The sequence below is a fragment of the Chitinophaga sp. 10T418 genome, from assembly GCF_056394125.1.
Genome location: NZ_JBFTHG010000012.1, coordinates 173015 through 230685 on the forward strand (window position 1 = coordinate 173015; position 57671 = coordinate 230685).

Below are 57671 nucleotides of genomic sequence, written 5' to 3' on the forward strand. Positions count from 1 at the left end.
TACAAAGCCGGAGATATACTGGCGCTGAAGGGCATATTTACCGCTGTTGTTATCAACAATCTTAAGGGTTCCGCAGCAGCTCCGATTATTGTAAAAAATGCCGCCGGCACTGTTGTTAAAGTCGGTAATCCTGCCTGGAGTGGCGGATCCTGGGCAACTGCGCTTAGTTTTGTGAACTGTCATTATGTGAAAGCCGGAGGAGAGAAATCTAAATCCGATTTCATCATAAGCGGAAGCACGCAAGCCGGCAAAGAAGCTTACTTTGACTTGTCTTTAAGTCAGCATACTGATAATTTTGAGATCAGCAATATCACCATACAAAATGGTGGTACCGGTATCTGGGCTAAAACAGATCCATTAAAAGGAGATGCGACTACGTACTATCCGAATTCGTACATGGAGAATCTGTCAATACATAATGTTTCCATCAGTGGCACCAACAATGAAGCCTTTTATATCGGTCATACTGCTCTTTATTGGAACTTAACTGCCAATGCACCTTATTATGGTGCTCCGGCTGGATTTACACCCGGACAACAATATGTACAGCCCATTAAATGGCGCAATGTTAAGATTTATAATAATGAAGTGGCCAACGGTGGGGCAGATGGCATTCAAACCGCTGCTATCGACAAACTGGAAATATATAGCAACACAGTTACCAACTGGGGTGGTCAGCACAATTCCGGCCATAACGGTGGTATCCTGATAGGAGGGCGTACAACCAATACCAATGTACACGACAACTACGTACATGATGGTTGGGGTGAACTGATTCAGTTTTATGGTTCCGGTGAAAATGGAGCTACCCATATTATTCATAATAATCTCCTGAGAGATAACCAGGGTGACGGGGTAAGCTTAAGAGGAACCGATAACGCAGTTATTCAGATCACTAACAATACCATCGCAAGAGTGGGAGGAGTATCCCTTCGTATTAATGGTTATCAGGGCATGACAGCCGCTCAGATCGTGAATAGCAACGCCTTTATACAACCGCGTGTAAATGGTGGCTCTATTGTGCCGAATGCTTACATTTATACTGAAAACGGAGGTACCTACAAAGAAGGTACGGGTGCAGATATCAACACTAAATTCCCTACAGTGGATGCAGCGGGTGTTGATCCCAACAATTACTACCAGCCATTGGGCACTTCCAAGATACTGACTTCAGGATTCAGGAAAAATTAAGGTCTTATTGATCTACAGGTGAATGTTCCTGATAGGGCATATCTTATAAACGCAAAGCCGTCCTGGTTATAAGGACGGCTTTTGCATTTTCCGGACATCATTGAGTTGCCCTCAGATACTCCCACATCAGCTCATTTACTATCTGTGGTTGCTCATAGTGAGGCATATGCCCGGCGCTGTCTACTTCATGTACTTCTAAAGTTGGGTATAACGTCTTATAAGAACTTAATTTCTCTATGGGGAAGAACGGATCCTGTTTGCCATAGAGCAGTAATATCTTTCCGGGGGTTATTTGTTTTAACAGATACAGTTGGTTCTGATTGAGCATATTCATCCAGGAAGAATGTGTAAGCCGTTTATATCCACTGAAATTCATGAAGTACTTCAGTCGTTGCGAATAGGTATTAAAGAGTGGTTGGTTCACGAACTCTTTACGTTGATTTTCTACAGAGCGGGGATACCAGTAAGCAGTCATCAGCACATCAGAAATGACAGGTATGCGAAGCAGTTTGCTCGCCTGCAGATCACCGCTGGCAGCAGGTCCCAGCAATATTATACGATTGACACGGTCGGGATGCCCGGCAGCATAGTCCAGTCCTATTGGTGCCCCCATGGACATGGCCAGTATATCAAAGGATTGCTGCAGATGGAGGGTATCTAGTAACTGCACCAGTTGCCTTCTGTAAAGACTAAGATCATAAACAGTATAGGGTCTGTCTGAATACCCCCTGCCATAAAGGTCATAAGCCAATATCCTGTAGCCTTTTGACAGGAGGTAGGGAATATTGTATTGCCATACCTCCATGCCACTGCTACCACCACCATGAATCAATACCAATAGCTTTGCGCTATCAGGGCCATATAATTTATAATGCACTAAGCCCTGGTCCAGCTTAATGAAGTTGCCGGGAGCCTGTTTGCGCGTAGCATCATCCAGTTGAGCGGTTTCCTGACCGCTTTTAATGAACAGAAAACCAAGACAGGATATAAGCAGTATGCAGATAACAGCAGGTAACCACCATCTTTTTAGCCGGCTCATAACTGATTATCTTTTATACTGAAGTAACCATTCATAAATATTCATCCCGTTTTCGCGGTAGGAAGGGTCGTAATACTGTTCCCAGCAGCAATGCTTATGATCGCCGGTGGTAAGCTTTGTAAGCCCTGGTTTGTATTTATTTGTACTATCAGCAAACAGTTTGCAATTTCCGAGGAAAACCGGTTCTTCAGTACCTCCGAAATACCATACGTGGATATTGTTTTCTGCCGTAATGCGGAAGCTTTTCATATTTTCCGCATCGATGGTGGCAGGAGACATATTGACGGCTGCAGCTACTCTTTTCGCCATTTTTTTATCTGTTACAGCCATGCCAACCGACCATCCACCGGCACTATATCCTGTGATATATATGCGGGAAGAGTCAATTGGATACCGTTTCAAAACATCAGAAATCGCCGCATCAAGATGATCGGGACCGAGTGACCAGCTGGTGGCAAGTGGAGCCATGACAATAAACTCATATTTTTTTCCATCCACCTTATTTACCGCATCAATATTTTTGCTCTCGTGCATTTGCCTGGCAACACCCTGCCGGAATATTTTAGTGAGATCAGTACCGGCGATACTTCTGCCATGCAAGCAAATCAACAGCGGATATCTCTTCCCGCTTTTAACATTGTCTGGTAGTTTTAACAGTGCCGGAATATGATGCCATGGTGTTATCTGAACTTCGATCTGCTTAAAAGGTTTCAGGTCCTGTCCCGCCAGGACTGCTGTTTGCAGCATCATACCTATAAAAAGGAGTATCTTCATCATTCAATCTTATTTGTCAGGCCCCCTGAAGAGCACCTGGTTGCAAACTGCTTTTATTATAAGTGTAACAGTACTTCTTCAAGCGAAGTGCCGATAATTGCTTCCAATGCAATTTTGGACTGCCTTACTTCTCTCTCAAGATTTACTTTACGTACCATTTCTGCATTATAAATGCGATAAGCGTCATTTAATCCTTCTACAGCTGTACCCTGGTCACCACCGGAAAATTTCTGTTCAACCTGTTTGTAATGATTGTAGGAATCTTCCAGGAGTGGTAACTGCAGTTCATACAGTTGTTTGTTGGCAGAATAATCTTCGTAGGCACGCAACACGGCTGCCTTTAATGCAAGCTTTTCGCCTTCTTTCTGTTGATCAAATACTCTTCCGTTTGCTTTTGCTGCCTTTACTTCATTAGGAATGCTTATTAAATTTCCAAGTGGTACCATAATACCAAAGTTATATCTTGGGTATAAGGTGTTATTATTGGAAGTGCCGCTTCCCTTGATGGTAAACTCATTCAGGTTACCTGCTGCTGTAAGCATATTTAACCAACCCGCTTTTGCCCTGTTCTCATCGTATTTTGTGATTTCTTTTTTAATATCCAGTGCTTTGATTTGAGGATTGTTCATGGCAAGTTCCACCAGTTTTTCTTTCAACCTGCTTACTGTAGGTAAATCGGCCGGCAACCGCAAAATAATACTGGTATCTGCTTTCTGTGCCTGTGCCACAGTACCCGTAATAGCTGCCAATAAAAAGAATAATACACGTTTCATGTTGTGATATTTGGAGATGATAAATACTTTAATTTTATAGAAATTCCGTTAAGCCCGTAATAAAGTAATGCTGATTCTATTAGCCCTGAAGATTCCTGTGCATATATGCTCACCACGAGAGCAAACATTACACATATAATCACCAGTGTTAATTGCTTTTCCGTTTCAGTATTGCTTCTGAAATAATTAGCTACCGTATACTGCATGACCAAAAAAATGTTAATGCAAACCAGTATAAGCCCTATATATCCCTGTTCCAGTACGGTACGCAGGTAGCCGCTATCTGGCGGAAATCCATCCAGTTCACTGCCGGAACCCGGCTCACAACTCAAGAAGCCTCCACCTATCGGGTGTGTGTAGATGTAGGGTTGAATGCGATGCCTGTTGACATCACGTACATTCAGGGATGCATCTTCTGATCCGGAGAACGCAGTCCTTATTCTGATAACAGTAGTGTTGCTATGGAAGGGACCAAACATCACTACGAGGAAGGCAAAAACAAATATCAATGCGCCTATAACAGCATTCTTGTTGCGCAGATTCACAAATAACATAATGACCAGGCCCATAGGTACCATGACATAGGCAGTACGGGTACCTGAATACCCAAGTGCCATAAATTGCAATACCAGGGATATAAATAGCAGTACCTTCTCAAACAGTGGTATCATTTTATTTGAACTGGTCAGTAATACAATATTTATAATGCATCCACAGGCCATTATTACACCAAAAACCGCCGGATCAGACACAAATGAAAAGATGCGGATACCGGTGAGGATAAGTACCGTTTTAAATTTTTCAGGGTACCTGGCTATGAATGCCTTTTCAAAAGGCATTAAGCCAAACCATTGTTGAATACAGGCATATAGTGCTGCCAATGTTAGTATGATAATCCAGAACTTGAAGAAAATTTTAAGATCATCCATATTCCGGATCATCTTCATCACCAGGTACATGAAGATCATGTTGCGCAGGTATACCCTGGCAAAAGTTGTCCAGCCATGTCTGTCGTGTACATAGGCGGGATTGAAGAACTGAAGTAAAATAAACCCTGCGTATATGTAAAACGTAATCAATGCAGGGTCGCGGAGGAAGTCAACCTTTTTTATACTTTTATCTCCTGATTTTAGAAGACTTCCCAATAATGTAATTAATACCATGGCATCTATCAGCACACCTACACTCATTTCTGCACCAGACATTCTTTCCAGCAGCCGCACGGTGAGTGTCACCGTAAGTGCTATATAGTAGCCTGCGCGGTAGTTCAGAATGGAGATCCCCGCAACAGCGATACCAATCGCCAATCCCAGCAGCAGTACTGTATATTTTACGTCCTGAGCACTGATATACGCGATGGCCGGTACCAATATTACCCAACAGATAATAATAAACAGGCTATAAATATTTTTCTTCGCAAATTCCACTGGCATTGATTTATAAGAATACTATTTTAATAGCCATAGCAATAATTGTTAGTGCTATAAAGGTGACAATCAGCATCTGATGAAGATGTTGGTCTATTGGTTTCTTTTTTGGTTGTTTCCTCATATTAAATTTATATGGGCACTTTTTTTAGATACATGGTACTCACCGAATCTTCCCGTAAAAAGGAAGGTCCATTTCAGTAACAGACATGTTCTGTATACTATAATTGAAAGGAAAATAGATGATGGAATAAGTATCAGCAACAGCGCGATACCGTTATCTACCCCCATGTACAACAATACTGCACGCAATAATGCGAAAATGCTTACATGCAACAGGTAAACGTATAGAGAGTAATGGCCTATTACGTTTAAAAATTCCATCTTCCGGATACTGGCGAGCCAGGAAGCCAGTAGTATCACAAACAGGCAACCATTTAACGCGATGATCATAAAAAGATACAGGTTCATACCCTGGTGATGGAGATAATACCATTGAAGCAAGCCAAAAACGGGCGCCAGCAGCAACAGGTTTTTCAGTTTAGCGAATTGTTTTTGCGTTTGCTCCTGTAAAAAATAATCCGCAGCTGTATCTCCGATCGCAAAGAATATATAATGAAGTGCTATATCGTACAGTGTGCTTAACTCCCGCACATAAGGTGCAATGCCGAGCAATACCAATCCTGTCAGCAACTGCCATATTTTTTTATTACCAGTGATCCCTGAAACGACGGTGTAAAGCATCGTTACGTTGAATAGTGCAAATAGATACCAAAGTTGATCCAGTGTTCTCGGTTGCAGGAAAATATTCAGGAAGTCTTTACCTGAACGTTCTGAATTGGCAAACCTGGAAAACACGATCTGCAAACTGATTTGTATTACTGCCCACAACAAGTAGGGATATAATAAAGTATTAATCTTTAAGAACGTAAAATTTTTAACACCTCTTTTCGCAATGCTCTTGCTGAAAAATACGCCGGAGAGCAGGAAGAAAAGAGGCATGCGGAAGCTATATAACATATCGTTTATTGCCAGCACATTATGCGGCAATGAAACCCCACGCGCAATCAGACCATAAGCGATATGCCTGTATACCACCAGTATAATAGCTATACCTTTCGCATAATCTATCCACGCATAACGTGATTCATTTTTTTCGGGGCGCAAACCAAAGACGTTAATTTTTTTCTGCAAATTCATAGTATCAAGATCATAACTCAATAAAGTCTTCTCTAACATCATTTAAAACAGCTCCGAGGAATTTGTCTCCCAATGATTCCAGGAATTCAGAAGATTCACGATCAATTTGCTTCATTTTTAAACGGGAAGAGAAAATGGCGATTACACCTTCTGCATAGGCAGATAACTCGCGACTATCGGTGAAATCATTGAGGGGAGCTCCTTCCATCAAAATATAATCGTAATATTCTTTCAGCTCCTCCAGGTAATTGAGCAGGTGATTGGGAGGCAATATTTCTGAAGGCGTATAGTCTCCGCCTTTGCATCCAATAACTTCTATACCGGGGGTAGCGTATGATGTTACTATTTCTCTTACTTTTTCGATACTGAACTCTTCAGGAGATACAGAGAAATGTTCCAGCGTTGGCTTGGCATCCATCTGCACGCTTACATCATTGTTGCAGAAATTGGTGTCAATTACCAATACTTTTTTGTTGCTCAGACTCAGGCTGTGTGCAACTGCCTGCAGGAGGGTAGTTTTACCCTGTTGCGGTTCGGTACTGGTGAAAAGGAAAATCCTCTTGCCGCTGTTTTCCAGTTCAAATCTCAGCTTACGCAGTAATTCCCGGAAAACGTTCTGCCTTTTAAGCCATTGGGCTTCGTCAGACTTTTTTTGCAATATTTCCAGCAGGTTATATTTCTGCAGATTAGTGTGATTGATAGTACCAATGAGTTTGAGGTTAGAGGTGCGGTTGAAGATGGACGGTGATTTAACCGAATTATCCATAAACTCTTTGAACAATATTCCCATACAGCAAAGCATGAATACCGCAATTCCGGACATACCCATAATCACGAGGCGTTTGGATGATTCAGGGGTGAAGGCAGGCTGACCTTTCAAGGTCTGCCGGAAGTTATCCTGTGGCACATTACGGTTATCCAGTGCGGAACCCAGTTTCTCCTTCAGTTTATTATATTCATCCTGGGCCAGTACCACTTCCTGCTGCAATGATCCCACAGTTGCTTCTTTGTTGGCGTATGAGCCAACAGAGGCACGGAGATTGCGGATTTTCCCATCAAGGGTGCTGATATTGAGCTTTGATGCGCTCACCTCTGCTTCCAAAGCACCTTTACGTTGAATAAGTTCTTCTTTCGTACTTACTTTACCGTTAGGAGTGGAGGCATCGATCATGGCTTTCTGCAGCTTGCTGCGCTGTGCTTTTATTTTATCTGCCAGAACATTATCATTTGAACCTGTCCGGGTATACTCATCATTCAGATCATTGATTTGTTTTCTTAAAGCGATGATGTCACCGTTTGAATTGGTATAAGCCGGTTTCCCGCTATTCATCTGAGACAGCTGTGTATTCACATTGTCCAGAGAAGCCTGTAAATTGTTATAGTTAGCTCTTTCATCTGACACAGATTTTTCGAACTGTTTAATCAGGTCCCATTCATTGCCGCTGGCTGTTTCCACATTCAATACGCCCTGTGCTGTTTTATAGCCCCGTAGCGCCTCTATTTTCTGATCCAGTTCCTGTTTCTTCTGATTTACCAGGGCCTCAAAAGTTTCCACGTTTTCTACTGAGCGTTCAGAACGGGAACTGCGGTAGAAGCGTAAAAATTCTTTATAAAGCATATTTACGGTATAGGCCGACAGTTCAGGGTTTTCTGAGTAGCAGTTGATGTTAATGTAATCCGTTCTTGACAAACGGCCTGCAAACAACATTTTACGGATGGATTCAAAGTCGTACTTGTACAGCTTCATAAATTCCAGCACTTTCCGTTCTTCAGGAATGGAGGAAGAAAGTATTTGCAGGGAATCGCTCTTCAGCCGGCAAATGCGGAGAATATCTTCCTTGCTGGCGCTTTTATATTCCGGCTTATTCAGCTCTTTTTCAGTTAGGTGTCTGAATGGTTTATTGGTAGAAAGATCATGTATCATCAGGTCGCAGGCAAGGAGGCCTATCACCAGAGGAGAATTCATGGTCTCAATAACGTTATCGAATTTTACGTCTGCTTCAAACAGGTTTAAATTCTCGTCGCGCAGCTTAATCTGTTCATTGGTGGTAAACCCGGTGGCCATCTGTGCTGTAGAAGCATACAGTTTAGGTTTACCGATCGTAAAGGCCAATGCTCCGGCTATTGCAGCAATGGTGCTGAACAGTATCCACCACTTCTTTTTTAGTAACGCCTTTATAAAATACACGATATCCATATAGAAATTTTCCTTTAACTACGTTTTAATATGATATACAAGGTGGAAGTACACGTTATTGCATACATGCCATGTTCCCGGTATGGTAACTGGAAGATCAGAGGAGATGGTAAAAAATAAGAGAGTTTCAGGCAATTGGCCGGAAAGCTTCTTTTGGTTTTGTCGGAGGATGAGGTTACAGAAGAGATAACCGGGGCATAGTTAGTCCTGGTATATCCGGTTAGAGTCCAAAGGTAAAAGATTATATTAAAAGACACTTTATTTTTAAGCGAAACATAAAAATTACTTGGTAATCGCTCAAGTTTAAGGGGTAACGTAACAGATTATAAAAAAAGACCGTTCGGGAATATTCCCTGGAACGGTCTTTTTTTATAATCTGTTGTACTACTTATTGTTATTTTTTCATGAGTTTAACGCTCTTTGATTCACCGGTAGAAGAAGTGATTTTCAGTATATACATACCGGTTATGTTAACAAACCGCTGTGTATCGATTCTGATGAGATTTCTACCTTCAGGTACACCTTTTCTCATTTCACTGTAGAGCATCTTTCCGTTCATATCACTTATTTCTATCAGCATAGTGGCTGCTGGTTTCTGCAGTGTCACGTCAACGGCCAGATTATCTACGAAAGGATTAGGGTATACATTTGCCTGCAGGTTGGCTTTAATCGCCATGTTATTGCCTGATATGGCGGTGGTAGGGTTGTTACCCATCATCTGCTTGTTATTGGCAAGATTACCTGGCGTATTTGGCGTAACATCTATTTCCATAGCGTTCAGATAGCCTACCTGTCCACCGGTTGGTATACTTAAGGTAAACGCAATTTCACCATTGGCATCTGCAGTGAGATTGATAAAGTCAGCTGTATTGGCTGTATTATTCTGTACGTTCAGGGTTTTGCTTACACCATTAACGGTGAACTGTGTGCTGCCGTTATCTGGTTGTGGTGCCCACCATTTGCTGCTGGACATGAACTTGATAACATAAGTGGTATTGGCACTCAATCCTGTTAAATGTCCGTGCATGGCAGGAGCGCCGGTGAAGAAACCTGATAATGAACCAAAGTAAAGGTATTGGCTGAGTACTACGTCAGGATATACACCGCTGTTGTTGCCGGTAGTGGCGCCTTCAACACCTGCAGCCCACCAGGTTTCATCAAAGTTCAGTCCGATACCGGTAGCCAGTCCCTGATCATTTTTAAGATTAGCGGTAGTGCTGCCGGAAATGTTGTTCCATGGAGCCGGAGCACTTGCATTGAGCATGAAGTTCAATAACAGTTTGTAACTGCCACCGGAACCTGCCGGTGGATTCACTGTAATGTTGAACGTGGTCGTGTCTGCTGCGCCATAAGAATCTCTGGCAATTACGCTTACATTGTTATAAGCGCCTGCGTTGTTAATGGCCGGGGCCACTGCAAGAGATACACTACCGCCAGATTGTACCAGTGTTACAAAGGCAGGAAGATTCAGTGTACTGTAAGTGATCGGATTACCGTCGACATCAGTTGCCGTAACGGGGATATTCATACTAGTACCTGCATCCAGGCTTTGATTACTGATATCAGTTATAGAAGGGGCGTGATTATTAGTAGGTTGCTGCGTACCTCCTGCATCCACTTCTATAGCATTCAGGTAACCTACCTGTCCGCCGGAAGGAATGCTTAATGTAAATACAATCTCTCCACTGGCATTTGGTGTCAGGTTCGCGAAGGTAACTACATTGGTGGTGTTGTTTTGTACATACAATGTCTGGCTCACTCCATTAATGGTAAACTTAGTACTGCCGTTATCTGGCTGCGGTGCCCACCATTTACTGCTGGAGAAGAATTTCACTGTAAATGATTTGCCTGGTTCCAGACCTGTCAGGTGACCGGTCATGGTTGGGGCTCCGGTGAAGAAGCCTGGCAGTGAACCAAAGTACAGGAAGTCGTTCATTACAGCATCAGGGTATACACCACTGTTATTTCCGGTAGTAGCACCTTCACCGTTTGTTGCCCACCAGGTTTCGTCAAACTTCAGTCCTGCGGAAGTAGTTTGTCCCTTATCATTTTTCAGAGCGGTGGTAAGACTGCCGGTAATATTATTCCATGGTGCCGGTGCAGTACTGTTTTGTTTTATATTCAGGAACAGTTTGTAGCCTGAGGTATCTCCACCTGCAGGAGCATTTACGGTAAGGTTAAAAGTGGACGTATCACTGTTACCATGCGTATCAGTACCAATAATTCCTATGTTGTTAAACTGGCCTGTATTGTTGGTAGCAGGGGATGCCAGCAGGTAAACGTTACCCGGAGATTGTACCACTGTAACAAATGAAGGCAGGTTATAACCAGCATAAGTGATGGCATCATTTTCGGGATCAGTACCGCTAACAGTTACGTGCAGGGTATCACCGGCTGCCATTGTTTTATTGGCAATGGTTGCAATTACAGGTGGGTGATTTACCACAGCGGTATCACCTGCGCCACCTGCATTCAGCTCCATGGCATTCAGATAGCCTACCTGGCCGCCTGCAGGGACACTGAGCGTGAATTTAATTTCACCATTAGCATCTGCTGTCAGGTTTTCAAAAACAGCGGTGTTAGTGCTGTTGTTTTGAACGTTCAATGATTTGGTCACACCGTTGATAGTATACTGGGTACTACCATTGTCTGGTTGTGGCGCCCACCATTTACTGCTGGAGAAGAATTTAATGGAATATGTCCTGTTTGTTTCCAGTCCGGTTATATGCCCGTGCATAGCAGGAGCGCCCGTAAAGAAGCCAGGTAATGAACCAAAGTACATGTACTCACTCATCACTACATCAGGATATACACCACTGTTATTGCCCGTGTTTGCGCCTTCTGTTCCGGCAGCCCACCAGGTTTCATCAAAGGTTAAGCCTGCGCTGGTTACCTGGCCATTATCGTCTTTTAGCCCTGTGGTAGTGGTGCTGGAAATATTGTTCCATGGAGCCGGTGCATTGTTATTAAGCTTGAAGTTCAGGAACAGCTTGTAGTTCGGAGTTGGTTTATCAACTACTGTTAATACAAAGCTGCGGGTATCTATTCCGCCCTGGTTGTCCTTGGCCTGTACCTTAATGGTATAGGTGCCGGAGGCTCCGTATCCTGGTTGTACCGTGATGCGACAGGTATCATTCTGGCTCAGCAGCGTTGCAAAAGATGGTAACTGTATAGCGGTCCAGGTAAAGGTATTACCAGGGTTCAGGTCACTCAGGCTTAGTTTGATAGTCCTTGTAGCGCCTTCATCCGCACTCTGTGCAGGGATAGAATCTATTACCGGTGGATAGTTATCGTTTACCACGAGGTTAAAGAGGGTCGTATCACTACCGCCATTATTATCTTTAGCTATTACACCCACACCGTTATAGGTACCCTGTTGTGCAGCTGTTGGTGCAATATTTAAGGTCGTAATTCCTGCATTCAGCTGCAATGAAACAAATGCCGGCGCATTATACAAACTGAAAGTAACAGGATCGTTATCAGGATCCGTAGCAGCTACCGGTATGCTTTGGGTAGTACCGTAACGGATGGTCTGACTGGTGATATCAGTTATTACCGGTGCATTATTCAGTGATTTTGCTTTCACTGCCGGCGTAAAGACGGAGTAACCACCTTCTCCATATGCTCTTACTTTATAGTATGCTACGGTGTTGGCAACCAGAGAAGAGTCAGAGAAAGTTCCCTGTCCGGATACAACTGCGCCCAATGTTTTCAGCACGCTGAAATGAGTGCTGTCATTTAATGAGCGTTGTACTTCGTAAGCTGTTTCAATAGTTGAATTGTCTGTCCAGGTTAATTTCAMGATCTGCGTGGAAATAGCCAGGGTAGCCAGATTAGTAGGTACAGCCGGTGGCAGTGGTTTGGGCGCTGTTGTTGCATTGGCCACAGAAGTATAAGCAGATTCACCATAGGTACCAATTGCCCTGATTTTATAGTAATAAGCAGTGCTGGCCAGTAACGCAGTATCTGTGTAACTAACGGCATTGGCAGCCGCAGTAGCTACTATGGTATATGTTCCGCCGCTGGATGTACTTCTGTAAATTTCAAACCCTGTTTCATTATTGCTTTTATCTGTCCAGGTCAGGTTTAACTTGCTGTAGTTATTCACTGCTACTGCCAAACCTGTAGGTGCAGTTGGTGCGGTACCATTTACTATTGAAGTATCAATAAATGCGTCAGACGGTATTAATTGTCTGGTAGGTATACCTGCCGCGGTGCTGGTCCAGTATACTTCCATAGTTGCGCCGCCGCCTCCCTGGAAGTAGGTTACTGTAATAGGATAAACACCTGCACTCGCAGTTACTGTTCCTGATGCAAATTGTGCCGCATGAGCGCCATCATTATTTACAGTAGCAATAGCTAAACTGGAATACGTTTTATTGAAATATAATTTACTGCCATCGTCCGAATTAGTTTCAAACTTATAGGTACCTGTTACTGGTATACGGATATAGCCAGTCCACATAAGCGCATAATTGCTGGCGGTACCAGCTGGTACTACTGTCAGATCCGGGATGTAGGATTTACCTGTTTGCGTCGGCGTAAGTGTAGTAAAGTTCGGAAGGGTTGTCCATGTACCATTGTAGAATTTATAAGAAAGGTTTGCTTTCTTGGTTCTTATGGTAACCTGGTTACTGGGTGTAGAGGATTTTCCCGACACGTCTTTCGACTTCACATAGAAATTATACAGGGTACCATCTGCGAGTCCTGTTACGGTAGCTGTCAGCACATTGCCAACAGATGTTTTCAGCACATTGTTAGCATAGACATCATAACCTGCAATACCTGCATCATCAGTAGCGGCCGTCCATGTTAAAACAACCTGATTGTTTGTAAAGCTGGTTATTACCAATGAAGGAGGGGCAGAAGGAGCAGAACTGTCTAATGCTGTAGTACCTTTCACTTCCGCAGATAGCGGTCCTGCAGCATAGTCATTTACCGGGCGTACCCTGTAGAAATAGTTTGTATTAGGTGTCAGATTAATATCCGTAAAAGTAACAACGTTGGCGTTGTTTTTTCCTACGAGTGTATATGGTCCACCAGCTTGTGTAGCTCTGTAAATTTCAAAGTATTTTTCATTATAAGCCGGTGTTGCATTTTCTACCCATGACAGCACGATCTGTGTTTTGGTAAAGCTGTTCACTGCCAGGCTACTGATAGGATCCGGTGCATTAATGCCGGTGCTGCCAACCACTCTGAAGGTATCAGAATAGGAGCCTATGCAATTGCCAGGCGATTTTACACGTACCACATAAGCACCGATGGTGGAAGTAGTTAAGGTATTGGTGGTACCGATTACGGTAGCACTGCCTGCGCGCAGCCATTCATATGAATCCATGCCTGCGGGCACCTGCAAGGTAATGTTGGTTGTACCGTCCGGAGCCGGCAAAACATTGCTGACAAGAGCCGGGGAAGTGGTAATAACCGGTGCCGGCGTGGCTGGTCTGTAGCTGATCACCAGCGGGGCAGGAGACCATCCGGTCCAGCCATTTGGTAATTGTGCTCTTACCCTGTAACTACCGGGGGTAGTCACTACAATAGAATTTGCGGTACCGGTAGAGATAGTAGCGCCATCCTTTTGCCACTCGTATTGCTGATATCCGGGAGATATACCAATGGTAATTGTCTGGCCCGGACAGAAGGTCGCGGAACCAAATAACGGGTATGGATTAAGCCTGTTAGCCCTTAGCATAAACGGTGTAAAATCCGGTTCATTCCAGGCATCTATCCAGGTATTGTGAGCATCGTTGGGATAAGTAGTGAGTTTGAAATTACTGCCCGCCGCCTGTATCTGGTCTACTACCTGGTTGGTAGTATAAGGGGCAGGATTGCCATCCTGTCCACCCTGGAATAACCACATAGGTATAAACTTGTAGGTGTCGATGTGATTGGCGTAATCCAGTGCCATGGCACTCATTGGCAGTGATGCCGCTGTTAATTGCGGATAGCGCATGGTAAATTCCCAGGTAGCCCATCCACCACCAGACAAACCGTTTACGGTTAAACGATCCGGATCTCCTTTGGCACTGGTAACTATTGAGTCTATTACTTCTTTCAGATTATCATAATCATTAGCACCCCAGAAGCCGCCCTGGCTTTGGGGATATATCAGGTATCCATCAAATGTTCCATTATCAACACGATTCATCCATGTTTGTCCGCCCCACAATAAATGATACTCATTATCGTAAATGGTTCCTTTTTCACCTACGCCATGGAAGAATAGATAAATGGGATACTTCTTGCCGTCATTTACCCCAGGAACGTATGTCTTAGGGAATTTAAGACGAAACGCCATGTTCTTATAAATGTAGCATTTATAAGAGTCGGTGTTGTAACTCATCCTGACTGTTCTCACCCATTTTGTGATCTTATCATACTGGGGTGCAGCAGGGGGATTATTGGCATTGTAAGTGATCACCGGATCACTTGGATTGAGTGCAGACTGCGCATAAATGTTGGGAGCGCATAGCCAGATGAGCACAAAGAGGAGCAAGCGGTGTAAAGTTCGATTCATGGAAATACGTTATGTTATGTGACCCCCGGTTATTGTTTTGATAACCACAGGAAAATAAGATATAACAAGCACCCTTCCGGAAATCCGGAAATACTTGTAGTTCAGAGGAGATGGAAAAAATTAAATCCTACTTTGGAGATTAATCCAATAGTGGTGGGGCTTTGTCGAAGGATAAGGTATTGGAATATTACTGCTGATCAAAAACTATTCACTGTGAATGGTGTATCCTAAATTCGGCTCATTTGACAATTAATGACTTGGTGACATAAAGTTAGAACAGCTGCTAAATTAAATAACTGTTTATATATATTAAGATTTTTTTTGCAAACGGTCGTTTTTGGTTGGTAAACGCAAATGTTTCACTGGTGAAATGCGGTTGCACTTTTTTTATTGCACGGCTATACTACGCTGAGCACGTTCCCAGACAGCGGATTGCCTTTTCCGCAGGAACCGGATGAATCCTATATATACGGTTACATTCATGAAAACGAAGTAAAAAGGGATATAGAGGTATTTCGCTTTTATTTGTCGCATGGTAAGTACATAACCAGCAAGGGCAGCCGAATAAAAGCATAGTTGTGCAATGCCGGTTATAACATAGATATCATTTGCTTTTGTCAGGATAAGAATAAGATTGCTCACCAGTGCCAGTAACAGGCCAAGAGGAGCCAGTGTCCATCGGAGCACCCGGTGGGAAACATATTGCCAGGTTATTTTTGGATACCTGAATGGATTTAATAAAGGAAGTAAACGTCCCATCGATTGAAAGCCGCCGGCACAGATCCTTACTTTTCTTTTATATTCATCCCCCAGTGACGCAGAAGAGGTTTCCATAGCATACGCAGCCGGCTCATACATCACGGTATATCCCTTCATGTTTATCCGGAAGGAAAGCATGAAATCGTCAAGTATGGTGTCTTCCGGCAGTTGTTCAAATAGCGCTGTGCGAATGGCTATCAATTCACCTGCAGCTCCCATCACACTATAGAGTTCCGCATCCCATTTCTTCAACAGGGATTCATATTTCCAGTACATACCTTCTCCCTGCGCTTCAGCAGCACCGGTGGTGGGCATTACTTTTTTTTCCCCGGCTACCACGCCCACGCGATCATCTTCAAAACGCTTCATCAGCAGGGCAACCGCTGAAGTATTCAATAAGGTATTAGCATCCGATAATACAACAAAGGGTGTTTTTACCAATGCCATCGCACGGTTCACTGCAGCCATTTTGCCTTTGCGTTGCGGGTCGTATAACAGCTGTACCATCGGGTACTGCGAGATAATCTCGTTGGTGTTGTCGGAAGAGCCGTCTGTAACAAAGACGAACTGTATTTTCTCCCTGGGGTAGGATTGAGAAAGTGCATTTGCTATCTTTTCGGCAATAAAATCTTCCTCATTATAAGCCGCTACCAGGAAAGTAACTTCTGGTTCAAATGTGCTTTCCTTACGGGCGCTATTACCCTGCAGTAAACGCTTTATGCGGATTACGATGTAAAGGAATATGCCATAACCTACATAACTATAGCATACGAGTATAAGACTTGTCCAAAATATCACAGACCAAATTGACATAGCGGGAAAGAATTTTTATGGGGATGGTAGTTTTGCCACAAAAGTATTATAATTTGTTTCATAGACAACCTGAATTTTATATTATAATTTTGGTTTAGATCTTTTTTAGAGATATTTCCCGACCGTTTACAGTGAAATTTCTAACACTTACCCCCTAAATTGAGTCGTTTACCAAAAAATTAATTGATGATATCAGGGAAATAATATTTTTGTTCCATGTTAATTGAATAACACGTTCAAATAACAGGACAACAGATAAGTAAAAACCATTTTTCCTCTCTCATATCCCCTGAAAGAAACCGCAAGGGTTAATTACCTTATAATTCTTGACCAGATCCCATTTAAAGCCTTCAGGTGTAGGTTATGCACTGTACGCATACTACCCAATTAACAGTTTTAAACATTGTTTAGAAAAGAAGGTAAATGAAAAAGAAAATTTTAATAATAGACGACAGTACGCCCATGCGTTATTTGCTGGAAGCGGTTTTAGGGAGAGAATATTCTGTGGTTTCTGCACCGGATGGTCTGGCTGCTATGACATGGCTCCTGAAAGGGAATAAAGCGGATCTTATTATTACGGATCTTCAGATGCCAAACATAGATGGGTGGGAATTACTCGATTATTTATCCGGCAGTTATTTGTACCAGGATGTTCCGGTTATCGTGTTGTCAGGATTTTTTGTGGAGAAGATGAATGAACTCCCTGATAAATATAATAGTGTAAGACAAGTAGTCCAGAAACCCTTTGATCCTATGCAATTGTTGAATAAGGTGGGTTTCATACTAAATGAGCAATTGAGTATTTCTGCTGTATAGCAAGGTTGTTATATTGAATTAACCAATACACTACTAATAAGCGACATATGAATACCTTTACACCGAACCTGCTGCAGGTAGAGAGCATTAGAGGGGTGGGCAAAGAAGCCTTTCGTCCTGCTGCTGCTGATACTGAAAGCATTATACTTTTTGTTGGTCACCCCCATAAGGAGATGCTTACCGACAATAACCAGTTCAAATGTGTTGTGGCATCTAATGTGGAGGATGCAAGAAAGGTAATGTATCAACTGCAGTATGTCTTCAAAAAAATGCCGGCGGCAATTATTTACCGGTTCGAAAGTGCATATGAGTCAGCCCTGCCTGAATGGGAATCCTTTTTCTCCACTTATCAGTTCCTCAATTCTATCCCTTTTTTCATTTACGCGGATAAAGGTTTCGAGGAATTAAAGTCATTGGTGGTTAAATACAGCTTTATTGATGACGTAATCACCCTGAACGCCTGGCATATGCTTGGTAATAAGGTAGCTATTGTAAGCAAGTTTAAGCGGATGCGTACTTTCCCTGCTTATAAAAAGATTTCCATCAACAAAAAGTTATACACCCGCAGATTTTATAGCAATTTCATGAAGCGCTCGCTGGATGTGATGCTGGCAGCTACCGGACTCTTGTTATTAAGCCCTGTAATGTTGCTGATAGCTGCCCTGATCAGGTTAGAGTCCAAAGGGCCCATCTTTTACGCCGCGAAACGAGCTGGCCGCAATTACCGTGTTTTTAAGTTTTATAAATTCCGGACAATGATCCCGGACGCAGACAGGCAGCTTGATAAAATAAAGCATCTTAATCAGTATGATGGTAATGGCGCCGGACCTGTGTTTATTAAAGTATCCAATGATCCCCGCGTAACAAAGCTGGGTGGATTTCTTCGTAACACCAGTCTGGATGAAGTACCACAGCTGCTCAATGTGCTCAAAGGCGATATGTCGCTTGTCGGCAACCGCCCTTTGCCCTTATACGAGGCTACTACGCTTACTACTGACGACTGGGTGGAACGGTTCCTTGCTCCGGCTGGTATTACAGGTTTGTGGCAGGTAAGTAAAAGAGGTAAAAAAGATATGTCCGTGAAGGAACGGATAGACTTGGATATTAATTATGCGCATAAGCGCTCTTTCAGATATGATATGTGGCTCATCGTGAATACGCCACTGGCACTTGTGCAAAAAGATAATGTATAATGATAGCAATTATAGAGATAATACTGTTTGTTTACCTGGCCGGATGCGTATTCTACAATCTTTTGTTAGCCATTGCCGGCCGTTTAAGCCGGAAAAAAAAGATATTATACGAAGACACTCATGTTTACGCCAAAATAGCAATACTTATTCCTGCCTATAAAGAGGACAGTATTATTTTATCTACTGTGGCCAGCTATAACCGGTTGCGGTATCCGGTAGACAAGTATGAAGTGGTGGTAATAGCTGATTCACTGCAGTCAAGAACCCTGGAGGAGCTCGCTGCTACAGGTGTTAGTCTGGTACCGGTTAAATTCGACAAGAGTACAAAAGCGAAGTCACTGAATGCCGCATTTGAATATTTAGGAAATGACTACGACCTGGCGCTGATTTGTGATGCGGATAATATGTTGGAAGAAGATTTTCTTTTAAAGATTAATCATGCTTACCAACAGGGAAATCCGGTTATACAAGGACAAAGGGTAGCAAAGAATCTTAATACACCCTTTGCCATCCTTGATGCGGCCAACGAGATTATTGCCAATTTCCTTTACAGAAGGGGCGCCAATGCTTTAGGTTTGTCTTCTTCCGTCATCGGTTCTGGTATGGCTTTCCATTATCCGCTTATAAAAGAGATCTTACTGGAAATTCAAGCCACTGGTGGATTCGATAAAGTGCTACAGCTACTGGTGTTATCTAAAGGACACACAATCCTGTACCTTGAAGACGCCTATGTGTTTGATGAAAAGATTACACATGCAGCCGTATTTGAAAATCAGCGCAAACGCTGGATGTCAAGTCAGCTGGTATACCTGCGCACTTTCTGGAAGAAGGGATGGACAGCATTATTCAAGGGCGACATCAATTATTTTAATTTGGCAGTATGTCAGAATGCATTATTACCGCGTATGTTATTGCTTGCTGCTTTAACTGTACTGACAGTGTTTTGTTTTTTACTGCAGCCATTTTTAACAATACCCGTTGCCTGTTGGCTGGGGCTGTTTGTATTGAATATGCTCTCCCTTTTACTGCCTATTCCGGGGAAATTTTTTACGAAGTATCTTTTCACAGCAGCCATTACCTTACCCCGTGCAATTGGTATTATGATATTACTGCTGTTTCGCTTAAAGGGGGCAGACAAAACATTTATTCATACTACGCATACCCAAACAGGTATTGACAATCCATTATTAGATGCAGCCAGAAAATAGTACATATTATCCACTGGTATCTATTATAACAGTTAATTATAATAATGCTAAAGTGACCGCGGAATTAATGAGGTCACTCCGGTATAACTCTTACCCCAATCTGGAGGTAATAGTGGTAGATAACGGCTCTGCCGAAAGCCCCGTGGCTGCAATACAAAAGGAATATCCTGCTGCAAAGGTGGTGTTGAGTGGAAAAAATCTGGGGTTTGCAGGGGGAAATAATCTTGGTATAAAAGCCGCCTCCGGAGAATACTTCTTCCTGGTTAATAATGATACTGAATTTACAGAAGGGCTGATAGAAGGTTTGTTGGAAGTATTCAGCAAATACCCGGACGCAGGTGTAGTAAGTCCAAAGTTTCATTATTTTTTCCATAAGGGAACGATTGAATATGCAGGATACAAAGCCGTGGATACACTCACCGGAAGAAACAGCATGATTGGCTGCAAGGAGCAGGATAATGGTCAGTATGATGCCTTCTCCGAAACGCACTATGCCCATGGAGGCGCGATGATGGTGCCTGCGGAAGCGGTGAGAAAAGTAGGACTAATGCCGGAAGTTTATTTCCTGTATTATGAAGAATTTGACTGGTGCGAGCAGTTCAAACGGCATGGTTATAAGATCTACTACCAGTATAAATCATTGATCTATCATAAAGAGTCTATGACAACGGGAAAAAACAGCCCGCTGAAAACCTACTACATTACGCGGAACAGGATATTGTTCATGCGCAGGAACGTAAAGCTTCCTGCCAGGTTGGTTTTTGTACTATATTTTATTTTCCTTACGATACCAAAGAATACAGCGCAGTTTTTATTAAAACAGGAATCAGTTCACTTGAAAGCTTTCTGGAACGGAATTCTTTGGAATCTTAAACGTCCTAAACCGGATAACATATGTGTGGCATAGCAGGGTTTATTGATTTTACCCAAAAATCAGATGCGGATACGCTGCGGAAAATGACAGATGTGATGGCACACCGTGGTCCAAATGATGCCGGTTATGAAGTATATGAAGATCCCCGTGCATCTATTGGCCTCGGACAACGCCGCCTGTCTATACTGGACCTTTCCAGTTCAGGACATCAGCCCATGCATTACCAGCAATATTCCATTATTTTCAATGGTGAAATATATAACTTCAAAGAAATCCGCACGGAACTTGAAAAACTGGGTTACAATTTTCATTCAGGCGCCGATACGGAAGTGCTGATAAAAGGATATGCGCAGTGGAAGGAGAAGGTACTGGATAAATGCATCGGCATGTTCGCCTTTGTTATCTATGACCGGGAAGCCCGTGAGGTAACACTCTTCCGTGATAGGGCGGGAGTGAAGCCTTTATATTATTATTGGCATCATCAAACTTTACTTTTTGCCTCTGAATTGAAAGGGCTTTGTGAGCATCCTTCTTTCAAAAAAGAAATTGATGAGAAAAGCCTGTCCCTGTTTTTACAGTTCAGTTATATTCCTGCTCCATATACTATTTACAAAAATACACATAAGCTAAAGCCGGGTCATACGCTGAAAGTAACACTGGAAGACGCCGGCGTAAATACGCATGAATACTGGAATGTATTGGATGCCTATCGCCAGCCGCTCACAGGCTTAACACAGTCAGATGTAATCAGGCATACGGAAGAATTGATGCATAGCGCCTATAATTATCGTATGGTTTCTGATGTGCCGGTGGGTGTGTTTTTAAGCGGAGGCTATGATAGCGCCAGTGTGGCGGCTATTTTACAATCCAACACTTCCAGCCGGATTAAAACCTTCACCATTGGTTATAAAGAACCGCAATGGGATGAGTCGCGCGAAGCAAAAAAAATAGCGATGCATCTGGGTACAGAGCATTACGAGTGGATTGTAGGGCCAGCTGAAGCGAAAGACGTGTTGGAACAGTTACCGGAAATATATGATGAACCATTTGCTGATAATTCAACGGTGCCAACTACACTGGTGAGTAAATTTGCTGCAAAGGAAGTGAAAGTGGTGCTGTCTGCCGACGGTGGCGATGAGGTGTTTGCCGGGTACAATAAATTTAATCAGTCACTCCGTTATACCGGTAGTTTCCCCAAACCCCTGCAACGCACGATCAGTGCAGCCATGTCTGTGGTTTCTCCGGAAGTGATACCTTATTTTAATAAGCAATACAATTTCGCATCCAGGTATGAAAAAATGAAACTGATATGGGCGAGTGGTAAGCCACAGCAGGCGCTTAAATATATCAGCCAGTACCTGACAGAGAATGAAGTGAATTACTACACCAATTTTCCAGCCGAAGGTTACCGGACAAATTTTGACATGAACGGGGAGCTGGACAACATGAATGATCCGCTGAACCGGCTGCTGGCAGTGGATTATAAAACTTTCCTGGTGGATAATAACCTGGTGAAGGTAGACAGGGCAACCATGTCCGTGAGCATTGAAGGACGGGAACCAATGCTGGATCATCGGTTGGTAGAATTCCTGGCGAAGGTACCCGCTTCATTGAAAGTGAAAGACGGTATCAATAAGTATATCCTTAAAACAATTGTACACAAATATATTCCCAAACCGCTGATGGAGCGTCCTAAACGCCCATTCATAGCGCCATTGCAGGAATGGTTCCGGGATGAACTGAAAGAGCAGATGCAGTATTACCTGTCTGGTGCAAGGTTGGCAAAATCAGGTCTTTTTAATGTTCCTCATGTAGAGCAATTGCTGGGAATTTATTTATCCGGAGGAAAAGTCAGCCACCAGAAATTGTGGAACATATTGGTATTCCAGTTATGGTACAGCCGCTGGATAGAAAAATTATAGCATGGACAGAATAAATGGTAAAATACGGGTACTTGAAACTATCCGCCAGGGAAAAATTGGCGGGGGAGAGAGTCATGTGTTGGACCTGGTAGCATCACTGGATAAAAAAACATTTGAGCCTGTTGTATTATCGTTTACGGATGGGCCAATGATAAAAGCTTTGCAGCTTTTGAATGTTCCTGCATTTGTTATTGACAGTGAAAAGGCATTTGATATCAGCGTATGGAAAAGAGTAAAGAAATTTATAGCTGAACAGCAAATTGATATTGTGCATGTACACGGTACCAGGGCAAACACCAATGTATTGTGGGCAGCGCGCAACCTTGGCCTGCCGGTAGTATATACTATTCATGGGTGGTCGTTTCATGATGGTCTGCATCCGCTCTCCAAACGTTTACGCATCGCCGCAGAAAAGTTTATTACCCGAAAAACCCAGGTGAATATTTGTGTTTCGGAATCCAACCGGCAAACGGGTATAAAGGCTTTTAATGGGTTTAGCAGTATTGTGGTAAGGAATGGTGTGAATTTGCAAAAGTTCAATCCTGATGCTGTTTACCCTGACCTGCGTGCGGCATATAATATTCCGGCAGATAAACTGCTGATTTGCTATATCGCCCGTATGACCTATCAGAAGGATCCGGTAAGCATGGTAACGGCATTTGCCACAGCACTTAAAAGTGTTCCTGACCTGCAGTTATTAATGATAGGAGATGGAGAACTGAAGACTGCTGCCATGAATGCAGCAACGGAACTGAATGTAGATAAACAGGTAATATTTGATGGTTTCCGGCAGGATGTTCCTGCCGTATTACACGCTGCAGATATCTACTGTCTCCCTTCTTTATGGGAAGGCTTTCCTATTGGTGTGCTGGAAGCAATGGCAATGGGTAAAGCGGTTATAGCCAGCGATGTAGATGGTACAAAAGAGGCGGTAAAGGATGGCGAAAATGGATTACTGGTACCAGCAGGCAATAACGATGCGCTGGCCGCTGCGATTGTTAAATTGGCTACAGATCATGCGTTACGACTGCAGTTACAACAAAATGCGAAAGCTGCCATTATAGAGCATTTCAATGTAACCGGAATGACAGAAAAGATTTCAGCTGTTTACCTGCAGCTTTGTAAATAATAATACTTTATCAATTTCAATATGACAAAGACCGCAATCACTTACGAATATAACCGCATAACCGATATCAAGCGGCTGAATTTTATTACCGACAGTCTGAAGAAAAACATTCCTGATGGAGGCCGCGTATTGGATGTGGGATGTGGTAATGGCGTTATCAGTCGTCATCTCGGGCAGTTTGGATATGAAGTATTGGGGATAGATATCAGTGAAAAAACTATTGCAGTAGCCAATCAGCGTAATACTTATTCCAACGTGAGGTTTGCCGCCATTAGCGCAGAAGAACTGACTGCACAGGGTGAAACATACGATGCTGTGATATGCAGTGAAGTGTTGGAACATCTGGATCAGCCACACCTGTTATTACATACCATTCATGCATCTTTAAAAGATAATGGGTTATTGGTGGTGACGGTTCCAAATGGTAATGGTCCCAGGGAATTGTGTGTGACCCGCCCTATGCTAAAGGCACGTAACAATCCTGCTTTGTGGACTTCTATCAATAAAGTAAAAAGCGCATTAGGATTTAAAGGTACTACTGCACAATCCCAGGCAGATAATCTCGATCATGTGCAGTTCTTTACACGTAGGGATTTGCAGCAACTGGCAGAGATCAGCAACTTTAAAATAGTACAGTTTGCAAAAACTAATTTTGTGGAAGATGTATTTCCTTTTTCCCTGGTTACAAAAAGAGTTAAATTCCTTCAAACACTGGATTGCCAGGTTGCCGAACTGTTACCATATAGTTTTACTGGAGGCTTTAATACTTTGTGGCGGAAAAGTGTAAACTGACGAGTAGATATTCAGCATAAAAAAGGTTGATTCACCATGAATCAACCTTTTTTATGCTTAGCCCCTGATGGTGCCATCAATTTTGTCCAGTAAGTCGGGTGTTTTTTCGAGGTCAAATTTCCTGGCCAGTAGTTGTCCCGACCGGATAATTTTGTCAAAATCGCCGGAGGTAAATGTTTTAGGATGTGCTTTCCCTTCAGACCAGTCTATATAGCGGAGGTAATTATTTTCCACGCTGTTTTTGAAAGGACCATTCATAATAATGGTCTGGAATATGAATTCGTCTCCTCCCCAGGTACGCTTATAAAATCTTTTTAGCTCAGGATGCGCGTTGACATATGCCAGGCACCATGCGGCGCATTCCTGTGTAAGGCTCCACCACAGCGAACCCCCATATACTTCCAGGTCCAGGGGATGCCGCCTTGCAGGCAGTATCTTATTTAATAATCCGGCAATTTTGTATTTACCCGGTAAACGGAGGTCTTCAAAATGAAAAGACGTTATTTTTGTTATTACACGTTGAAGTTCAGCTTCCGGTAATATATCCAGGAATTGCCGGCGGGGATTGGCGGCAAAAAAATCATGTATCTTATTTACATGTACCAGCGGATAATCCTGTGCACTGATGAGATGCAGAAAGCCATACTGATGACCAGATGCAACTATGGCTGCTATGCCATTCAGTGCGGCCTGGATAGTACCATATCCTGCCCAGGTAACATCTACTCTTTTTTCAATAAAAAATACCTGTGGTAAATTCATCGCTATCTGCCACTCATTGATATCAGACTTGGCATCCAGGTGAATGTAAAAATCTATTTCCGGATGTTGCAGTCTGTCCAGCAGGCGACGTAACTGCTGCGGATTTTTATGACTCAGTATAATAAAGGCTTGCTTCATGTGCGGATATTTATTTGTACTGCAAACGGAACATTTTTATTTTTAGCAATAGCCCTTTGCATTCTTGCCAGCCATTCTGCCAGATACTTTTTATACTTACATCAGAAAGAGAACGACGAAGAAAATAGTATCCAAAAATAACAGCAAATAACAGGTTGAGAGAAGAGGCAATAGCCACTGCACGTATATCCGCAAACATCAGCACCAACGCAATATCGAGCACAATATTTAATACCAGCTTCAACAGGTTCTTGTAAAAGTTAATCAGCGGTTTATTGATCATATCCAGTGTTACCCCAATGAAACGATCAATAGGATAAAGGATAGCAGATAAGAGGAATATTCTGACGATATCGGTGGCTGGCAGATAAGCTTTTGCTGCCAGGATGATGATCAATGGTTTGGTGAACAGCAGTAGCCCTGCAACAAATGGAATGATCATAATAGTGACTGTGCCGGTATATTTACAAAACGCATAGGATACTCCCTTCCAGTCATTTCGGTTGGCAGCTCCCGAAATAGTAGGCTGGGAAGTGGCGACAAAACTCCGCAGGATAATTTCAATTACTTCCATGAATTTTTGAGGAATACTATAAATCGCAACTGCAGCGGGACTGAGCATTGTTCTGAGAACAAGGTTATCAGAGTAGTTCAGCAGGGAAGAGGAAACCATACTGCCTACTATCAACCTGCCATAGTGGTATAAGTCCTTCACGTGCTGCCTGGTTCTGGCGGCCATGCTATTTATCGCAGTCCACTTGAACGCCAGACAGTAGATGCTTGTTGCCAGCAGGGATAATGAATAGGCGTACAACACATTATGCAGATTTACCTGTTTTAAAAAGAACAACACTCCCAGTAACACAAGAAAAGAACCGTTCTGTAAAAAGCGGATCTGTACAATCTTGTCAAATCTGTGTGCAGCCTGTAATACCCAGGTGGCAAAGTTAAACGGAAGGGAAAGTAAAGTCATGATACCCAGCCATCCCAGGAAGAAATGCCAGGTAGGGCTGAATAATGGAAAGGCTACCGCATACACAACAAACGAAAGTATGATAAAGGAAAGGGTAAGTAGCAGGGAAATGTACCAGGCAGCTCCTGTCACCTGTCTGCTGACCGCTTCGTCAACTCCTGCGCTGAACTTGATGATGCCTGACTGTAGCATAGCCGTACGTATCTGATCCAGGATATTATAGGTGGCAAGAAACAATACCCACTCTCCGAAAGCACTTAAAGAAAGCATTCTTACCAGCAGTGCAAAAGAGAGTACATTGAAGAAAGCCATTATCACATTCCCCAGAAGAGAATGAAAGTGCCTGTTACGAAAAACCGATAAAAACTTAAAAGCCATGAAACAATAATTACAATCGTATTATGTGAAAATCATGGTCTTTAATAGGATGAGGTTTAAAAAAAGGGGCAATTATTTAGATACTGAAAGTGCAAAGGTAGTTTTTTTCGTCGAAAAAAAAGAAGAGATTGACCGCTATAAATTGAAAATAAACAAATAAGTATAAATGTAAAATAGTTATACTTTATTTATTGTGCACATATATGTTAATTTTTTTAATTATGTGATTAAAAAAAAAGCTTTCTTTGTAATATCGGAAGCTTTCTATTGGGAAACTTTTTAAGGAGAAACTATGAGGATAGATTTTTAAAAACTTTGCAAGCCATATAATTTTATGATTAACCTTTTGCTATCGCTAAGGCAACCTTTGTGCCGCAGCATTTATAGGCTAGGCGCTATTTTATTTCTGTTGTTTTTAGGATCCCCCCGGAGCTTTGGTCAGGTACAAACTGCCAGATCTTTCAGTGATCCAACAATGACTAACATAAAAGGTTTCTATGAATATCTTCCCGCCGGGTATACACCTGGCAGTGGTAAAAAGTATCCCCTTATCATTTTCTTTCATGGAGTAGGTGAACTGGCCAGTTCTGGTGCCCCCCTTTCAGCAGTATTAAATAATGGTCTCCCTAAAGTAATTGCACAGGGCAAATTCCCTACCACCTTCACTGTCAATAACAAAGATTTTTCGTTTATAGTAATTTCCCCCCAGTTCAATACCTGGCCGGGGTCTGCCGATGCGATTAAATTTAAAAATTACCTGCTTACAAAATATGATATTGACGCTGACCGAATTTATCTTACAGGGTTAAGTATGGGAGGAGGAGAAACGTGGGGAGCCCTATCCGAAAATAAAACAGAAGCAAAAGCATTCGCCGCCTCGGCGGTTGTTTGTGGTTATTATCCTCCTACCACCACACTGGCAGCAAATATCGCGGGCAACAATACACCGATCTGGGCTTTCCATAATCAGGTAGATCCCAACGTACCGCCAGACTATTCCATTAACTGGGTGAAGGATATCAACGCCAGTACACCAACACCAAATCCGCTTGCAAGGGTCACCATTTTCAATGCTTCCGGCCATGACGCATGGACGAAGGCCTATGATCCCGCCTATAAAGAAAACAATAAAAATATGTACGAATGGATGTTACAATATTCCAAAAGTGGAGTGGTAACACCGCCTGTTACAGGTGGCCGGCGTATTGTAGTGCCAATGACCAACACCGCCAACGGACGTGCAGAAATGTACTACCCGAACGCTATGGCTACATTGGGTGTTCAACCAGGTGATACATTGTGTATTCCGGCAGGAGAGTATGAGTACCTTCATTTGGGTAATATTACCGGTACCGCTGCAAAACCTGTTGTGATCACGAACTGCGGAGGACAGGTAAAACTGGGTGTCAAAAACCAGGGAACTGCTGCTGTTTTTAATGCGCCCACCTGTCGGTTTGTGGAGATCAGCGGTAGCGGAGATAAAAATTATGAATATGGCTTTGACCTGAATGGTACTAATATTACGGGCTTACAGATATTTGGTTTGACCCTTGGGGTAGGTAGCTCCGATTTTGATGTCCACAACATATTTATTCATGACGGAGGCATCATGTTGCAGGCTAAAACCCTGCAAACCTGCGCGCAACCGCAATACCTGGAAGGAAGTTATGTGATGAAGAATGTGAAAATTCACCACATCAAGTGTCTGAACTCATTATGGGAAGGCTTCTACATAGGTAATACCCATTATTTCTGGACAGAAGGCACCTGTACCGATATGCGCTCACATTGGATAGAAAACATCCAGGTATATGACAATTATCTCGAAAACATTGGTAGCGATGCGATGCAGATCTCCATGGCAAAAGACGGAGATAACCGTGTTTTCAATAACCGGATTGTAAACTATGGCATGTCACAGAATTCCGCGCAAGGTTACGGTATTCTCGTTGGCTCCGGTTCGAGCCTCAAAGTATATAATAACAATATTTCAGTGGGTTACATGCCGGGAGTAACCATCTTCGGATCTGGTGTAAGTGAGATCTATAATAATGTGATCTCAGATATCCATTATGAAGGCATTAATGTGTCTGACAAAATCCCGGCTAATACTACGCCGGATATTTTTCCTCCTCCGGCTGCCGTTATTTATAACAATACCATTATCAATACAGATAACGGATCGAATGCGATCAAGATCTTTGCGTATCAGACTCCCATCGGACACCAGGTGTATAACAACCTGATGGTGCAGAAAGGAACTGCTTATGACTATCCGGTAAGGGGGATGTATATAAAAGGAGACCTGCCTATTAAATTGCTCTATTCAAATAATCTCTGTTATCCAAGTCAGGCTGCTGCCAATTTTGTAGATAGCGCCAGCAAAAATTATCACCTGCTGCCAACATCTTCAGCAGTAGATGCAGGCCGGGATATGAGTGATTTTAATTTGAATACGGACTATGATAGCACGTCTCGTCCGCAACAGCTAAAATATGATGTAGGTGCTTTTGAACTGAAAGCGGGAACCAGCTCCCCGCCACTGGCAAATGCCGGGAGCAATATTACTATTACCCTGCCAGTCAACAATGTAGCCCTCGATGGGTCAGGCTCCAAAGCTGCAAGTGGGAGTACAATCACGGGCTATGCATGGAAAAAGATAAGTGGCCCGGCCGGGGACATCATTACTAATGGTAATACAGCTAAACCCGGTATTACGGGGCTTACTCAGGGAACTTTTGTATATGAACTTACAGTTACTGATAGCAAAGGATTAACGGGAACCGCCCGGGTGAGTGTCATCGTTAAGCCGGCCGCCAATAAACCACCGGTAGCCAATGCCGGCAATAACATCCAGATTCAGTTGCCTGTAAATAGTGTGTCATTGGATGGAAGTGGTTCTACTGATGCAGACGGACAAATTGCTACCTGGTCATGGAAGAAGACTGCTGGCCCTGCCGGCGGCGATCTTACAGCCGCCGGAGCAGCTAAAACAAATGCAGGTAATCTGCAGGAAGGTACTTATACTTTTCAGCTAACCGTAACAGATAACGCAGGCGCCACCAGCGTTGCCAGCGTAAACGTAGTAGTACTGGCGGCGATTATCAATAAACCTCCGGTAGCCAATGCCGGTAATAATATTCAGATTCAGTTACCAGTGAATAGTGCTTCTTTGGATGGAAGTGGTTCTGCTGATGCAGATGGACAGATTACTACCTGGTCGTGGAAGAAGACTGCTGGCCCAGCCGGCGGTGATCTTACTGCCGCCGGGGCAGCTAAAACAAATGCAGGTAATCTGCAGGAAGGCACCTATACTTTTCAGCTGACAGTAACAGATAATTCAGGCGCCAGCAGCAGTGCCAGTGTAAACGTAGTGGTACTGGCGGCGGCTCAACAAAACAAACCGCCGGTAGCTAATGCCGGCAATAATATTCAGATTCAGTTACCCGTGAATACTGCCGTATTGGATGGAAGTGGTTCTACCGATGCAGACGGACAAATTACTACCTGGTCGTGGAAGAAGACTGCTGGTCCAGCCGGCGGCGATCTTACTGCAGCCGGGGCATCTAAAACGAATGCAGATAATCTGCAGGAAGGTACCTATACTTTTCAGCTGACAGTAACAGACGATTCGGGCGCCAGCAGCAATGCCAGTGTAAACGTAGTGGTACTGGCAGCGGTTCCGCAAAACAAACCACCGGTAGCCAATGCCGGCAATAATATTCAGATTCAGTTACCAGTGAATAGTACCTCGTTGGATGGAAGTGGTTCTACCGATGCAGATGGACAAATTACTACCTGGTTGTGGAAGAAGACTGCTGGCCCTGCCGGTGGAGATCTTTCTGCAGCTGGATCCGCAAAAACGAATGTGGGTAGTCTGCAGGAAGGTACCTATACTTTTCAGTTGACGGTAACAGATAATTCAGGCGCCAGCAGCAGTGCCAGTGTAAACGTGGAAGTACTGGCAGCGGTTGAACCAAACAAACCGCCGGTAGCCAACGCAGGTAACAGTATCCAGGTTCAGCTACCTGTTAACACTGCTTCACTGGATGGAAGCGCTTCTACCGATCCGGATGGACAAATTACGACCTGGTTGTGGCAGAAAACTGCGGGTCCTGCCGGTGGAAATCTTTCTGCAGCAGGTCAGGCTAAAACCAACATCAGTAATCTGGTAGCAGGTACTTACACCTACCAGTTGACAGTAACGGATGACAAGCAAGCCACAGCAGCAGCTACTATAAATGTACTGGTATTGCCTGCGGTAGTGGAGAACAAACCACCGGTAGCGTTAACTGCCGGTGACCGAATTGTACAACTGCCAATAGATGCAGTTTTTGCAGACGGTACTGCTTCCTATGATACAGATGGAAGCATTAAGACCTATGCATGGTCGCAGGTATCCGGGCCGGCAACGGCGGAAATTATAAACCCTGACCGTGCGCAAACACTGATCAAAAGCCTGAAGGCAGGGGACTATAAATTCCAGCTTCTTGTAACGGACAACTTGGGGGCTACTGCCTCGACGCTGTTTCATGTTACAGTAATCGCATCAAGTCAGGATCTTCATGTAGAAGACTCTGCCCGCATTTTCCCTAATCCCGCTGTGAGCTATATCCGCCTGCATGTGATACGGAAAGGTACTGCTCCTTTGCAGGTGCGTATATTTGATGTGAAAGGAAGACTACACCAGAATATCAGGTATACCATCGGTGAATCATTCCAGACGGACATCAACATCACTAACATGCCTACCGGATATTATCTGATGGAGGTGAAAGGAGAAGGTGATAGTTTCCGTTGGACCGGGCATTTTGTCAAGGTAACCAATTAGATTTTTTCCCAGGTACCGGTTGCAGGCTGGTATTGGCGGATAGGGCGGGCAGGATTGCCGGCTACTACCGTATAAGGGGGAACGTTTTTGGTAACTACACTACCACCAGCTACTACGGAGTGGCGTCCAATAGTTACACCTGCAGTGATAACACTGTTGGCGCCAATCCAACAATCATCTTCCACTATTATTTCGGCTACAGAGCAGGGCTGTAGCGCAATAGGTACATTGGGGTCGGTATAACCATGGTTAAGTCCTGATAATACAATGTTTTGTGCCAGTATAACATTATCGCCTATACGCACAGGACCGATGACAACATTTCCAATTCCTATTCTGGTATGGTCGCCGATAATGACTGCTCCCATTCCATTATTGACAGTAGCAAAATCCTCAATGGTTGAATAACGGCCAAGTATAAACGTATTAAATGGAAGTACATCTATCCTGGTACGCCTTCTTATCAGAGAGCCCTTTCCTTTTTTATGCTTGAATGGGTTGACAAACCATTGTACCCATTTACGGGGGCGTGCCTGATTTTTAGGCATCAGCAGGTATAAAGCCAGTTTTTTTAGGCCGGGACGTTGTTTTATGTTGTTTATGATAGTCATAATTAATGGCTGCTGGTGTTTAATATGGCCTGGTAAATTGCCGTCACGGAATTTTCCCAGGTATGAGTACCTGCAAATTGTATGCGTTCTGCTGCCAGAGAACCGGAATTCTCCGATAAAGCTTCTTCTATCAGTGGAATATAATGATCTGGTGTGGCAGCGAGGTATACATAATCTTTGAATAACTCCATCGTTTTGGTGGCAGTAGCTACAACAGGTTTTCCCATCGCCAGATATTCATCAATTTTTAAAGGGTAGTTGCCAACAGTAACAGTATTCAGGACTTGTGGATTGATGCATACGTCAAAGGACTGCACATAAGCCGGAAGTACGGAGATGTCTTTTTTGCCGGTGAAATGAACATTCGGAAGCTGATGCAGATCCGATTGGAGGAAGTCCTCATCTTCCGGCCCCACCAGTACCAGTTGCCATTCGGGGCGCTCCCTGGCTATTTTAAGCAGGATGCTGATGTCCAGTCGCAGTGATTTAAGTGCACCTACATAACCTATTACAGGTCCCTTTCCAACAGGAACATCAGTTGGAACCGGATGTTTTATATTGGCATCAAAAAGTTGTAAATCACATCCCTGGCCAACATAGTAACTGGAAGGATTATACTTTTGCAGCATTTCCGCCAGGTACAGTGAATTTGCGACTGCCACATCGGCTTTGGCAATGTGACGGGGTTCCAGTTGCAACCCATGTTTTTGCCAGTAAGGTACTCCCAGCAGATAGTCTCTGCTGTAATAGACATACTTTTCCGGTTGAAGTAACTCTTTCAGGTAGTATCCCCGGAATATATCATTGTCGTTAAACAGGATGATGTCTTTGAAATTCATCGCTGTTACCGCCTCTCTGATACTGTCCGCGAACTTCCGGTTATTACGTTTGTTAAACCATGAGAACAGGGGGGTAAAGGGGAGCCAGTTAATGGATTCCAGCACAACAGAAGGGTAGAAGTTCCATAGATTGTCGCTAATAGGCACAATGGACGGCACTTTTTTATCCTTAGTGTCAAGGTGATACTGCACATTGGGATCTCCTTTCCCGTTTAAAATAGTACGTCTGTCTAATGGAGCGTTTATATATAACACCCGGTTATGCCGCGCAAACTCCTGCGCAATGTTTTTACAGTTGCTGCCAATAGCGGTATACCATTGTTGAAGCCCTATAATAACTATATCTCTGTTTTGGATTAAAGGCACAGTAGTAAGGTCTAAAGTGTATCGGTTTGAATAAATGTAATATTTGGTAACAGGTTTACCTGGGGTATGGTTAAATTATTGCAGTTGTTAAATTAATCCACAAAGTAAATAAAAAATTCAATATTATTGAACAAGTCACTAAGGGACTGAGTTTTAATTTAAAACAGAAAATCATTCTATGTCGGAAACAATTGAAATCAGGACGCTAACGGTAGAGGACTACCTGGACCTGAAAGAATCTATGGTGTCTGCTTATGCAGATATGGCCGGCAGCTACTGGAGAGAGCCTACCATACAAAGACTGATCACGCTTTTTCCTGAAGGTCAGATCGCGGTAACGGTGAATGACAAAGTGGTAGGATGCGCTTTGGCTATTATTGTAGACTACGAGAAGTTTGGAGATAGCCATACTTATGAGCAGATCACCGGTTATTATACTTTTAATACCCATAATCCAAAGGGAGATATATTGTATGGTATAGAAGTGTTTGTTCACCCGGACTACCGGGGTAAACGACTCGCCCGGCGTTTGTATGATGCCCGTAAAAACCTCTGTGAGCAACTGAATTTGCAGGGGATTGTAGCTGGTGGCCGTATTCCCAACTATGAGAAGTATGCGGAACGTTTGTCGCCCAGAGAGTATATAGAAAAAGTGCAGGACCGTGAGATTTATGATCCTACTTTAACTTTTCAGTTCTCCAATGATTTCACGGTAAAGAAAATACTTAAAAATTATCTGCCGAATGATGAGGCGTCTATGGGGTTTGCCACCCTGCTGCAGTGGTTTAATATTTACTATGAGAAAGACCTGGACACCATCCGTTACAATAAATCTACCGTACGTATTGGCTTGGTGCAGTGGCAGATGCGGGATTATGGCAGTCTGGAAKGGTTTCTGCAACAGGTTGAATATTTCATTGATGCGGTGAGTGACTATGGATCAGACTTCGTGGTGTTCCCCGAGTTGTTCAACTCTCCGCTGATGAAGGAATTTAACCAGATGGATCCTGCCGGAGCGATCAGAGGGGTGGCAAAGTACACAGATAAGCTGCGGGAAATTTTCCAGCAGCATGCAGTTGCCTACAATGTGAATATCATTTCCGGGAGCATGCCCATCGTAATTGACGAAGTCCTGTATAATATCTCTTATCTGTGTCGTCGGGACGGGACTTATGAGCAATATATCAAAATCCACCCAACGCCGGGAGAAGTGTCGGCCTGGGGTATTAAAGGTGGAAGTGAGATAAAAGTGTTTGACACGGATTGCGGCAAGATAGGAATACAGATCTGCTATGACGTGGAGTTCCCCGAGCCTTCACGTATCCTGGCCGAACAGGGGATGCAGATCCTTTTTGTTCCTTTTATGACAGATACCCAGCATGCATATAACCGTGTACGCTTTTGCGCACAGGCAAGGGCCGTCGAGAATGAATGCTATGTAGCCATTGCTGGTTGTATTGGTAACCTGCCTAAAGTAAATAACATGGATTTACAATATGCACAATCTTCGGTATTTACACCTTCAGATTTTGCATTTCCGGTAACAGGCATCAAAGCAGAATCTACTCCCAATACAGAAATGGTGGTTATCGCCGATGTGGATCTTGTGCTTTTAAAAGAATTGCATGCGTTTGGAAGTGTGCAGACAAAAAAAGATATGCGTAAAGATCTTTACGAAGTAAAATGGAAGAAAAAGTGATTACCAGGTAGTTACTGGTATACATTTTTGGGAATAGTTTTTCAGGGATATAAAAAAGTTAGTAAACAAGGAAAGTTGCAGTACGCAAGGGATTGCAGCTTTCCTTTTTTATTTGTAGATTTAAGTAAACTCCCCGGTTATGAAAGATGCAGCCTATTATCCCTCATGGAGAAATCTTTCCAAATACAAACAGTACCTGGCCTACTTTAGTGAGTATATCCGGCACAACGACTGGAAATCCCTCCAGGCTTCCCTTAAGTTGGTATTATTAAACAAACCTACGCAGAAGGGCTGGCAGGCCACATCTGCATTAGGGCGTTTCAGGATAAGGGCAGGTACAACCGATTTTCAGTTCATTAACTATGCTTATGAGAAACGAGTCCGTAACTACCTGAAACAACAACTGGATGAGGGCAAGCTGGATGGGTTTATTGATATCGGCGCCTGTATAGGTGAATATGATATCTGGCTGGGTGGTCTGGGAGTGCCCTGCGTTGCTTTTGAACCAGTTAATTTTAAAGCGGTAGAAGAGAATATAAAGCTGAATAATGTAGGCGGCAAAGTAAAGCTTTTTGCCTGCGGCCTTGGAAGTCACCAGGAAAAGGTAAACTTCAATATTATGAGTACTGTTACAGGCTCGAGTTATATAGACCGCGATAACAAAGAAGGTGGAAATATTCCCATCGAAAAACTGGATGATCTGCTACCAGAACTTGGATTTGCCCCGGGCAGCCGGCTGGTTGTAAAACTGGATGTGGAAGGAATGGAAACGGAAGTGCTGGAAGGAGCCAGGCAATTCATCCACCAAACACCTCAACTTCGTATTATTTTTGAACGTTATGAAGGGGACAATACTGTAAACGATAAATTAAGCTCATTGGCTGATTTTACTTTTGAAAGACTCGACGAGTTTAATTATCTCGCCATCAAAAAATAAATACCGGTAACTGCTTTTGCGAAGGGCAATACGTTTTAATGGACGTGTTGCCTTCGTATTTTGTGAAGGAAAAACATCCAAATAACCGGAAAATGGATGGTATATTATTTATATACATAACGAAAACAAATGAGTTGTCATTGATCTGTTCCGAAACTATTTTCCATTACATAAATTATTGATTAACAAATATCAACAACAATTACTTAAATTGATTCTTTAGGAATGAAACGGCTATTCTATCCCGGTTCCGTAAAAAATTATTATTTTGGAAGCGTTTTAACTTAAACTAATCTGGTAAGTATATCGTATTAAATAATTAATAATCAATAAATAATAAATAATTAAGAAGATGAGTAATAAGATCAATTTAGCGCTACAAATCATTCCTTCAGTGCCTTCTGAGCAGGTTTATGCGGTCGTAGATGAGGCTATTGCCGTGATCCAGGCATCCGGTGTAAAATACAGGGTATGCCCTTTCGAAACAGTGATGGAAGGAACCTACGAAGAGCTGATGGAAGTGGTTCGTCAAACCCAGGAAGTATGTTTTAAAGCAGGTGCATCTCAGTTATTAGTGTATATAAAAATGCAGATAAGAAAAGACAGCGATGTGACCATGGAAGAAAAAACAGGGAAGTATGACAGCATATAGCTAAATTTTTTTATCTTACCGGTCGAACAAAAGGAGAGGAACTTATGCGATACGCCGCCCCATTGGATGATAATTCAAAACTGGTCACTAACCTTGTCATCATTCTTACATTGGTTTTTTTATGCAGACAGATCACTGATATTTCTCACGACTCTGTTACTACAACAATATTGCTCTTTATTCTGATACCGGTTATCGTGGTGGCCTGGAGCCTGAGCCCCCAATATTATACTATCACGGCAACGGCTATACTTATCAAACGCCCGCTTTATAGTATCACCATTGAGATGGAAGATGTGGTAAGACTGAGAAGTATAACCGAAGAAGACCTGGGTAACAGTTCCCGTTTACTGGCTTTTGGAGGCGTATTCGGATACCTCGGTACCTACCGCTCCAGCGAAATAGGAAAGTACCAACGTTGGTGTACCAACCGGGAAAACCTGGTGCTGATAGAATCAGATAAACAAAAATGGCTGATCAGCCCTTCAGAAGCAGAGGATTTTGTAAAGAAGGTCAATAAGATCATTAACGTCGCAGCGATCTGACAAAGTAGGCACCTGCATAAGCTATAAAAGCGAAGATCCGGACAGTCACAGACTGTACCGGATCTTCGCTTTTATAGCTTTCACTTTCTCAATATTGGATCAGGTTGAAAACGGGGGAATATCCTTTTTTCAATGTTCTCTAAATGCCAATGCACTCGCGTTTACCATTCTCAAATCCCTCCAGAACTATCGTTGAATATTAAACAATATCCATTACACTTCCAGTAGCTAATCTTCCATCTATCCCGAAAACACGTTCCCCGAATTATGTTATATTTATAGTAATCAAAATCATCTCCCATGGCAAAACAAATGTCTATTATTCCCTTTACGGGAAAACTCGGTCCTCTCATTGGGTATAAGCGCAATGGCAGCTACTTCCTGCGCAGTATGCCTGAAAGCGTGCAGCAAACGGCTGCTACCCGCCGCGCCTCCCGACGCTTTGGCATCGCCAGCAGGAAAGGCGCTTTTATCCGTCATACTTTCTACCCCCACCTGGATATCCATTGTGACGGCGGTCACATCAATCGGCTGAACAAGCTGCTCATTGCTGCCGGCGATCATCACGCCGCCATCACAGGTTTCCGCTTCAATCAGCATACAGGAGTAGATCGTTTCTTTACAGTAGCTCCCCGGCTTCTCCCTAACGGGATATTAAATATTCCCGCACAAACCATCGCCGGGTATCAAGGTATTACTGCCCTGGAAGTAAAAGTGATCGCAACGCGTATCGATTTTACATCACGTCAGGTGGCGGGTAGCGAAACAGTTACGCTAATAATAGCCCCCGACACCACTTTCCAGGAAACAAATGTTTCACTGGAGGTACCCGGGCAGGGCTCACTGGTAGTAGTTTTCCAGGTAAGAGCGATGTACAAAGACGGCCCATCGGGCAACAGGCAATACATGGCTGCCGATATTATTGCGGTGGCAGCACCACAGGTCCCCAAATATGCTAATAAACATAAGTTCCCGAAGCGGAAGAAATTGCTTCCCAAACTTATCTATACACACGCATATCCAGCTATCATTCAACTGGAATAAAGCGATCTTGCCTCCGGAGATATTTTGATCAATAACCCCTTTATACCTGCTTCTTTTCAATAGTAAATCTCTTTCCGCAGCTACAGTCTGGCACTGAAGTAGCCCTGCTATGGCCGGTTCTCACCTCTTTCCATCTGCTTATTCAATTTCATCCCGGTTATACATCCGAAGCTCATCCCCGCATCAAGTCCACCTCTCCTGCACTGCTTCTACAGGTACTAAGCGGGTGCTAAGCATAGCCTGGACGGAGCCTACATAATGAAAAGGTAATGCTGACTATAATGATGGGTGTTCTTTATGCACTATAAACTTTATGCTTAAAATTCACACTATCCTCCAACTTTTCAACTTGATCCCGTATATTTAAGTAACAACTTCTTAACCAAAATCTATCGCCATGAAGTCATTGTACGCTATGACGCTGGCGGGCGCTTTCCTTTTCTTACCCTTTTTGCTGCTCGCTCAGAATCACACTATTATTGGTAAAGTAACTACCTCCGGTACAACCGAAGGGGTTCCCGGCGTCACTGTCCAGGTAAAGGGCCATGCTTCAGGAACCGCTACGGGGGCGGATGGAACTTACAGGCTCACAGTACCCGATGCCAACAGTATTCTCATTTTTACTTCAGTAGGCTACCTGTCGCAGGAGCAGCCATTGAACGGACGCACCACAATCGATATCCAGTTACAACCAGATACCCGTAATCTGGAGCAGGTAGTAGTAACTGCTATGGGTATTAAAAAGGAAAAGCGTGCATTGGGATATGCGGTCCAGGATGTAAGTGGGGCCGACCTGATGCAGTCTAAGCAATCGAATGTAGTAAATGCACTGCAGGGTAAAGTTGCGGGTGTGCAAATTTCCAGTGGAGGTGGAGCGCCAGGTCAGGGCTCCCGTATGGTGATAAGAGGCATTAATTCCCTGGATCCCAACAAGAACAACCAGCCCCTGTTTGTAATAGATGGTATTACACTGGATAACGAAACAGAACTTGTAGGCATTAGCAACAAGCCGGAGACCCGCGGTATGAGCAATGGTGCCGCTGATCTGAACCCGGATGATATTGAGAGCGTTTCTATTCTGAAAGGAGGCGCCGCGACTGCTTTATATGGACTGCGCGCAAGCAACGGTGCGGTAATCATCACCACCAAGTCCGGTAAGGCCGGCCGGTTGAGAGTAAGCTTTAGTACCACAGCCGGTTTTGAAAGAGTGGGTAAAACACCAGATGTACAAAATACTTATAGCCAGGGTAACAACGGTATATATGATAGCCAGAGCTTCTGGCCTTCATGGGGACCAACGGTAGCGGATGCACGTAAACTGGATTCCACACATCCGGAAGTGCTGTATGATAAATACAAACAGGCTTATAATACTGGTAGCCAGTTTCGTAACACTTTGTCTGTCAGCGGTGGAACTGAAAAAATCGTATATGCGGCATCGTTATCTCAGTTCAATCAGAAMGGAATTGCTCCATTCAGCAATTATAAAAACTACTCTGCCCGGGTGAGTGGCGATGCGCGGCTAAGTGAAAAATTTAAAATGGGCGTTTCTATTAACTATATAAACTCCGGAGGTAACCGTACCAATTTTGACCGCTACGGAGAACAACTAGTTTACTGGTCCCCACGTTGGAATATGCGCGATTATATAAAAGAAGACGGTACCCAGCAGACCTATGGCACTACAGATAACCCCATGTATACATTGTACAGCAACCGTTTGGTGGATAATGTAAACAGGGTGATAGCCAATGTGAATTTCAGTTATACGCCCTTTAAATGGTTGGAGATACTTTACCGGGTAGGAGCAGATCATTATAGCAGCAGCATTACACACGCCGCTCCGGGACCTAAAGGAGTAGTGGGAGAAGTGCCCAGTACCGACAATGAATTTGGTTTTGTAGATGAGTATGCCTTGAACAAACGGGCGCTCACCTCCACGCTGATCCTCAATTTTAAAAATAAGATCAGCTCCAAATTAACTTCAGATCTCAAACTGGGACAAGATATCTATCAGAAGAAATTCAAACTGGTATCTGTTGAAGCGGATACCCTGGATATACCAGACCTGTTGATTTTACAAAACGCTAAAAAGGTGTTGACAAGCCAGGAGCTGAAGAACTATTACCTGATGGGCATTTTTGGTGACTGGACGCTTGACTGGGACCGTTGGCTATACCTGGACCTGACCGGAAGAACAGATATTAGCTCCTCTTTGCCTAAAGCTAACCGTGCATTCTTTTACCCGTCCGTAAGTTTATCATATCTGTTTACAGAACACCTGAAAATCCCGGAAAGGATTTTGTCGTACGGTAAAGTTCGGGTTTCCTGGGCCAGGATTGGAAAGGATACCGAGCCTTATAACACCAGTTCCGGTTACATTCCATTGGTAGATGGCCCGATCGGTGGCTCTGCTATTGGCTGGACCCGCGCCGACCGGTTGGGAGATCCTAACCTGAAACCTGAGTTTGCCAATACCTTTGAAACAGGGGCCGAGTTGCGCTTCCTGCATAATCGTTTAGGCGTAGATGTTACCTGGTACACTTCCAAAAGTACCAACCTCCTGATGCCATTGAAAGTATCGAATGCAACAGGTTACGATGATTACTATACTAACATAGGTTCTATCCGTAACAGCGGAGTGGAGGTATCATTGAATGCTACCCCGATCAAAACAAAAAACTTCAACTGGGACATACGCATCAATTTTTCTTCCAATCATAACGAAGTGCTCAGTCTTGGCCAGGGCCTCGATGAAGTCGATGTTGCGGAGCACTTCGGATATGCCGGTTCTACCGCTACCATGAAATACATTAAAGGTTACCCTGTGGGCGCCATCTTCGGTACCAGTTATCAGCGGTATTATGGCAGCGACAAGGAAGACCCGCTGATGATCGATCGCAGCAAACCGATGATCATTGGACAAACCGGMAGTAGTGCAGGCTTCCCTTTGATCAACAGTACACAGAAATACCTGGGTAATTCACAGCCTAAATGGATCGGTAGCATTACCAACACCTTCAATTACGGTCCGTTCAGTTTATCTGTATTGATTGATACCCGGCAGGGCGTAAAAAAATACAATCAGTTGGCTAACTTCCTCGCAGCCTTCGGTGAATCTGCCGTTACAGCCAATCGCTTTGACCAGACGGTATTTCCCGGTGTACTGGCAGATGGCTCTCCCAACACCCAGAAAGTATACCTCCAGCAGGCAAAGGGACCTGATGGACGTAACTATGGTTCCGGGTACTATCGCAATGTATATCGTGGGGTAACAGAGAATTTTGTGGAAGATGCTTCCTGGATCAGATTGCGCACCCTGAGCTTTACCTATCAGATTCCAGCATCTCTGTTGAGCGCTACCCACCTGATTTCGGGTGCCAGCATTACGCTTACAGGTAACAATATATGGCTGCATACCAACTACACTGGTTTTGATCCGGAATCCAGTTCAAATAGCTMCGGTAGTAATGTGGATGCTTTTGCAGGGTTCACGTACCCGACTACACGTAGTTTCCTGGCCACCCTTCAAGTTACTTTCTAAAACTGCTGATCATGAAAAAACTACTCACTATATTAATATATGCATCATTGCCGGGCATACTGCTCCAGGGCTGTAGCAAATCGCTGGATATCAACAATAACCCGAATCAGGCTACCGTTCCGCCACTCAATGGGTTGTTGGTATCTGCTACTTATCACACCGCCACCAATGTATACCGGGTGAGCAATATCACTTCTTACCTGGTACAATACCTGGCATCACCCAACGCCGATGGTGCTACGGATACGTACCAGTCTACCGACTACAGCACTACCTGGAAGAATCTATATGATAACATGACCGACATTCATGATATGATAGATCAGGCAAGTAAGCAGGGAGCTGTCCGCCATGTGGGCGCCGGCGAAGTCATGATGGCCATCAACCTGGAAATGCTGAACGACTTATGGGGTAGCGTACCTTATTCCAGCGCATTCAATGCACATGTTATTCAGCCACCTTATACGGGGGATGACAGTGTGTATATCTACTGCTTGTCCTTACTGGATGATGGTATCCTGCAGTTGAAAAAAACAGATACCAAATACGAACTGGATGCTTCCAAAGACCTGCTTTTTGGTGGTAATACCAGTGCCTGGATAAAAACTGCTTACGCAATTAAGGCACGTATACTCAATCATATCTCTAAAAAAGGTACTTATAATGCTGCTGGTGTATTAGCCGCGCTGGCCAATGCGTATACCACCAATGCGGACGATGCGCAGATGCTGCAGTTTCAGTCGCTCAGCCCCTGGAATCAGGCGGCCGTTAACAACACCAATAATAGCCTGGATGGTTGGCTCAGCGCTCATTTTGTAGATGCACTGAATGGGAAGACTTATGGCGTATTTGATCCCCGGTTGCCACTGATTACCGATACTACCAGGTTTGGAGATTACCGAGGTACCATCAACGGCGCCGGCCGGATAGGATCAGGTACCAATAAGGAAGAATGCTACCTTTCACTGAAAGGCTTTTATTCCGGGCCTGGCGCGCCTTTGCTGGTTGCCACCTATGCAGAGTGCCGGTTTATCACCGCCGAGGCAGCGTTCAGGAGCGGTGATAAAAAGACTGCTTATGACGCTTATATACAGGGTATTACCGCCAATATGGATAAGGTGGGTGTGGATACCGCAAAGCGGAATGCTTACCTCCGGAATCCCGCAGTGGGCGTGGGTGAGGGGGCTATTACACTGGACCTTATTCTGAAGGAGAAATATGCTGCCCAGTTCCTGCATCCGGACACCTGGAATGATGCCCGCCGCTATGATTATAAATACAAAAATTTCAATCTGCCTGAAAATGCCCAGCTGACAACGTTTATCAGGCGGCTGGCTTATCCGGACACGGAGAAAAGCCGTAATGGCGCTAATATGCCTTCTGTAAAATTAACGGATCATATCTGGTGGGACCAGTAAGTAAATAGGCTATTAAGAGAAACGGGCGACTAAGAACAGCTTTCTTAGTCACCCGTTTCTTTATTAATGAAAGAACATCTTAATGGAAGAAGTAGTAGCCGAGCAGTATCGCGCAGAGCATGCCGAAGAAATCGGCGATGAGACCTGCCGCCAGCGCGTACCTGGTCAATTTAATATTAACAGAGCCAAAGTATACCGCTAGTACATAGAAGGTAGTTTCAGTAGTGCCTTGTATAATGCTGGCTAACTTGCCCACAAAGGAATCCACCCCATGTGTTTTCAGGATATCTACCATCAGCGCTCTTGCCCCACCACCACTCAGCGGTTTCATAAAGGCTACCGGTAACGCCGGTACGAAATCGGTGTTGACACCCATCCAGGCAAATAACATCCCGATGCCGTGGGTAATAAAATCCAGACAGCCGGTAGTACGGAATACGCTGATGGCTACCAGCATACCCACCAGGTAAGGAATGATCCGCACAGATACCTGGAATCCTTCCTTAGCACCTTCAATAAAGGCGTCGTATACATTTATTTTTTTTGCCATGCCAGCCACCAGGAAGGTAATAATAATCGCAAAAATGATCGCACCACCAAGAGCGGCGGTTTTAGGGCCTATCTCTGCCGGAGGCAGACTATTTACCCAGAACCATAGCAGGGCCATGATACCGGCAAATATGCCCAGGAAGATCAGTACCGGCAGCTTGAACAGGTTGATCCGCTGGAAAATGGATACGGTGACCATACCCATGATAAACGCCATAAAGGTGGAGATGACCGTGGGAATGAAGATATCTGCGGGGTTGGCGGCACCAGCTGCCAGCCGGATGGCGATCACCGAAGTAGGAATCAGCACCATACCCGCCGTATTCAGTACCAGGAACATAATCTGTGGGTTGCTGGCTTCTTCCGGTTTGGGATTGATCTCCTGCAATTCCTTCATGGCTTTGAGCCCCATGGGAGTGGCCGCATTGTCCAGTCCCAGCAGGGTGGCGGAAAAATTCATCATCATAGACCCCATTGCCGGGTGGCCTTTGGGTACGTCAGGAAATAATTTCGAGAAAAAAGGATTGACCAGCCTGGAAAAGCGGTTGATCATACCGGCTACTTCGCCTATCCGCATGATTCCCAACCATAACGTCATGATCCCGGCCAGGCCCAGAGAGATCTCCGCACCGGTTTTAGCACTGGCAAACATGCCGTTCATAATGTCCCCGAAAACCGATGCGTCCTGTAAAACTACCGACTTGAAAACTGCTACAACAAATGCAATAAGAAAAAATCCCAGCCATACGTAGTTTAATGCCATTAGATTATTGGTTTATTCAATCAACAAATAAACTAAAATAAACCTATCTTTGCGCAAATTTTAAAAAATGGCTTTGCAAGTTGGAATTGTAGGATTGCCGAATGTAGGAAAATCGACTTTGTTTAATGCGGTGAGCAACAGCGCTAAGGCGCAGGCCAGCAACTACCGCTTCTGTACTATAGAACCCAATGTGGGACAGGTGGATGTGCCTGACGAACGTATGTATAAACTGGAAGAGCTGGTAAAACCGGAACGCGTGGTGCCTACAACTATCGAGTTCGTGGACATCGCCGGCCTGGTAAAAGGCGCCAGCAAAGGAGAGGGACTGGGTAATAAGTTCCTCGCCAATATCCGTGAGGTAGACGCCATTGTACACGTGATCCGTTGCTTCGAAGATGAAAACATTCTTCGGGAAGAAGGGGAAATCAACCCGGTGAGTGACAAGGAAATCATTGATACCGAGCTGCAGCTGAAAGATCTGGACAGCGTGGAACGTAAAGTATCCCGCACAGAGAAAATGGCGAAGACCGGTGGCGATCCTAAAGCAAAAATAGAATTTGAAATACTGAAAAGATGCCAGGAACACCTGGAAAAAGGTCGTAATATCCGCGAACTCGCCCTCAGCAAAGAGGAACGCGTAGCGATTGCCGACCTGTTTCTCCTCACCGAAAAGCCCGTTTTATATGTGGCCAACGTAGATGAGGCTTCTCTTCACACAGGTAATAAATACTCACAGGCCCTGCAGGAAGCTGTGAAAGCAGAACATGCTACTGTGATCGTGATGAACAACACCATTGAAGCCCAGATCTCCGAAATGGACGAACCGGCTGATAAGGAACTGTTCCTCAGTGAATACGGTTTAACTGAGCCAGGTTTGAACCGTCTGATCCGTTCTGCCTACAACCTGCTGGAACTGATCACCTATTTCACTGCTGGTGTGCAGGAAGTACGTGCCTGGACCATTCACAAAGGCTGGAAAGCCCCACAGGCTGCCAGCGTAATCCATACAGATTTCGAAAAAGGATTTATCAAGGCAGAAGTAATTGCGTACGAAGACTACGTAAAATACGGTTCTGAATCGGCTGCCCGCGATAACGGACGCCTGCGCATAGAAGGAAAAGAATACATTGTTGCCGATGGAGATGTGATGCACTTCCGTTTCAACGTTTAAGATACTTCATGAAAATATCCGTGAAGGTTACAACACTCGACGGGTCGGATTTATTCCGGCCCGTCACTATTTAACCCCCTAACGTCCACGCATATATAATTTTTATCCACGCTTTCCAATTTGTCCTTCCAATTTGTAATTCTTTTATTAGCTTAGCCGACTATTATTAATGTTAGCTCATGCGAATTGTCAGGAACGTAAAACTCTTTTTCCGGGAAGGAAACTCGGATAAGACCTATGAAATTGACCTTTGTGAAGTTGGCCCGGAACAGTATCTTGTCAACTTTAGATACGGAAAACGGTTTGGAACCCTGAAGGATGGTACCAAAACGGTAAGCCCTGTAGCACTTACCGCCGCCACTACTATATTCGATGCCCTTGAAAAGGAAAAACGAAGCAAAGGCTATCTGGGAGAACAGGAAGCTGTTCAGGATTTATCATTTGTACCGGTAGACACAACCCTGGTAACAGATGTAAAACACCGCGCTGTTTTAAGACGCCTGCAGGACGCCATCGAAGGCACTTCCAGTTATAAAACCAACTGGAAAACTTCACGCGTCATCTGGAAAGCAGGAGAATGGAAAATAAAAGAAGCGGTACCCTACCTGATAAAACTGGTAGAGAAAGGAGATGCACTGCAACGCTATTCCGCACTGTGGGCATTGGCCAAATGTGCCGATCCTGCTGCTATCCCGGTACTTCGTTCCTATGCGGATAACGGCTCCTGGCCATTGAATATCCGGATGCTGGCCGCTAACGGTCTGCTCCTGGTGTTACCTCCGGAAGAACGTAGCGCACATGTACTTTCCTATTTACAACGCCTCCCTGAAATATTCCAGACGACCATCGGCTCCAATGATGTGGCCGCACTTTTCAACTTGTTACAGGAAAGAGTTCTCACACAACAGCAATTGAACTATCCGTTGCTGGAAGACCTGTACCTGGTAGCTTACGAAAACAGAACAGTGGCACAGGCCATGGTGGCATTGTTGCACCAGTTGCCATTAAGACCATCCTATTTTCAGCATATCCGCCACATTTTTAAACAGGCGGAACTGCGGGATGATCAGGGAATGGTGGCGCTGCTGGCCGCCAGATTTGAACGGGAAGCTTCCATGTTCGTAAATCCTGGTACCAGATTCGACTACGATGGAGAAACAGTGGTGCCTAAAGTATTTATACCGGAATTGGAAGAATCCTTCCAGGCGGATAAGGAACTGAAGCGTCCCACCAGTAAACTCGCGTACTCAGACAGAACACGCGCTTATCTGCATCGCCGTGTGCTGCGTGAGCTCCAGCAATTCGGGGCATCAGAAGATACCCGGTATGTTCGCCTCTCTACGGCGCTGCTGCTGCAATATGAAGAGGAAAGAGATGCCACAAAGGAATACCAGGTCCGCGATTACGGGTATGTAAACGGCCGGTATGTTACCATCTATAAACAGTTTCCGGCTAATTCCCGTGCGGTATACCTTAATTATATACTCCGCGGTAATGCCTCCAACATGCTATTGTTGCCCGGCAACAAAGAATGGATGTTCAAGGAAGAGGAGGCTGCAGAGAAGAATAAACCAGTATTGGGTGCCAATCCGGATGCTGCCAGAAATCAGGATAAGAATAACCTGCTGAAGAAGTTATTCGGCTGGCTGGGGGGAGCAGAAAAAAATATCACCGCGGCAGCAGTGCCACCGGAATATCAGGCGGAGAAAGCGCCGGCACCTCCTGTGAGCGATGTTCCTTACCTGCATTTATGGCAACAACTACCACAGGCTTTCATCCAGTTGCTGATTTCTGCACGGATGGAAGTGGTGCATATTTTTGCCATGGAGCAACTGAAATCACATCCCGACTATCGCAGCCTGAAAGATAAAATGGATGAAAAGGTGATTGCCGGATTATTGGCCAATCCCTTCAGCATTCCTTCTATGTTTGGTATGGAACTGGCAAAGGAAAGATATAACCCTGCCAAACCGGAACTGGGCTTATTTTATGTATTGATAAAAAGCCCGCTGGAGCTGGCACGTATACAGGGGCTGCAATGGATCAGCGAAAATCAGGCGATCTGTTTCGGAGATGCCGACTTCCTCATGCAGCTGATCTTTTCACCCTATAAAGAAGTACGCAACTTTGTACGCAAGCAACTTAACGAAAGTTATCTGCCACTTGACAAAGCCCGCATACTCAGCACTAAAGCCATCAAAGGTTTACTGGAGCTGAAAACAGCTACAGATGCCGGTAACGACAACCTGAATGACGCCTGCAGTATCATTGAACACTTCTGCCGCGAAGCACTAACGGAAACGGGTATACCGGTAATAGAAGACCTGCTGAAAAGCCCGGTAGCTGCCTGTCACGCTTTTGCCGCCAGGTTGCTGCTGCTCAAACAGGGACATTTCAATTACACCGAGATATCTGATGAGCTGTTACAAAACCTGCTGAATAATACTTTCCAACCCGTAAGAGCAGCTGGCGTGGATATACTGGGCGCCATGGGATCGAACGAATTGCTGGCAAGACCCGAACTGATACTCCATATTATATTAAATACGTACACGGATGTACGAAATGCGATTCGTCCGTTGATCAGCCAGTTGGTGCAGCAGGATAACCGCCTGGCCATATACCTGGTAAATGAGCTGGTACCACGCCTGATGCGTAAGGAAACTGCGGAAGGCATGCATGCTGATATTGCGGCCATCCTCAGTAATGAACTGGTCGATTATTTACAGGATGTAGATACAGCCACTGCTTTGCGCCTGCTATATTCCAATTACAGATCGGCCCAGGAGTTTGGACTGGTAGTGCTGAACAAGTATATCCCTGCACAGGCTTTGTCGCTGAAACAGGTGATTGCTACCGGCAACCACGAACTGCTGAGCGTAAGAGAATGGAGCTGGAATTTCTTTCATAAAAATGTAGAACGCATCCGTTATGAACGTGATGCCGCCATTGGATTACTGGATGCAAAATGGGAAGACACCCGGCAAAATGCCATGGAGTTTTTCCGCACACAGTTTGGAGAAAATGACTGGTCACCGGAAACACTGGTTGCCGTAGCAGACAGCGTAAGACCGGATATACAGGCTTTTGGCCGGGAATTGCTGATGCGTTTCTTCCGGGAAGCAGATGGCAGCACTTATCTCATGAAGCTGAGTCAACATCCCAGTGAGTCCATGCAGTTGTTTGCCACCAATTACCTGGAGCGTTATGCGGCAGGTAACCTGGATTACCTGCAACAGCTGGAACCCTATTTCCGGATAGTACTCAGCCGTGTAAATAAAGCCCGTGTTGCCAAAGAAAGGATCTTCGGATTCCTGGAAAAGGAAGCCGGGAAATCCGCGGAGGCGGCCATCTATATCGGACATATCATTGCTCACATTTCCGCTACAGTAGCCATTGGAGACAAAGCACGCTGTATTGATATCATGCGCAACATACAGCAGCAATATGCCGTTGAACTGCCTATTCAGATATTGCCAACAGCGATCAGAGTATCTTAAAAAGTAATCCATTTTATGTTATTTAACTACAGATATAGCGGCAACTCCCAGGTGTACAGCAATGCCACTTCTGCAGGCATTTCATTTGCACCGGATACCCGCCGTGACCCGACTTTCTTTGTGGGCAAGCTGCATAAAAAAATAGCTTTCCGTGAAGCCATATCTGCCCTGCATGATGTAGTGGTATCTGATCTGCGCTTTAAACCCAAAGATAAAACCGCCTACAAAGAATGGGCTGCTCAGCAGGAATCAATCTGGCTGGCAGAGTTCATGAACCAGTATGATGCAAAAGCAGCCGACCAGCGCATAGACGCGCTGAGAGGAGAACTGCAGGGTATTGCACAGGAAAAGGACAAGGTCATGGGGCCGTTTTACAAAGCACGTAAACAATATTTCGACTTTTTATATCAGAAAGACCGCGATGCCTGGTTTGTACTGGATCCCGTTATCAGTGTGCATCCGGATGAACTGTTCTTTGAATGTTTCAGTCAGGATGAATCAACTTACGGTAAACTGAGCGCCAGCTACAACGTATTCAAGGAAGTGAACGAGTTTGAATGCGGCACTACCAACATTGACTATTCTGCCGCTTTATATAATGAGTTCCAGAAGATCCGGGACTATAAGGAAACAGATTTCAAAATTGATCCGGGAGGCTTCCAGGTACAAACTTCCCAGGAAGAACTGTACCATGAAGTAAAGATAGATTTGCCGGATAGCTGGGTAAGAGGATTTTTGCAGGTAAGTTCAGCGATGACACTACCCGCGGCCAGCTTTGACCTGCATCCGATGGATGTATATAATTTCTGCTCCTGGCTGCGCAGATTTAAAGAGAAAAAAGGTCCCCGTTCCATTCGTTTTATACTGGAACCCGGCAAGCCGGTGCGTGCTGTATTTGAACCATGGAATCATGAAATCGTATGTGCGAGATCGTTATACACCGGTCCGCAGCGCAGAGAAATCAGGATATGGGGGAGAAGAAGAATGCTGATCCTGGAAAGACTGATTCCGATTGCCCGCAAATTCACGGTGCATCTTACCGGGAACGGATTACCATCTTTTTATGTAGCAGACCTGGGCGATATGCAGTTCACGCTGGGCCTGAGCGGATGGACAGCCAATGACTGGTCACGTGCCGGACAGTTTGACCTCATGGCGCCCAGAGCAGCCGTAGATGATGCCGCCAAACTAAAAGTGTTTGCTGACCTGAAGACAAGGTGGATGGCAAAACCGGAAACGATTGTTGCTGCTACTGGATTAGATAAAGCTACTGTATTGGGCGCGTTGGGAATTTACACCCAGGCAGGTAAAGTGATCTTTGATCTGCATACCGGCTTTTACCGTTTGCGGGAACTCAGCCGGGAACCATTGCCGCTGGATGAACTGCGCTTTTCCAATCCGCAGGAAGCAGATGCCAACAGGTTTATAAAAGAAGGAAAGGTAACGGTTACCGCAACAGACATTCCTGGCGTTGGGTTACAACTGAAAGGAAATGTACAGGCGCCACATCGTGTATACCATCCCGTTATAACTATTGATGCGGATGAAAGATTAAGTGAAGGACATTGTGATTGTAATTTTTATGCTTCGAATAAATTATACAAAGGGCCCTGCGAACACATGCTGGCACTGCGTATAGCGCATTCGGAAAGTAAAGCGGTAAAATAATTTTTAGGAAGATATTTTATTTTCCGAAATTATTTTCTACCTTGCTGACTCGTTAATAACAAAGATCTTTGTAAAGAGGAATTGATTGCACTTGCGCCCGAAAAGGGACGAATGATGTTTCGTCATTCAGGTATTTTGACTATACATGCTTCACTAAATGCAATCTTTACTTTGGGAGGGGCCTACCATACGCATATTTCCGGTAGAAGCCCCAGGGGCTGAAATATGCGTATGGTAGGCCCCTCCCTGGAGTTGATTGATTTAGTCAATGGTTCGCACGAAGGCGATTTCCTCTTTACAGAATTTTGTTTCTTTCCCACGCAGCAAGGCTGTACCGCCGATCAGATTTCACCCGCATCATCTCAGCATTTTATTGTTTTTTTTTAAGCTATTGGGCTATTATATGTCATCAGCATTGCGCTGAGTCGTCATAAAATAACCGAATAAGAAAATGAATAAATACCAAAATATTTATCATGTCTTTAACCCGTCAACAGCTGTACGATCAAATACGTGCATCCTCTAAAGAGGAATATATACTGGAAGAAATGACGCGCCTGGGATTCTGGCCCAGAAGTGTTGGACAACCTGCTCCGGCAGTAACGCTCATCCGCAAGGAAGGAGAATTACACCGGCAGCTGAATGAACTCCTGGCCGAAAAGCAAAGGTACCGCAGCAGAAGATTGTTGCTGGAAGACATGCGTAAAGAACGCATGGCCAAGGCGAAATTAAAAAGGGTAGAAACCAAAAAACGCCGGGAAGAAGCAAGGGTAAAACGCGCGGCAGAATGGGCGACAGAAAAAAATCTGCACATCGTTTATCTCGGGGAAGAAGTGTCCGCAGGATTAAATAAAGTAATTCCTGATACCACACAACTGGAGAAATTCGGTTTGCCGGTATGGTCCGATGCAGTGGCATTAGCCAATGCCATGGGCATTACCATAGGTAAACTGCGTTACCTGTCTTTCAATCGTAAAGTAGGTCACCATACCCATTATCAGCGTTTCCAGATCCCTAAAAAATCAGGTGGTACCCGCGTGATTTCTGCCCCCATGCCACAGCTCAAAGCAGCTCAACACTGGATCCTGGAGAATATTCTCTATAAAATAAAAACCAACGAATCTGCCCATGGCTTTGTGCCTGGCAAGTCTATCGTTACCAATGCCGCCCCGCACGTAGGACAGGATATCGTTATCAATGTGGATCTGAAAGATTTCTTTCCTTCGATCGAATATAAAAGAGTGAAAGGCTTATTCTGCAAGCTGGGCTATGCAGAACAGGTAGCTACCATCCTGGGACTGATATGTACAGAACCGGAAGTAGATGAAGTGCTGTTGGACGGTCGTAAATATTATGTGGCTAAAACTGCAAGGCATCTTCCACAAGGTGCACCTACCAGCCCGGCCATCACTAACCTGATCTGTTATAAGCTGGACCGGCGTTTTGCAGGACTGGCCGCAAAATACGGTTACGCCTATACGCGATATGCAGATGACATGACTTTCTCCGCCAAAGGAGCTGCCGCAGATAAAGCCGGACAATTATTACGCGCCGTGAAAATGTTTGTAAAGGAAGAAGGATTTACCCTTCATCCCGACAAGCTAAAAGTAATGCGCCGCGGAGATAAACGGGAAGTAACAGGCATCGTAGTAAATGAAAAGCTAAGCCTGGACCGTACTACCTTACGCAAGTTCCGCGCACTGTTGCACCAGATAGGACACACCGGCTTATCCGGTAAAAGCTGGGGGAAAGGAAAAAATATTATCAGTAGCATGGAAGGCTACGCCAACTTTGTTTACATGGTGAAGCCAGACCTGGGAGTAAAGCTGAAAGCCACGTTGGCAGCCTTGTTGCAAAGGGAAGATATTAAAGCAGAAGCCCGTAGCATCTGGACTGGTGAGCAGTTGCCGCCAAAAGAAAATGGTACATCTGCAGTAACCCCTGCTCCGGTAAATACTGATACGATAACGCCGGCATCCACCACTCCGCATAGTATAGACGGAACTGCTGCCCAAACACCTCAGGCAGCCCCCGGAAATCCGGCAGAAGATAAGCCTGCCGCTTCGGACAAACCCTGGTGGGACGTTCTGTAAAGCACGTATCTGAAATAGAAAAAGGCCTTGCGTATTTGTCTTCCTGAAAATTATTTAACAGGAAGACAGCCACGCAAGGCCTTTAATATTTTACAGGCGATGTGCCGATGACAGCACCTGATAGTGTATTATCTGTTACAACGGATGGCGCATGATCATGTAGGAATAACAGAGGCCCGTTGTATAGTTACAGGTGATGTCGCGATGGACACCACCTGTTGAATAATTACAGGTTATACCCCAGTGAAATATAGTACTGTGAACCAATGGTTGGGTTACCCCATGATTGAATATATTTCTTATTCAATAAATTCACTGCACCCAGTTTCACGGTTGTTTTTGCCTTAGGGAAAAATTTGCTGATCATCGCGTCAAGTGTACCAAATGCAGGTATCTCGCTCAGTGCAGCCACGTTTACTGCGGGACCCACAAAAGAAGACTGCCATATGAACGACTGCTGCCATTTCCATAAAACGTTGAAAGCAAAATTTGAATTAGCAATATTACGATTGCCGAAATTCAGACTGTAGCGCACTTTAGGAGTATTGTACATAGCCAGGAAAGAACCGAGGTCTTTGGCGTTAGTCAGTTCATTATAAGATACGTTACCTCCGAAGGTGAAATTGAGCGGCAGACTGTAATCCAGTCCAAGCGCCCATCCCCATGAATGCACTGTTTCCTGTGCGCTTACCGGAACGGAGAATACGTTCCTGGTAGTAGCACTGGTAGGTTGAATGAGTACCTGGACGCCATTCATGTTTTTGAAATCATTTTTATAGATATAAGCATCGATCAGCAGTTTTTTTGCCACCAGTGCCTTGTATCCGATTTCATATGCCTGTATTTTTTCCGGTAAAAACTCATTAAAAGTGTATTGTTTAGGAGCACCAGCCTGCACAGATTGTAAGGAATACACCGGACCTTTATCCAGACCATAACGTTCCCGCAGGAAAGGCAAGCCACCGATCAGATGTGCCTGTGGCGTTACCAGGTCTATATATTGATCCTGGTTATGCGGAATGCGGAAACCTGTCTGATAGGAAACACGGATGTTTTGTGTTTCGAGGAAAGTATACACTGCTGATAGACGTGGACTGAACTGACCTTTAAAGTTCATATTCTTATCGTAACGTACAGAACCCGTTAGTTTGAGGTGGTCGTTGATCAGTTTTTTCATGATCTGTACATATCCACCATATTCGTTGATACGGAACTCTTTGCCGTTATCATCCAGCGCAAATAACGTCTCTTCAGAATTCAGTGCGTAGCGGCGATAGTTACCACCAACCAGGATTTCGGCAAAGTGTACAAGGTTGTGGAAGTTGTACATAAACTCCGCCTGATAAAGATTGGTTTTATCAGTGAATTTAGCACCTACACCACTGGCATCTCCTGGGATAGCCTTGTTCTTTACTTTATCTGCTGCGGCATCAAATTCTGGTGTGCCCGGAAGTAAACGGCCTTTGTCTGCAATGCCTCTGGCGGCAGTGTTGTAGGCGTCCCGTTTACCATTTACAGCAGCCTGGGCTGCTGCCAGTGCAGCTGTTGGGGTAGCGCCACCTTGTAAAGCGGCACCATAGGCTTGCGCAAAGTTGGTGATGGAGTTGGTCGCGTATGTGCCGAAATATTCGCCATACCACTGCTGGCTGCTCTTCCAGGCTTCATTAATACCAGAAGCCAATGTACCGCCAGCATAGCTGTCACCGKACCTTTCCTGGGTAGTGTATAATCTTACATAGAAGTCCGGGCTTCTCAGTTCCACTTTGTACTGGCCCATATTGAAATTCTTCAGGGAGTAGCGATCGGCTCCGGTGTACACGGTAGTACCGGCACCATAACTGCCCTGTATGAGGGCTTCCAGGTTTTCTGTGATCTTATAGTGAAGGGCACCATTCAGTTTCAGGTTTTTGGTAGTATAGTCAACCACGTCGGCTTCATTGTAGCCGGTACGGGTAATACTACTGCTACCTGCACCTGGAATGGCAGCGTTCAGGATTTGTTGAGGTGTTACTGTGCCACCAAACATGCCTGAAACCTGTGCCAGCTGCGTGGCGAGAGCGGAACCGGGAGTTGCAGCCTGCGCTGCCAGGGTGTTATACATATTCACGGTATTTTCATCTCCATAAATATTCACCCCATTGTATCCTTCGTTATTAGCGCGGGTACCGTCCTGCAGTGTATGTCCGTTGGTAAGACTCTGATCACGGTGATCGTAAGCCTGCCAGTCTTTCGCCTGCAGGTAGCCGATATTTAATTTAAACGCCACTTTGTTATTAAAAGCGTGTGCATAGCGTACAGATACGTCATAAAAACCGGTAGTGGCATCGGTTCTGCCGTTATCATTCAGGAAGCCGGTCTTTACCTGTGCACTTACGCCCTGGTACTGAAAGGGATTTTTACTGGTCATCAGCACTATACCATTGAGTGCATTGGGGCCATAGAGGGCAGATGCAGCGCCCGGAATGAGCTCTACGTTGTCCAGGTCCAGTTCGGGAATACCCACCATATTACCTACGGCGAAGTTAAGACCAGGGGCCTGGTTGTCCATACCATCATTCAGCTGTAGTACACGGGTATTACCATTGCTGTTAAACCCGCGGGTGTTCACAGATTTGAATGTTAAACTCTGTGTGCTCATTTCTACGCCTTTCAGGTTGCCGATCGCATCATAAAAGGACGGAGCAGGAGAGGCTTTCAGAGCACGTGCATCCAGTTTTTCAATGGATACCGGTGATTGCAGAATACTTTCCTGCACACGGCTGGCAGCTACCACTACTTCCTGGCCGAGGGTTTCAGTGGTGCTGAGTTCTATTTCCACTTTCTCTGCGGCAGAACTGATTTCTTTTTCTTCCGTTTTATAACCCACATAGGAAAATACGAGGGTCAGCGGAAAGGAATGGGTAGTTTTAAGGGTAAAGGTTCCTCCGCTGCCGGTAATAGTGCCGGACGTAGCACCTTTAATACTTACCGTAGCACCGGGTAGCGCGTTGCCACCTTTTTGATGTACCACCCCATTAATAGTCGTAGGTGTTTGCGCTGAAATTACCTGGGTAAGGGATAATAAAAGCAACAGGGAGCCCCATAAGGCTTTGATAAAAATGCTTTTCATACTCAGTGGAGTTTTAATGGGTTTAGATTTGGTCAATTTAAATATACCGAAAAAAAATTGGTTTTAATGGATTGGTAAGAAGGGATTAAAATAAAAATGCAGCGGAATTTTCCGCTGCATTTTTATTAAACGTATATCGCTGAAATACAATTACTGTTTACTTCATCCATTCCTGCAGGATGCCGCCGATTTTTTCAAATTCTATGAGGAAACCATCATGCCCGTACGAAGAATCAATTTCATGATAAGTTGCATTTGGCAGGTAGGCAGCCATAAACTGCTGTTCCTCCGGTGGACATAAAATATCACTGCTGATGCCTATCAGGAGCGTTGGCTGTTGAATATGGGAAAGGGTAGCGGTAATATTTTCATGGCGGCCACGCGCTATATTATGGCTGTCCATGGCTTTGGTGAGCAGCCAGTAAGTTTGTGCATTAAACCGTTTTACCAGTTTATCGCCCTGGTAGTTGATATAGGAAGAAGCCCGGAAATGATCTGTCTTTTCCTTGTCCTCATCAGATTGTGCCCTTACAAAGGTCTGGTAGTTACGATAGGTAAGCATTCCAATGGCCCTTGCCGCTTTAAGACCTTTAGCCCCGGCACTGTGACAATCGTTTTGCCAGGTATCATCGGCTTCAATGGCCAGCCGTTGCGCGGTATGAATGGCAATACCCCAGGCACTTTCGGCAGCTCCGGTGCACAACAGGAACAGGCGGTCAGTAACTTCCGGTTCTATGAGTGCCCATTCCAGGGCCTGATATCCGCCCATGGAGCCACCAATCAGCAAATGGATACGTGGAATCTGCAGGTGTTGTCTTAATAATACATGCGCCTGTACCATATCCCGGATGGTGATGGCGGGAAAGCTCTTATACCAGGGCTTTCCGGTTTCAGGATTGATGGTATGCGGGCCGCTGCTGCCATAACAGGAGCCTATAATATTTGCACACACGATAAAGTGCCTCGCTGGATCTATCGCTTTGTCTGGTCCTATTAAACCTGTCCACCAGTCAGCTACATCGCTGTTTGCCGTTAAGGCATGACATACCCATACCACATTACTGCCATCCTCATTCATGGTACCATAGGTATGGTACGCGACGTGTAATCCTGGTAATACCTGACCGGACTCTAACCGGAATGCTGCTTTACTGTGAAATACCTTTGCCGACAATGCTTCTTTGAATTTGCGCAAAACTACAATATTGGAATTAAAAAATTAAGAATAAGCAACAAGGGATTTACAGGTAACACCCTGCGTATGTCCATAATTTGTAATTCGTAATGGTAATTGATTTATTTATCTTTGTTGAAGAAACACAATAATCATGAAGATAGCATTACAAAGAGTAGACGACGGATTTAATATGGAGGCGGTAGATGAAGGCGGCCATAAAGTACTGATGGACTCATCTCTGGAGAATGGCGGTAAGAATAACGGGGTAAGACCTATGCAG

General features: G+C 44.4%; 36 protein-coding genes (2 of these 36 running past the window's edge). 21 read left to right on the top strand and 15 right to left on the bottom strand.

All coding sequences use genetic code 11. The features are described 5' to 3' along the window. Positions 1–1191, top strand: partial view of a right-handed parallel beta-helix repeat-containing protein gene (locus tag AC1DCV_RS28770; protein ID WP_477026415.1) — the 3' portion only. Its footprint begins 219 nt before the window's first position; 1191 of the gene's 1410 nt are visible here — the last part of the coding sequence; its start codon lies beyond the left edge, outside the window; it ends in the stop codon at positions 1189–1191. Positions 1192–1288: 97 nt separating this feature from the next. Here the strand turns inward: AC1DCV_RS28770 and AC1DCV_RS28775 are convergent, their stop codons facing one another. From AC1DCV_RS28775 to AC1DCV_RS28810, 8 genes are all read right to left on the bottom strand, one after another. Next, the gene (locus AC1DCV_RS28775) at positions 1289–2230 is read right to left on the bottom strand and encodes an alpha/beta fold hydrolase (RefSeq protein WP_477026416.1); all 942 of its coding nucleotides are present in this window, start codon (positions 2228–2230) and stop codon (positions 1289–1291) included. A 6-nt stretch (positions 2231–2236) separates the two neighbouring features. Then, entirely contained in the window at positions 2237–3007 is a 771-nt protein-coding gene (locus AC1DCV_RS28780) for a carboxylesterase family protein (protein WP_477026417.1), read from the bottom strand. 53 nt (positions 3008–3060) lie between these two features. Further along, on the bottom strand, positions 3061–3777 hold the full coding sequence (locus AC1DCV_RS28785) for a TolC family protein (RefSeq protein WP_441577019.1): 717 nt from the start codon (positions 3775–3777) through the stop codon (positions 3061–3063). Further along, positions 3774–5210, bottom strand: coding sequence for an O-antigen ligase family protein (locus AC1DCV_RS28790; protein ID WP_477026418.1), 1437 nt, complete (start codon positions 5208–5210; stop codon positions 3774–3776). The genes AC1DCV_RS28785 and AC1DCV_RS28790 overlap by 4 nt, the downstream gene beginning before the upstream one ends. A 114-nt stretch (positions 5211–5324) precedes the next feature. Then, the gene (locus tag AC1DCV_RS28795) at positions 5325–6404 is read right to left on the bottom strand and encodes an acyltransferase family protein (protein ID WP_477026419.1); all 1080 of its coding nucleotides are present in this window, start codon (positions 6402–6404) and stop codon (positions 5325–5327) included. Positions 6405–6414: 10 nt separating this feature from the next. Continuing rightward, positions 6415–8601 carry a GumC family protein gene (locus AC1DCV_RS28800; protein WP_477026420.1) on the bottom strand — a complete coding sequence of 729 codons (2187 nt, stop codon included), beginning with the start codon at positions 8599–8601 and terminating at the stop codon, positions 6415–6417. A gap of 394 nt (positions 8602–8995) precedes the next feature. Further along, on the bottom strand, positions 8996–15118 hold the full coding sequence (locus tag AC1DCV_RS28805; protein ID WP_477026421.1) for a fibronectin type III domain-containing protein: 6123 nt from the start codon (positions 15116–15118) through the stop codon (positions 8996–8998). Between the two features lie 387 nt (positions 15119–15505). Beyond that, on the bottom strand, positions 15506–16690 hold the full coding sequence (locus AC1DCV_RS28810) for a glycosyltransferase family 2 protein (RefSeq protein ID WP_477026422.1): 1185 nt from the start codon (positions 16688–16690) through the stop codon (positions 15506–15508). Positions 16691–17113: 423 nt separating this feature from the next. Between AC1DCV_RS28810 and AC1DCV_RS28815 the strand changes: the two genes are divergently transcribed. From AC1DCV_RS28815 to AC1DCV_RS28845, 7 genes are read left to right on the top strand one after another with little or no spacing between them, the layout of a single operon-like run. Beyond that, entirely contained in the window at positions 17114–17506 is a 393-nt protein-coding gene (locus tag AC1DCV_RS28815; RefSeq protein WP_441577025.1) for a response regulator, read from the top strand. Between the two features lie 47 nt (positions 17507–17553). Then, complete coding sequence (locus AC1DCV_RS28820; protein ID WP_477026423.1) at positions 17554–18699, top strand: sugar transferase; 1146 nt, start codon at positions 17554–17556, stop codon at positions 18697–18699. Continuing rightward, positions 18699–19907, top strand: a complete 1209-nt coding sequence (locus AC1DCV_RS28825) for a glycosyltransferase family 2 protein (RefSeq protein WP_477026424.1) — start codon at positions 18699–18701, stop codon at positions 19905–19907. The genes AC1DCV_RS28820 and AC1DCV_RS28825 overlap by 1 nt, the downstream gene beginning before the upstream one ends. Further along, positions 19891–20814, top strand: coding sequence for a glycosyltransferase family 2 protein (locus AC1DCV_RS28830; RefSeq protein WP_477026425.1), 924 nt, complete (start codon positions 19891–19893; stop codon positions 20812–20814). The genes AC1DCV_RS28825 and AC1DCV_RS28830 overlap by 17 nt, the downstream gene beginning before the upstream one ends. Continuing rightward, on the top strand, positions 20802–22703 hold the full coding sequence (gene asnB / locus AC1DCV_RS28835; protein ID WP_477026426.1) for an asparagine synthase (glutamine-hydrolyzing): 1902 nt from the start codon (positions 20802–20804) through the stop codon (positions 22701–22703). The genes AC1DCV_RS28830 and asnB overlap by 13 nt, the downstream gene beginning before the upstream one ends. A gap of 1 nt (position 22704) precedes the next feature. Continuing rightward, positions 22705–23832: a glycosyltransferase family 4 protein gene (locus tag AC1DCV_RS28840; protein ID WP_477026427.1), complete on the top strand. Its 1128-nt coding sequence runs from the start codon at positions 22705–22707 to the stop codon at positions 23830–23832. A 21-nt stretch (positions 23833–23853) separates the two neighbouring features. Beyond that, on the top strand, positions 23854–24624 hold the full coding sequence (locus AC1DCV_RS28845; RefSeq protein ID WP_477026428.1) for a class I SAM-dependent methyltransferase: 771 nt from the start codon (positions 23854–23856) through the stop codon (positions 24622–24624). Positions 24625–24681: 57 nt separating this feature from the next. Here the strand turns inward: AC1DCV_RS28845 and AC1DCV_RS28850 are convergent, their stop codons facing one another. Together AC1DCV_RS28850 and AC1DCV_RS28855 are read right to left on the bottom strand one after the other, a co-directional pair. Continuing rightward, positions 24682–25524 (bottom strand): beta-1,6-N-acetylglucosaminyltransferase, encoded by an 843-nt coding sequence (locus AC1DCV_RS28850; protein WP_477026429.1) that lies wholly within the window; start codon positions 25522–25524, stop codon positions 24682–24684. Between the two features lie 10 nt (positions 25525–25534). Beyond that, positions 25535–26875 carry a lipopolysaccharide biosynthesis protein gene (locus tag AC1DCV_RS28855; protein WP_477026430.1) on the bottom strand — a complete coding sequence of 447 codons (1341 nt, stop codon included), beginning with the start codon at positions 26873–26875 and terminating at the stop codon, positions 25535–25537. 475 nt (positions 26876–27350) lie between these two features. Here AC1DCV_RS28855 and AC1DCV_RS28860 point away from each other — a divergent pair, with 475 nt between their 5' ends. After that, positions 27351–31706, top strand: a complete 4356-nt coding sequence (locus AC1DCV_RS28860; RefSeq protein ID WP_477026431.1) for a PKD domain-containing protein — start codon at positions 27351–27353, stop codon at positions 31704–31706. On the opposite strand, the gene AC1DCV_RS28865 is transcribed toward AC1DCV_RS28860, so the two are convergent. Then, the gene (locus tag AC1DCV_RS28865) at positions 31703–32317 is read right to left on the bottom strand and encodes an acyltransferase (protein WP_477026432.1); all 615 of its coding nucleotides are present in this window, start codon (positions 32315–32317) and stop codon (positions 31703–31705) included. The two genes, AC1DCV_RS28860 and AC1DCV_RS28865, sit on opposite strands and share 4 nt — an antisense overlap. Positions 32318–32319: 2 nt before the next feature. After that, positions 32320–33522, bottom strand: coding sequence for a glycosyltransferase (locus AC1DCV_RS28870; protein WP_477026433.1), 1203 nt, complete (start codon positions 33520–33522; stop codon positions 32320–32322). A gap of 178 nt (positions 33523–33700) precedes the next feature. Between AC1DCV_RS28870 and AC1DCV_RS28875 the strand changes: the two genes are divergently transcribed. From AC1DCV_RS28875 to AC1DCV_RS28905, 7 genes are all read left to right on the top strand, one after another. Further along, a complete protein-coding gene (locus AC1DCV_RS28875) occupies positions 33701–35221 on the top strand; it encodes a GNAT family N-acetyltransferase (protein ID WP_477026434.1) in 1521 nt (506 codons plus the stop codon). A 139-nt stretch (positions 35222–35360) separates the two neighbouring features. Continuing rightward, complete coding sequence (locus AC1DCV_RS28880) at positions 35361–36158, top strand: FkbM family methyltransferase (protein WP_477026435.1); 798 nt, start codon at positions 35361–35363, stop codon at positions 36156–36158. 352 nt (positions 36159–36510) lie between these two features. After that, positions 36511–36810, top strand: coding sequence for a thiamine-binding protein (locus tag AC1DCV_RS28885; RefSeq protein WP_477026436.1), 300 nt, complete (start codon positions 36511–36513; stop codon positions 36808–36810). Between the two features lie 44 nt (positions 36811–36854). After that, complete coding sequence (locus AC1DCV_RS28890; protein WP_477026437.1) at positions 36855–37355, top strand: PH domain-containing protein; 501 nt, start codon at positions 36855–36857, stop codon at positions 37353–37355. 300 nt (positions 37356–37655) lie between these two features. Further along, positions 37656–38399, top strand: a complete 744-nt coding sequence (locus AC1DCV_RS28895) for a hypothetical protein (protein ID WP_477026438.1) — start codon at positions 37656–37658, stop codon at positions 38397–38399. A gap of 397 nt (positions 38400–38796) precedes the next feature. Next, positions 38797–41943 (top strand): SusC/RagA family TonB-linked outer membrane protein, encoded by a 3147-nt coding sequence (locus tag AC1DCV_RS28900; RefSeq protein WP_477026439.1) that lies wholly within the window; start codon positions 38797–38799, stop codon positions 41941–41943. 11 nt (positions 41944–41954) lie between these two features. After that, on the top strand, positions 41955–43361 hold the full coding sequence (locus AC1DCV_RS28905) for a SusD/RagB family nutrient-binding outer membrane lipoprotein (RefSeq protein ID WP_477026440.1): 1407 nt from the start codon (positions 41955–41957) through the stop codon (positions 43359–43361). 79 nt (positions 43362–43440) lie between these two features. Here AC1DCV_RS28905 and AC1DCV_RS28910 read toward each other — a convergent pair whose 3' ends face one another. Continuing rightward, positions 43441–44673 carry a nucleoside recognition domain-containing protein gene (locus tag AC1DCV_RS28910; RefSeq protein ID WP_477026441.1) on the bottom strand — a complete coding sequence of 411 codons (1233 nt, stop codon included), beginning with the start codon at positions 44671–44673 and terminating at the stop codon, positions 43441–43443. A gap of 67 nt (positions 44674–44740) precedes the next feature. Between AC1DCV_RS28910 and ychF the strand changes: the two genes are divergently transcribed. The 4 genes from ychF (at position 44741) to AC1DCV_RS28930 (ending at position 53105) form a co-directional block, all read left to right on the top strand. Further along, positions 44741–45844 (top strand): redox-regulated ATPase YchF, encoded by a 1104-nt coding sequence (gene ychF / locus AC1DCV_RS28915; protein WP_441577045.1) that lies wholly within the window; start codon positions 44741–44743, stop codon positions 45842–45844. 179 nt (positions 45845–46023) lie between these two features. Next, entirely contained in the window at positions 46024–49344 is a 3321-nt protein-coding gene (locus tag AC1DCV_RS28920; RefSeq protein WP_477026442.1) for a HEAT repeat domain-containing protein, read from the top strand. Between the two features lie 15 nt (positions 49345–49359). Further along, positions 49360–51012, top strand: coding sequence for an SWIM zinc finger family protein (locus tag AC1DCV_RS28925; protein ID WP_477026443.1), 1653 nt, complete (start codon positions 49360–49362; stop codon positions 51010–51012). Positions 51013–51488: 476 nt separating this feature from the next. Continuing rightward, positions 51489–53105, top strand: coding sequence for a reverse transcriptase family protein (locus tag AC1DCV_RS28930; RefSeq protein WP_477026444.1), 1617 nt, complete (start codon positions 51489–51491; stop codon positions 53103–53105). Between the two features lie 226 nt (positions 53106–53331). Here the strand turns inward: AC1DCV_RS28930 and AC1DCV_RS28935 are convergent, their stop codons facing one another. Both AC1DCV_RS28935 and metX read right to left on the bottom strand, forming a co-directional pair. Next, the gene (locus AC1DCV_RS28935; RefSeq protein ID WP_477026445.1) at positions 53332–56214 is read right to left on the bottom strand and encodes a TonB-dependent receptor; all 2883 of its coding nucleotides are present in this window, start codon (positions 56212–56214) and stop codon (positions 53332–53334) included. A 157-nt stretch (positions 56215–56371) separates the two neighbouring features. Next, a complete protein-coding gene (gene metX, locus AC1DCV_RS28940; protein ID WP_477026446.1) occupies positions 56372–57409 on the bottom strand; it encodes a homoserine O-acetyltransferase MetX in 1038 nt (345 codons plus the stop codon). 133 nt (positions 57410–57542) lie between these two features. Between metX and AC1DCV_RS28945 the strand changes: the two genes are divergently transcribed. Next, a protein-coding gene (locus AC1DCV_RS28945; RefSeq protein ID WP_441577051.1) for an OsmC family protein crosses the window boundary here: on the top strand, positions 57543–57671 show its 5' portion. Its footprint extends 291 nt past the window's final position; the window shows 129 of its 420 coding nt (coding positions 1–129); the start codon lies at positions 57543–57545; its stop codon lies beyond the right edge, outside the window.

Bases quoted from the DNA above. Each gene is read 5' to 3' on its own strand.
- AC1DCV_RS28775 (WP_477026416.1), bottom strand. From the start codon at position 2,230: ATGAGCCGGCTAAAAAGATGGTGGTTACCTGCTGTTATCTGCATACTG.
- AC1DCV_RS28780 (WP_477026417.1), bottom strand. From the start codon at position 3,007: ATGATGAAGATACTCCTTTTTATAGGTATGATGCTGCAAACAGCAGTC.
- AC1DCV_RS28785 (WP_441577019.1), bottom strand. From the start codon at position 3,777: ATGAAACGTGTATTATTCTTTTTATTGGCAGCTATTACGGGTACTGTG.
- AC1DCV_RS28790 (WP_477026418.1), bottom strand. From the start codon at position 5,210: ATGCCAGTGGAATTTGCGAAGAAAAATATTTATAGCCTGTTTATTATT.
- AC1DCV_RS28795 (WP_477026419.1), bottom strand. From the start codon at position 6,404: ATGAATTTGCAGAAAAAAATTAACGTCTTTGGTTTGCGCCCCGAAAAA.
- AC1DCV_RS28800 (WP_477026420.1), bottom strand. From the start codon at position 8,601: ATGGATATCGTGTATTTTATAAAGGCGTTACTAAAAAAGAAGTGGTGG.
- AC1DCV_RS28810 (WP_477026422.1), bottom strand. From the start codon at position 16,690: ATGTCAATTTGGTCTGTGATATTTTGGACAAGTCTTATACTCGTATGC.
- AC1DCV_RS28815 (WP_441577025.1), top strand. From the start codon at position 17,114: ATGAAAAAGAAAATTTTAATAATAGACGACAGTACGCCCATGCGTTAT.
- AC1DCV_RS28820 (WP_477026423.1), top strand. From the start codon at position 17,554: ATGAATACCTTTACACCGAACCTGCTGCAGGTAGAGAGCATTAGAGGG.
- AC1DCV_RS28825 (WP_477026424.1), top strand. From the start codon at position 18,699: ATGATAGCAATTATAGAGATAATACTGTTTGTTTACCTGGCCGGATGC.
- AC1DCV_RS28830 (WP_477026425.1), top strand. From the start codon at position 19,891: ATGCAGCCAGAAAATAGTACATATTATCCACTGGTATCTATTATAACA.
- asnB (WP_477026426.1), top strand. From the start codon at position 20,802: ATGTGTGGCATAGCAGGGTTTATTGATTTTACCCAAAAATCAGATGCG.
- AC1DCV_RS28840 (WP_477026427.1), top strand. From the start codon at position 22,705: ATGGACAGAATAAATGGTAAAATACGGGTACTTGAAACTATCCGCCAG.
- AC1DCV_RS28845 (WP_477026428.1), top strand. From the start codon at position 23,854: ATGACAAAGACCGCAATCACTTACGAATATAACCGCATAACCGATATC.
- AC1DCV_RS28850 (WP_477026429.1), bottom strand. From the start codon at position 25,524: ATGAAGCAAGCCTTTATTATACTGAGTCATAAAAATCCGCAGCAGTTA.
- AC1DCV_RS28855 (WP_477026430.1), bottom strand. From the start codon at position 26,875: ATGGCTTTTAAGTTTTTATCGGTTTTTCGTAACAGGCACTTTCATTCT.
- AC1DCV_RS28860 (WP_477026431.1), top strand. From the start codon at position 27,351: ATGACTAACATAAAAGGTTTCTATGAATATCTTCCCGCCGGGTATACA.
- AC1DCV_RS28865 (WP_477026432.1), bottom strand. From the start codon at position 32,317: ATGACTATCATAAACAACATAAAACAACGTCCCGGCCTAAAAAAACTG.
- AC1DCV_RS28880 (WP_477026435.1), top strand. From the start codon at position 35,361: ATGAAAGATGCAGCCTATTATCCCTCATGGAGAAATCTTTCCAAATAC.
- AC1DCV_RS28885 (WP_477026436.1), top strand. From the start codon at position 36,511: ATGAGTAATAAGATCAATTTAGCGCTACAAATCATTCCTTCAGTGCCT.
- AC1DCV_RS28890 (WP_477026437.1), top strand. From the start codon at position 36,855: ATGCGATACGCCGCCCCATTGGATGATAATTCAAAACTGGTCACTAAC.
- AC1DCV_RS28895 (WP_477026438.1), top strand. From the start codon at position 37,656: ATGGCAAAACAAATGTCTATTATTCCCTTTACGGGAAAACTCGGTCCT.
- AC1DCV_RS28905 (WP_477026440.1), top strand. From the start codon at position 41,955: ATGAAAAAACTACTCACTATATTAATATATGCATCATTGCCGGGCATA.
- AC1DCV_RS28910 (WP_477026441.1), bottom strand. From the start codon at position 44,673: ATGGCATTAAACTACGTATGGCTGGGATTTTTTCTTATTGCATTTGTT.
- ychF (WP_441577045.1), top strand. From the start codon at position 44,741: ATGGCTTTGCAAGTTGGAATTGTAGGATTGCCGAATGTAGGAAAATCG.
- AC1DCV_RS28920 (WP_477026442.1), top strand. From the start codon at position 46,024: ATGCGAATTGTCAGGAACGTAAAACTCTTTTTCCGGGAAGGAAACTCG.
- AC1DCV_RS28925 (WP_477026443.1), top strand. From the start codon at position 49,360: ATGTTATTTAACTACAGATATAGCGGCAACTCCCAGGTGTACAGCAAT.
- AC1DCV_RS28930 (WP_477026444.1), top strand. From the start codon at position 51,489: ATGTCTTTAACCCGTCAACAGCTGTACGATCAAATACGTGCATCCTCT.